Annotated in this window: 48 protein-coding genes and 2 tRNA genes (1 of these 50 cut by a window edge); 33 read left to right on the forward strand and 17 right to left on the reverse strand. The window is 68.2% G+C overall.

Annotated elements, in window-relative coordinates; all coding sequences use genetic code 11:
* From sctC to ASG87_RS08290, 3 genes are all read right to left on the reverse strand, one after another.
* Positions 1–226 carry the start of a type III secretion system outer membrane ring subunit SctC gene (gene sctC / locus ASG87_RS08280; protein WP_162258335.1) on the reverse strand. Its footprint begins 1,739 nt before the window's first position, so 226 of the gene's 1,965 nt are visible here — the first part of the coding sequence; its start codon is at positions 224–226; its stop codon lies off the left edge, out of view.
* 37 nt (positions 227–263) lie between these two features.
* Positions 264–2,330, reverse strand: coding sequence for a type III secretion system export apparatus subunit SctV (sctV, locus tag ASG87_RS08285; protein ID WP_056003630.1), 2,067 nt, complete (start codon positions 2,328–2,330; stop codon positions 264–266).
* Between the two features lie 379 nt (positions 2,331–2,709).
* Positions 2,710–3,042, reverse strand: coding sequence for a flagellar biosynthetic protein FliO (locus ASG87_RS08290; protein ID WP_082582844.1), 333 nt, complete (start codon positions 3,040–3,042; stop codon positions 2,710–2,712).
* Between the two features lie 83 nt (positions 3,043–3,125).
* On the opposite strand from ASG87_RS08290, the gene ASG87_RS08295 reads away from it, so the two are divergent.
* The 6 genes from ASG87_RS08295 to sctT are packed head-to-tail and all read left to right on the forward strand — an operon-like array spanning position 3,126 to position 7,523.
* Entirely contained in the window at positions 3,126–4,199 is a 1,074-nt protein-coding gene (locus tag ASG87_RS08295; protein WP_056003636.1) for an ATP-binding protein, read from the forward strand.
* Positions 4,199–4,795, forward strand: a complete 597-nt coding sequence (locus ASG87_RS08300; protein ID WP_056003639.1) for a response regulator — start codon at positions 4,199–4,201, stop codon at positions 4,793–4,795. The genes ASG87_RS08295 and ASG87_RS08300 overlap by 1 nt, the downstream gene beginning before the upstream one ends.
* 4 nt (positions 4,796–4,799) lie before the next feature.
* Entirely contained in the window at positions 4,800–5,792 is a 993-nt protein-coding gene (locus tag ASG87_RS08305; RefSeq protein WP_056003642.1) for a hypothetical protein, read from the forward strand.
* Positions 5,779–6,444, forward strand: coding sequence for a type III secretion system export apparatus subunit SctR (sctR, locus tag ASG87_RS08310; RefSeq protein ID WP_056003645.1), 666 nt, complete (start codon positions 5,779–5,781; stop codon positions 6,442–6,444). The genes ASG87_RS08305 and sctR overlap by 14 nt, the downstream gene beginning before the upstream one ends.
* Before the next feature lie 9 nt (positions 6,445–6,453).
* Positions 6,454–6,720 (forward strand): type III secretion system export apparatus subunit SctS, encoded by a 267-nt coding sequence (gene sctS / locus ASG87_RS08315; protein ID WP_056003649.1) that lies wholly within the window; start codon positions 6,454–6,456, stop codon positions 6,718–6,720.
* Positions 6,720–7,523, forward strand: coding sequence for a type III secretion system export apparatus subunit SctT (sctT, locus tag ASG87_RS08320; protein WP_056003652.1), 804 nt, complete (start codon positions 6,720–6,722; stop codon positions 7,521–7,523). The genes sctS and sctT overlap by 1 nt, the downstream gene beginning before the upstream one ends.
* A gap of 241 nt (positions 7,524–7,764) precedes the next feature.
* Here sctT and sctU read toward each other — a convergent pair whose 3' ends face one another.
* Positions 7,765–8,838: a type III secretion system export apparatus subunit SctU gene (sctU, locus tag ASG87_RS08325; protein WP_056003655.1), complete on the reverse strand. Its 1,074-nt coding sequence runs from the start codon at positions 8,836–8,838 to the stop codon at positions 7,765–7,767.
* A 177-nt stretch (positions 8,839–9,015) separates the two neighbouring features.
* Here sctU and ASG87_RS08330 point away from each other — a divergent pair, with 177 nt between their 5' ends.
* From ASG87_RS08330 to ASG87_RS08345, 4 genes are all read left to right on the forward strand, one after another.
* A complete protein-coding gene (locus tag ASG87_RS08330) occupies positions 9,016–9,249 on the forward strand; it encodes a hypothetical protein (protein ID WP_056003658.1) in 234 nt (77 codons plus the stop codon).
* Between the two features lie 47 nt (positions 9,250–9,296).
* The gene (locus ASG87_RS08335; RefSeq protein ID WP_056003661.1) at positions 9,297–9,959 is read left to right on the forward strand and encodes a hypothetical protein; all 663 of its coding nucleotides are present in this window, start codon (positions 9,297–9,299) and stop codon (positions 9,957–9,959) included.
* Between the two features lie 177 nt (positions 9,960–10,136).
* Entirely contained in the window at positions 10,137–10,553 is a 417-nt protein-coding gene (locus tag ASG87_RS08340) for a hypothetical protein (protein ID WP_056003664.1), read from the forward strand.
* A 101-nt stretch (positions 10,554–10,654) separates the two neighbouring features.
* Positions 10,655–10,951 carry a hypothetical protein gene (locus ASG87_RS08345; RefSeq protein ID WP_056003666.1) on the forward strand — a complete coding sequence of 99 codons (297 nt, stop codon included), beginning with the start codon at positions 10,655–10,657 and terminating at the stop codon, positions 10,949–10,951.
* 264 nt (positions 10,952–11,215) lie between these two features.
* Here the strand turns inward: ASG87_RS08345 and ASG87_RS08350 are convergent.
* Positions 11,216–11,292, reverse strand: a tRNA-Met gene (locus ASG87_RS08350).
* 169 nt (positions 11,293–11,461) lie between these two features.
* On the opposite strand from ASG87_RS08350, the gene ASG87_RS08355 reads away from it, so the two are divergent.
* From ASG87_RS08355 to ASG87_RS08390, 8 genes are all read left to right on the forward strand, one after another.
* Complete coding sequence (locus tag ASG87_RS08355; RefSeq protein WP_056003669.1) at positions 11,462–12,013, forward strand: RNA pyrophosphohydrolase; 552 nt, start codon at positions 11,462–11,464, stop codon at positions 12,011–12,013.
* A gap of 75 nt (positions 12,014–12,088) precedes the next feature.
* Positions 12,089–12,286 (forward strand): (2Fe-2S)-binding protein, encoded by a 198-nt coding sequence (locus tag ASG87_RS08360; protein ID WP_056003672.1) that lies wholly within the window; start codon positions 12,089–12,091, stop codon positions 12,284–12,286.
* 154 nt (positions 12,287–12,440) lie between these two features.
* Entirely contained in the window at positions 12,441–12,911 is a 471-nt protein-coding gene (bfr, locus tag ASG87_RS08365) for a bacterioferritin (protein ID WP_056003675.1), read from the forward strand.
* A 93-nt stretch (positions 12,912–13,004) separates the two neighbouring features.
* Positions 13,005–13,745, forward strand: coding sequence for a DUF6776 family protein (locus ASG87_RS08370; protein ID WP_056003678.1), 741 nt, complete (start codon positions 13,005–13,007; stop codon positions 13,743–13,745).
* Between the two features lies 1 nt (position 13,746).
* The gene (locus ASG87_RS08375; RefSeq protein WP_056003681.1) at positions 13,747–14,172 is read left to right on the forward strand and encodes a polymer-forming cytoskeletal protein; all 426 of its coding nucleotides are present in this window, start codon (positions 13,747–13,749) and stop codon (positions 14,170–14,172) included.
* A 68-nt stretch (positions 14,173–14,240) separates the two neighbouring features.
* Entirely contained in the window at positions 14,241–14,609 is a 369-nt protein-coding gene (erpA, locus tag ASG87_RS08380; RefSeq protein WP_056003683.1) for an iron-sulfur cluster insertion protein ErpA, read from the forward strand.
* A gap of 14 nt (positions 14,610–14,623) precedes the next feature.
* Entirely contained in the window at positions 14,624–15,586 is a 963-nt protein-coding gene (gene nudC, locus ASG87_RS08385) for an NAD(+) diphosphatase (protein WP_056003685.1), read from the forward strand.
* A gap of 43 nt (positions 15,587–15,629) precedes the next feature.
* Positions 15,630–16,499, forward strand: coding sequence for a beta-lactamase induction protein (locus ASG87_RS08390; RefSeq protein WP_056003687.1), 870 nt, complete (start codon positions 15,630–15,632; stop codon positions 16,497–16,499).
* Between the two features lie 16 nt (positions 16,500–16,515).
* Here ASG87_RS08390 and ASG87_RS08395 read toward each other — a convergent pair whose 3' ends face one another.
* Complete coding sequence (locus ASG87_RS08395; RefSeq protein WP_056003690.1) at positions 16,516–18,390, reverse strand: MFS transporter; 1,875 nt, start codon at positions 18,388–18,390, stop codon at positions 16,516–16,518.
* Positions 18,391–18,676: 286 nt separating this feature from the next.
* Here ASG87_RS08395 and ASG87_RS19935 point away from each other — a divergent pair, with 286 nt between their 5' ends.
* Entirely contained in the window at positions 18,677–18,832 is a 156-nt protein-coding gene (locus ASG87_RS19935; protein ID WP_157510967.1) for a hypothetical protein, read from the forward strand.
* Between the two features lie 19 nt (positions 18,833–18,851).
* Here ASG87_RS19935 and purD read toward each other — a convergent pair whose 3' ends face one another.
* The 6 genes from purD to ASG87_RS08425 all read right to left on the reverse strand — a co-directional run bounded on the left by purD (position 18,852) and on the right by ASG87_RS08425 (position 27,398).
* Positions 18,852–20,135, reverse strand: a complete 1,284-nt coding sequence (gene purD, locus ASG87_RS08400; RefSeq protein ID WP_056003693.1) for a phosphoribosylamine--glycine ligase — start codon at positions 20,133–20,135, stop codon at positions 18,852–18,854.
* Between the two features lie 92 nt (positions 20,136–20,227).
* A complete protein-coding gene (locus ASG87_RS08405) occupies positions 20,228–21,598 on the reverse strand; it encodes an AMP-binding protein (RefSeq protein ID WP_056003696.1) in 1,371 nt (456 codons plus the stop codon).
* A gap of 141 nt (positions 21,599–21,739) precedes the next feature.
* Complete coding sequence (locus tag ASG87_RS08410) at positions 21,740–22,309, reverse strand: Sua5/YciO/YrdC/YwlC family protein (RefSeq protein WP_056003699.1); 570 nt, start codon at positions 22,307–22,309, stop codon at positions 21,740–21,742.
* Between the two features lie 2 nt (positions 22,310–22,311).
* Positions 22,312–24,798: a DNA topoisomerase I gene (locus ASG87_RS08415; protein ID WP_056003702.1), complete on the reverse strand. Its 2,487-nt coding sequence runs from the start codon at positions 24,796–24,798 to the stop codon at positions 22,312–22,314.
* 253 nt (positions 24,799–25,051) lie between these two features.
* Entirely contained in the window at positions 25,052–26,179 is a 1,128-nt protein-coding gene (dprA, locus tag ASG87_RS08420) for a DNA-processing protein DprA (RefSeq protein ID WP_056003705.1), read from the reverse strand.
* 91 nt (positions 26,180–26,270) lie between these two features.
* On the reverse strand, positions 26,271–27,398 hold the full coding sequence (locus ASG87_RS08425; RefSeq protein WP_056003708.1) for a LysM domain-containing protein: 1,128 nt from the start codon (positions 27,396–27,398) through the stop codon (positions 26,271–26,273).
* A 188-nt stretch (positions 27,399–27,586) separates the two neighbouring features.
* On the opposite strand from ASG87_RS08425, the gene def reads away from it, so the two are divergent.
* The 6 genes from def (at position 27,587) to ASG87_RS08455 (ending at position 33,729) form a co-directional block, all read left to right on the forward strand.
* Positions 27,587–28,096: a peptide deformylase gene (gene def / locus ASG87_RS08430; RefSeq protein WP_056003710.1), complete on the forward strand. Its 510-nt coding sequence runs from the start codon at positions 27,587–27,589 to the stop codon at positions 28,094–28,096.
* 23 nt (positions 28,097–28,119) lie between these two features.
* Positions 28,120–29,046: a methionyl-tRNA formyltransferase gene (gene fmt, locus ASG87_RS08435; protein ID WP_056003791.1), complete on the forward strand. Its 927-nt coding sequence runs from the start codon at positions 28,120–28,122 to the stop codon at positions 29,044–29,046.
* Positions 29,043–30,347 (forward strand): 16S rRNA (cytosine(967)-C(5))-methyltransferase RsmB, encoded by a 1,305-nt coding sequence (gene rsmB / locus ASG87_RS08440; protein WP_056003713.1) that lies wholly within the window; start codon positions 29,043–29,045, stop codon positions 30,345–30,347. Before fmt ends, rsmB begins: the two co-directional genes overlap by 4 nt.
* Before the next feature lie 22 nt (positions 30,348–30,369).
* Positions 30,370–31,347: a glycosyltransferase gene (locus tag ASG87_RS08445; RefSeq protein WP_056003716.1), complete on the forward strand. Its 978-nt coding sequence runs from the start codon at positions 30,370–30,372 to the stop codon at positions 31,345–31,347.
* 376 nt (positions 31,348–31,723) lie between these two features.
* The gene (locus ASG87_RS08450) at positions 31,724–32,719 is read left to right on the forward strand and encodes a glycosyltransferase (protein ID WP_056003718.1); all 996 of its coding nucleotides are present in this window, start codon (positions 31,724–31,726) and stop codon (positions 32,717–32,719) included.
* 2 nt (positions 32,720–32,721) lie between these two features.
* Positions 32,722–33,729, forward strand: a complete 1,008-nt coding sequence (locus ASG87_RS08455) for a glycosyltransferase (protein ID WP_056003720.1) — start codon at positions 32,722–32,724, stop codon at positions 33,727–33,729.
* On the opposite strand, the gene ASG87_RS21235 is transcribed toward ASG87_RS08455, so the two are convergent.
* Together ASG87_RS21235 and ASG87_RS08465 are read right to left on the reverse strand one after the other, a co-directional pair.
* Complete coding sequence (locus ASG87_RS21235; protein ID WP_326937886.1) at positions 33,718–35,715, reverse strand: glycosyltransferase; 1,998 nt, start codon at positions 35,713–35,715, stop codon at positions 33,718–33,720. The two genes, ASG87_RS08455 and ASG87_RS21235, sit on opposite strands and share 12 nt — an antisense overlap.
* Before the next feature lie 457 nt (positions 35,716–36,172).
* A complete protein-coding gene (locus ASG87_RS08465; protein WP_157510968.1) occupies positions 36,173–36,940 on the reverse strand; it encodes a glycosyltransferase family 2 protein in 768 nt (255 codons plus the stop codon).
* Positions 36,941–37,097: 157 nt separating this feature from the next.
* Here ASG87_RS08465 and ASG87_RS08470 point away from each other — a divergent pair, with 157 nt between their 5' ends.
* The 3 genes from ASG87_RS08470 (at position 37,098) to ASG87_RS08480 (ending at position 40,274) form a co-directional block, all read left to right on the forward strand.
* Positions 37,098–38,141 (forward strand): UDP-N-acetylglucosamine 2-epimerase, encoded by a 1,044-nt coding sequence (locus tag ASG87_RS08470; RefSeq protein ID WP_056003722.1) that lies wholly within the window; start codon positions 37,098–37,100, stop codon positions 38,139–38,141.
* Between the two features lie 79 nt (positions 38,142–38,220).
* Positions 38,221–39,948: a glycosyltransferase family 39 protein gene (locus ASG87_RS08475; RefSeq protein ID WP_056003725.1), complete on the forward strand. Its 1,728-nt coding sequence runs from the start codon at positions 38,221–38,223 to the stop codon at positions 39,946–39,948.
* Positions 39,945–40,274, forward strand: coding sequence for a tetratricopeptide repeat protein (locus ASG87_RS08480; protein ID WP_056003728.1), 330 nt, complete (start codon positions 39,945–39,947; stop codon positions 40,272–40,274). Before ASG87_RS08475 ends, ASG87_RS08480 begins: the two co-directional genes overlap by 4 nt.
* A gap of 10 nt (positions 40,275–40,284) precedes the next feature.
* Here the strand turns inward: ASG87_RS08480 and ASG87_RS08485 are convergent, their stop codons facing one another.
* Complete coding sequence (locus ASG87_RS08485; RefSeq protein ID WP_056003731.1) at positions 40,285–41,184, reverse strand: lipid A biosynthesis acyltransferase; 900 nt, start codon at positions 41,182–41,184, stop codon at positions 40,285–40,287.
* Positions 41,185–41,336: 152 nt separating this feature from the next.
* On the opposite strand from ASG87_RS08485, the gene dtd reads away from it, so the two are divergent.
* The 5 genes from dtd (at position 41,337) to ASG87_RS08505 (ending at position 50,847) form a co-directional block, all read left to right on the forward strand.
* Entirely contained in the window at positions 41,337–41,780 is a 444-nt protein-coding gene (gene dtd / locus ASG87_RS08490) for a D-aminoacyl-tRNA deacylase (RefSeq protein WP_056003734.1), read from the forward strand.
* Positions 41,781–41,932: 152 nt separating this feature from the next.
* Positions 41,933–43,798 (forward strand): RNA polymerase sigma factor RpoD, encoded by a 1,866-nt coding sequence (gene rpoD / locus ASG87_RS08495; RefSeq protein WP_056003737.1) that lies wholly within the window; start codon positions 41,933–41,935, stop codon positions 43,796–43,798.
* A 132-nt stretch (positions 43,799–43,930) separates the two neighbouring features.
* A tRNA-Ile gene (locus tag ASG87_RS08500) sits at positions 43,931–44,006 on the forward strand.
* 178 nt (positions 44,007–44,184) lie between these two features.
* Positions 44,185–45,438, forward strand: coding sequence for an integrase arm-type DNA-binding domain-containing protein (locus tag ASG87_RS19285; protein WP_082582846.1), 1,254 nt, complete (start codon positions 44,185–44,187; stop codon positions 45,436–45,438).
* A 234-nt stretch (positions 45,439–45,672) separates the two neighbouring features.
* Complete coding sequence (locus tag ASG87_RS08505; RefSeq protein WP_056003740.1) at positions 45,673–50,847, forward strand: hypothetical protein; 5,175 nt, start codon at positions 45,673–45,675, stop codon at positions 50,845–50,847.
* Positions 50,848–51,164: 317 nt separating this feature from the next.
* Here ASG87_RS08505 and ASG87_RS08510 read toward each other — a convergent pair whose 3' ends face one another.
* A complete protein-coding gene (locus ASG87_RS08510) occupies positions 51,165–55,811 on the reverse strand; it encodes a hypothetical protein (protein WP_056003743.1) in 4,647 nt (1,548 codons plus the stop codon).
* 335 nt (positions 55,812–56,146) lie between these two features.
* Positions 56,147–56,530, reverse strand: coding sequence for an HU family DNA-binding protein (locus ASG87_RS19290; protein WP_082582847.1), 384 nt, complete (start codon positions 56,528–56,530; stop codon positions 56,147–56,149).
* Positions 56,531–56,733 lie beyond the last annotated feature (203 nt).

Genomic DNA, 56,733 nt, shown 5'->3' on the forward strand with positions numbered 1-56,733 from the left:
CGCCGCGCGCCGCCACCTGCGGGCTCAGCACCACCTCCAGGCCCTGGTCGTGGAAGAAGTCCGGCAGGATCTCGCGCAGGCTCTTGTCGCTCTGCACCTCGGTGGTGCCCTTCTTGAAGGGGATCGCCGCGGCCTGCGCGACTCCCGTGAACAGCAGCAGGCCGGCCAGCAGCCCGCCGAACTGCCAGCAACGCATCCTGTCCTGCCCGCCCCTGTCTCGTCGCATCATTGGATTCCTTGGCCCTTGCATGAGATCCGGCCGCTCAGGCGGCCAATTGTCCTACCGGCACCAGACGTAGATCGGGCACCAGTTCCTGATAAGAAAGCACCGGGATGTCGGCGTATTCGGCCTCGGTGAGCTTGCGCAGGTGGCGACGCACGTCCATCGAGCTGAGCAGCACCATCGTCTCGCCGTGCTCGCCGCGCGCGAATTCGCCGATCTGCTCGAGCAGCCGCGCCGCCAGGTCCGGCTCCACCGCCAGTTGGGTGCCGGCCGGCCCGGTGTGCACCGAGCGACGCAGGCGTTCCTCCAGCTCCGGCCGCGCCACCAGCACGCGTAGCACGTGCGCGTCGTCGGCGTAGCGGTAGCTGAGGTGGCGGCGCAGCGCCATGCGCACGTACTCGGCGACCAGCACGATGTCTTTCTCGCGGCTGGCGGCGTCGGTGATCGCCTCGAATACGTCGCGCAACTGGCGGATCGGCACGCGCTCCTCGACCAGCCGCTTCAACACCTCCGCCACGCGTTGCGGCGACACCACGCGCAGCATCTCGCGCACCAGGTCGGGGTAGTCGCGGCTCAGGCCGTTGGAGAGGTTGGAGGTTTCCTGGATGCCGACGAACAGCGACAGGTGGCGCTCCAGCGCCAGCCGGATGTGCTCGCGCAGCATCTGCGGCGCTTCCAGCGCGCTGGCGGCCGCGGCGCTGTGGCGGTCGATCCAGCGCCCCGGGAAGCCGGCCACCGTCTCGGCGCTCAGCGCCTGCTCGCCCGGCGCGGGCGACGGCAATGCGCCGCGTCCCGGCAGGAACAGCGCGTCCGGCTTGATCACGCCGTGGCCGATCCGCACGCCATAGGCATACAGCGCGTAGCCGTTCGGCGGCAGCGTCAGGCCGGCACGCAGGGCCGGCTTGGGCAGCGGCACGCCGTACTCCTCGCGCAGCATGCCGACCACCTGACGGAACAGGTTGCGCACCGCGGTGCTGCCCAGCGCCTGCAGCGCGCTCATGTGCACTTCCAGCAGCAGGGCCGGCGGCGCGCTCAGCGCATCGCTGTCGGCCAGGTCCGGCGGCAGCAGCTCGGCCTGGCTTTCCGGCACCTTGAACAGGCGGCGCAGGAAGCCGACCCGCTCGCGCATGCGCCAGGACGCCGCGCCGACCAGGGCCAGCCCCAGCGGCAGGAACACCACCACCGGGAACCCCGGCACCAGCATCATGCCCAGCGCGATGCCGCCGAGGATCATCAGCACGCGCGGCTCGCCGGAAATCTGCTTGCCGATGATCGCGCCGAGGTTGCGCTCCTCCTCGTCGCCGGCGGTGCGGGTGACGATCAGGCCGGCCGAGATCGAGGCGAGCAGGGCGGGGATCTGCGCGACCAGGCCGTCGCCGATGGTCAGCACGCTGTAGGTATGGGTGGCGTCGCCCAGCGACATGCCGTGCATCATCACGCCGACGCCGAGGCCGCCGAGCAGGTTGATCACGATGATCACCATGCCGGCGATCGCGTCGCCCTTGACGAACTTCATCGCGCCGTCGAGCGAGCCGTGCAGCTGGCTCTCCACCTCGAGCAGGCGCCGGCGGCGGCGCGCCTCGTCCTTTTCGAGCAGGCCCGAGCGCAGGTCCGAGTCGATCGACAACTGCTTGCCCGGCATCGCGTCCAGCGAGAAGCGCGCGGCCACCTCGGCGACGCGCTCGGCGCCCTTCGCCACCACGATGAACTGCACCACGGTGATGATCAGGAACACCACCAGGCCGACGATCAGGTTGCCGCCGACCACCATGTTGCCGAAGGTGTCGATGATGTGGCCGCCGTCGGCGTGCAGCAGGATCGAGCGGGTGATCGCGATCGACAGGGCCAGGCGGAACAGCGTGGTCAGCAGCAGCACGCTGGGGAAACTGGAGAACGCCACCGGCGCCGGTATGTAGATGGCGATCAGCAGCAGGCCGACGCCGATCAGCATGTTCAGCGCCACCAGCGCGTCGATCGCCACCATCGGCAGCGGCAGGATCATCAGGCCGATGATCGCCACCACGCCGGCGACCAGTACCAGGTCGCTGTAGCTGCGCGAGCCGCCCGGCCCAGGCGCGAAGCGCGCGAGGATCGCCTCGATCGCCATCAGCCTGCGCTCCCCTCGCGACGCGCAGGGCCGCCGCGACGCGGCCGCTGCCACCGGCGATACCTGCTGCAGACTTCGACGACCATGCTGCGCGACACGAAGAACTCCATCTCATCGGAACGGCCGACCGACCGGGACGCCTCCCGGCGCCCCGATCCCTTGGCCGTTGCCGATGTCGCCGCATGCCGGAACATACGATTACTTCAGCCGATGCCCCCTGTCGGCGATCGGTTGTCCGGTGAACCTACACAGCGCCTACAAAATGCGAAACCTAGGGAAAACCCTAGGTTTTGGATTCACTAATGTGAATATGAATCGCAGGCGACCGGAAAATGTCGAACCGTTTACAGAAACGCGAATTTCCGTGAAATGAATCACATTATCCAGACGTATCCTCGCGGCGTAATTCGGCGATCAATTCGACCCGCTGTGCGGTGACACCGAGCACCAGGCGCCGGTCCTGCGCATCCAGCACCACCACGCGCTCGCGGCTGCCCACGGCCACCGCCTGCACCAGCCTGAGCGGGCCCCGCCCCCCTTGCAGCGACTGGCCCCGCCGCAGCCACCAGAGCAGGGCCAGCAACCCGACGGTAACCGCAATCAGAGGCACCAGCAGGCCCAGCCACATGCCGCCCGTGCCGGAGCCGTCCGCGGCGAATGCCGCCGTCGGCCAACATAATCCCGCCGTGACGTTGCGCAGCAATTTGTTCATGGCATTATCCCGATTCCTTAAATGAGGTGATTGCGTATTCGTTGGGGGACGAATCCGATACCCGCCGGCAAGGATAGGCGACGATGCCCGTGACACGCATAGAGCGCAAGCCAGCACCACGCGACGACGCCCCGTCGACGCATGGCCACGCGCTGATCGACGTCCTGCCGTGGCCGTGCATCGTGTTCGACCGCGGCAGCGGCGACGCCCTCGGCTGCAACCCGGCCTTCCGCGGCGAGTTCGCGCAGTGGGACGAGGCGCCGTCGCGCGACGCGTTCGAGGCCGACTTCGACCACGTCGGCGAACAGGACGGACACCTTCTCTATTACGCGCCGGCGAGCCGCCGCTGGTACCGGATCGAGCGGCGCCCGCTGCCGCCTGACGCGGCGGCCGAGGCGGTGTTCCTCACCAACATGAGCGAGTGCATCGAATCGCTGCGCCGCCACCGCGAGCAGCACGAGCAACTGCTGTCCACCTCGCGCATGATGAGCGTGGGCGAGATGGCCACCACCCTCGCGCACGAGCTGAACCAGCCGCTCGGCGCGGCCATCAACTACCTGGCCGGCTGCGAGCAGTTGGCCGAATCGAACGGGCACGACCGCCTGCTGCAAGGCGTACGGCAGGCCAAGCGGCAGACCGAGCGGGCCGCGCAGATCATCGGCAGCATCCGCGAGTTCGTGCGCAGCCGCGAGCCGCACCGGCAGAATCTGGCCTGCGCGCCGCTGGTGCAGGGCGTGATCGAGCTGTTGCGCCTGGAGGCCGGCCAGCACCAGGTGGCCATCGCCGCCGCGCTGCCCACCGACCTGCCGCCGATCTTCGCCGACCGCGTGATGATCGAGCAGGTGCTGCTCAACCTGGTGAAGAACGCGATCGAGGCGATGCGCGACACCCCGCCGGCGCGCCGGCAGATCACCGTGTCGGCGCGCGTCGACTACGACGACATGATCGAGCTGCGGGTGGTGGACCGCGGCTGCGGCATCGACGAGGGCGGCATGCAGCAGTTGTTCACGCCGCTGTACACCACCAAGCCCGACGGCCTCGGCATCGGCCTGGCGATCTGCCGCTCGATCATCGAATACCACGAAGGACGCCTGTTCGCCGAACCCCAGCCGGACGGCTTGGCGATGATTTTCACCGTGCCCCGAGGTACCGCTTGATGACAGTTGCTGCCGAGACCCGCGTCTACCTGGTCGACGACCACCATGAATTCCGCGAGTCGTGCGTCTGGATCCTCGAGCAGGCCGGCTTCCAGGTGCGCGACCACGCCAGCGCCGAGGCGCTGCTAAAGGACCTGGCGCAGGAAGCGCCGCCGGCGCGCAGTTGCGTGGTCAGCGACATCCGCATGCCCGGCATGAGCGGCCTGGAGCTGCAGGCCGAGCTGGGGCACCGCGGCCTGTCGCTGCCGCTGATCTTCGTCACCGGCCACGGCGACGTGCCGCTGGCGGTGGAGGCGATGCGCCACGGCGCGGCCAATTTCATCGAGAAGCCGTTCGACGCGCCGCTGCTGATCGAGGCGATCCACGCCGCGCTCGCCAGCCATACGCCGCAGGCGTCCTCCGGCGCGCTGGCCAGCCTCACCCGCCGCGAGCGGCAGGTGCTCGACGGCATCATGGGCGGCAAGCTCAACAAGGTGATCGCCGACGACCTGAAGATCAGCCCCAAGACGGTCGAGCTGCACCGCGCCAACCTGATGGCGAAGCTCGGCGCGCACAACGTGGTCGAGCTGACGCGTGCCGTGCTGGGCCAGGGCTGATGCGATGAACGGCCCGGTTCCGCCCGCCGCCGCCATGCCCCAGGACACGCCGGCCGACGGCCTGCGCGCGGCCGCCCAGGCCCTGCTTTCGCGCGGCAACCACCTGCAATGGCGCGGCGGCGATGGCGAGCTGGAACTGCGCGCCGGCGTAGGCCAGCAGCACGCCGCCGGCCTTCCCTGCGTCGGGCTGGACCATGCGCACGGCCGCCTGCTGCTCGCGCTGGAGCACGAACCCGACGACAGCGCCCTCGGCGATGCGCACTGGCAGGACTACAGCGGCGATGCGCGCCTGCTGGCGTGGACGCTGACCCACGAGGATCTGGTGGCGGCGCTCGGCCGGCTGTTCGGCGGCGGCCTGCTGCCGGCGGCCTTCCTCGCCGAGGGCGGCAGGGACTGGCTGTGGCTGGCGCTGGACTGGCGCGACGGCCAGCAGCGGCTCACCCGCGGCTGGCTCGGCATGGCGAGCGCGGACGTGCTGCAACTGGGCGTGCACGAGGCATGGCAGCGCGATCCCAACCATCTTTCGCTGCTGGGCGACGCCACCGCGCTGGCATTGAACCTGCTGCTGCCGGGCCGGCCGCTGGAAGCGGCGACGATCGCGGCGCTGGCGCCGGGCGACGTGCTCGTGGTGGGCGACGAGGCGGACGTCGAGGCGCGCCTGCAACCGGACCGCGACACCCAGCGCAGCCTGTTCGGGCTTCCGGACGGCTGGTCGGTGCAGCGCCAGCAGGGGCGCTGGAAGATCGTGGACCGCCCCGCGCTGCAAACGATGTCGCCGAACCGGCCGCAGTTCCTGCTGACCCGCCTGGTGCTGGGACCGCACGACATCGAGGGCCTGCGCCCCGGCAGCGTGTTGGCCGACGACACCCAGCTTCGCGGCAGCACGGTCGGCATCATGCTGGGCGGCCGCCGCTTCGGCGAAGGCGTACTGGTGGCGCTGGGCGGGCTGCTCGGCGTGCGCATCACCCACAAAGAGGGCGAGCATGGACTTCAGTAGCTTTTCGCCGGCACTGGTCATCACCCTGGTGGTGGCGCTGGCGATGGCGCCATTCGTGGCGGTGATGGTGACCTCGTTCACCAAGATCGTGGTGGTGCTCAGCCTGCTGCGCAACGCGCTGGGGCTGCAGCAGGTGCCGCCCAACGTGGTGATCAACGGGCTGGCGATCATCCTGTCGGTGTACGTGATGAACCCGGTCATCATGGACACCTACAAGGGCGTGCAGACCCAGATGGGCACCCAGGTGCCCGGCCCGATGACGATGGAGAAGCTCGGCCAGATCGTCGAGTCGGGCAAGGAGCCGCTGCGCCAGTTCCTGATCAAGCACAGCCACGAGGGCGAGCGCGGCTTCTTCCTGCAGAGCGCGAAGCGGCTGATGCCGGCGGACCGCCAGGGCGACCTCACCGCCGACGACTACATCGTGATCGTGCCGGCGTTCACGGTGAGCGAGCTGACCGAGGCGTTCCAGATCGGCTTCCTGCTGTTCCTGCCGTTCCTGGTGATCGACCTGGTGGTGTCCAACATCCTGCTGGCGATGGGCATGATGATGCTGTCGCCGACGATGGTCTCGCTGCCGTTCAAGCTGCTGCTGTTCGTGCTGCTGAGCGGCTGGGCCAAGCTGATCCACGGCCTCGTGCTCACCTATCAATAGGAGACGCGCATGTTCGACCAGGAAATCCAGCTTGCGCGCGAGGCCCTGTGGCTGGTGCTGGTGCTGTCGGCGCCGCCGATCCTCGCCGCGGCGATCGCCGGCCTGTTCGTGGCCTTCCTGCAGGCGGCCACGCAGATCCAGGAGCAGACCTTCCCCTACGCGGTGAAGTTCATCGTGGTGGTGCTGGCGATGCTCGCCACCGCGGCGATGCTGGGCGGCACCCTGTACAAGTTCGCCGACCGGCTGTTCTCCGGCTTCCCCGGCATGCTGCATTGATGCTGGCCGCTCCGCTGCCGCCGCTGGTCGAGTATTTCGGCCACGCGCTCACCGGCGTGGCGCTGACCCTGCCGCGCATCGTCGCGGCCTTCCTGGTGCTGCCGCTGATGACCGCCGAGACGGTGCCGTCGCTGGTGCGCAACAGCTTCTACGTGAGCCTGGCGATCCTGGTGTACCCGCTGGCGGCCGCGGCCAGTCCGGCCACGGGGCTGATCAGCGGTGCGGACTGGGGGCTGGTGCTGGGCAAGGAGATCTTCGTCGGCCTGCTGATCGGCTTCTGCTTCGGCACCGTGTTCTGGGCGCTGGGCGCGGCCGGCAGCGTGATGGACACCAAGGTCGGCGCCACCATGGCGATGGAGATGGACCCGATTTCCGGCCAGCAGGGCTCGCTGACCCAGGTGTTCCTGATGCAGTTGGCGACCTGGCTGTTCATGGTCAGCGGCGCCTTCATGGTGTTCCTCGACCTGCTGATGTCGAGCTACACGATCTGGCCGATCGCCAGCCTGCTGCCGCCGCTGAAGGCCGGCGGCATGGATTTCTTCGTCGGCCAGTTCAGCTACCTGATGACGGCGGTGCTGGTGCTGTCGGCGCCGGCGCTGGTGGTGATGTCGCTGGTCGACCTCTCGCTGGGCCTGGTCAACCGCTACGCGCAGCAACTCAACGTGTTCGCGCTGGCGATGCCGATCAAGGCCTGGCTGTCCACCTGGGTGCTGCTGCTGGCACTGGGCGCGATGGTCGAGGTGGTGATGCGCAAGCTGTACGAGAACCGCGGCCTGCTGCAGGTGCTGAAGCACATCCTGTAGAGGAGCGCGCCTTTGCACGCATGCCCCTGTCTGCGATGCGCGTCGCGCACAGGGCGCGCTCCCGAAGAGGACCTCGAATGACTGCCCTTTTGCTCGTCATCCCGGCGAAGGCCGGACATGGGCAAGGCTCGCAGAAAGCCCGCAGCGAGTCATCCGGCGACTGTGCATACGCCTGAAGGAAAAGGCCCTGGATTCCGGCTTGCGTCGGAATGACGCGCGCCAAGGAGTTGTTCGAGGTTCCCTACTTGCCGTCGCGCGACTCGCGGATCGACTCGGCCCAGCGCAGCAGTTCGGCGACCGCCTCGAAGAAATCGTTCGGCAGGTAGTCGTCCACCTCGACCCGCTCGTACAGGCCGCGCGCCAGGAGAACGTTGCGCATGATCGGCACGCCGGCCTCCTCGGCCGCCTGGCGGATCAGCGCCGCCTCGTGGTCCTCGCCCTTGGCCACGATCACCGGCAGGTCGTCCTCGTCCGGCTGGTAGCGGATGGCGATCGCCAGGTGGGTGGGGTTGGTCACCACCACGCTGGCGTTGCGCACGCCGGCGAGGGTGTTCTGCTGCGACCACTCCTGGTGCAACTGGCGACGGCGTCCCTTGACCATCGGGTCGCCCTCGTTGTCCTTCAGCTCCTGCTTGATGTCGCGCCGGCTCATCTTCATCTTCTTGGTGAAGGCGAAGCGCTGGTAGAACGCGTCCAGCACCGAGACGAAGAAAAACACGAAGATCACGCCCACGGCGAGCCGCTTCACCGCCACCCAGTGCGCCTCGCCCATCGCCGCCGGCCCGGCGAACGGCAGTTGCACGAACTGGCCGATCAGCGCGAACAGCACCCATGCAAACAGCCCGATCAGCAGGGCGCTCTTGGCGATCGCCTTGAGCACCTCGACCAGGTTTTCCTGCGAGAACAGCCGCTTGACGCCCTCGGCCGGGTTCAGCCGGCTGGCGTCGGGCTTGATCTTCTTGGGCGCGAACACCGGACCGACCTGCAGGAACTCCACCACCACGCCGATCGCCAGCGCGCCGACCAGCAGGGGCACGGTCAGCCACAGCAGCGCCTCGATGGTGGCCAGCCCGACGCTGTGCAGGGCCTGGCCAAATGGCTGATTGAGGCCGCGCAGGGTGATGTCGAACAATCCCTCCAGACGCGCACGGATCAACGGCATGCCCAGCATCAGCATCAACAGCCAGGCCAGCACCAGCACCGTGCTGGTCAGCTCGCGGCTCTTCGGGACGTCGCCGTCCTTGCGCGCGTCGCGCAGGCGCTTGGGCGTCGGCTTTTCGGTGCGGTCGCCGCTGTCCTTGTTTTGTCCAGCCATGATTCGACCTCGGTGCGCCGCGCGGCCCGCGGCGCCTGCCTGCCCGTGCCGGGCGAATGACGTCCCGCGCCAGTGTGGCGGGCCAGGCGCGTCGCTTCCACCTAGGGAACGCCCCAGCTACCGCCGCATGAGCCGGGACCTAGACTGATGTCACACTTCGAACGACCGATCGGCGCCATGAACCTGAGCGACCTCCAGTCACGCACGCTCGCCCCCGGCCTGGACAGCCTGGCCGCGACCCAGGGCGTGCCCGGCCGCCAGGGGCTCCCGTCGATCAGCGGCAATACCCTGCTGGGCCTGGACGTATGGGCCGGCAGCAGCGCCGCCGAACGCTCGCTGAGCCGCCCCGGCCCGGCCGTCGGCGGTACGCTCGACCAGATCGTCGGGCATATCCTCGCACCGCTCGGCTGACCGGCCGGCCGCCTGCAGCGGGCCGGTTTCGACGCTAAGCTGGGCCCATGGCCGCTTCTTCGCCCTTGGTCGAATCGCTGCTGGAAACCACCCGGCGGCTGATCGGTGCCCTGCAGCAGGAACCCTCCGCGGAATTGCGGCTGGTCCTGGCCAAGCGGATCGTGCGCCAGCTCGGCGACGAGGCCTACCCGGTCTTCCTGAAGATCCTGCTGATCGTCGCCGAAAGCGAGGACGCCGCCGCCAAGCAGACCGTAGCCGACCTGCTCGCCACCGCCGCGCAGCGGATGGACCTGCCCAGCGGCCAGCTCAGCTCGTGGGGCAGCTCCAGCCGCGACGACGAGACCGCAGCCAGCGGCTCGCTCAACCGCCGCCGCCTGCTCGGGCCGCTCGAATACCTCACCGTGTGGTACTGCCAGCAGACCCAGCGGCCGATGCTGGAAGAGCCGCTGTACGCCGACGCCCTGCGCAAGCTGCTCGCGCTGTTCGACCTCAACCCGCAGCTGCGCGCGTTCTATGCCGGCAAGCTCGCCGCCGATGCCGGCAACGAGCTGGAAGGCACCTATACCCGCGATACCCGCGACATCCTGCAACGCCTGGCCCGGGGCTGGCAGACCGCGGGCAGCACGCCCGAGCAGATCGTGCAGTCGGCCCTGCGCGGCCAGGCATCGGAAACCCCGGTTCCCTCCGGCTGGATCGTGCACCGGCTGTAGGCCGGCGGGCGCCGCCGCAGCGGCCGGGACGCAGTTCGCGGTTGTCCGGCCCGGCCGGCAAACCTAGGGATAACCCCAGATGGATCGCCCCGGCCTTTCGCCGACACTCGGGCATGCATCGCCGCGCGACGCGCCCGCTGCACCGTGCATCCCCATCTCTTCCGCCGAGTCCATGCCATGTCTTCCAACGCCGATGACCCGGCCTTTCGCCAGGCCATGCTCGACCGCCTCGAAAGCGCCCTGCAGGACCATCCCGACCTGCCTCCCGCCCTGCGCGCCAACGCCATGCAGCAGTTCGACCAGGCGCTGAAGCAGGCCGCCGACAACCCGAGGTCGCCCGCCGAGGTCCTGGCCGCCTGGAACGAGACCGCCGCCGACTGGCAGACACTGGTCGGCACCCTGCAGCAGCAGGGCGAGGTCAGCGCCACCGACGCCGGCGAGCTGTTCCGCCAGTTCGACCAGGTCCGGCAGACCCTGCAGGACCTGCCCGAAGCCGATGCCGGCACGGCGCCGGGCGCCCAGGCCGCCGCGCTGCCGCAGGGCATGCCGGCCGAGCTGGCGCGGGCGATGGAACGCGGCCGGACGCCCACCTAGGGGCATCCCTAGCTAGGAAACGTCCTAACTGGACGCACCGCGCCAGCGGCCGACAATGGAACCCGTAATCACCTCGTCACCCTTCTTATCGGAGAACGCAGATGTCGAACGTACAAGGCGCTACCGCTCCCCAGGTTCCCTCGCTCACCAGTGACGGCGGCTACGGCAGCGGCAGCTGGCTGGTCGCCCTCGCGCTCGCGCTGGGCAAGGCGATGAGCAAGCTGCAGGACGACATGATGAAGGACGCCAAGGAAGCCGGCGGCAAGGGCAAGGGCGCCACCGAGGCGAACGCCCGCCTGCAGGCCGAGAGCCAGCTCTACAGCATGGTCGCCAACGCGATCAACACGGTGATCAAGGCCGTCGGCGAAGCCAACACCACGCTCGCCCGCAAGAGCTGAGCCCCGGCTCGCCCGCTCCGCAAGAACGCCAGGCTTGCGCCTGGCGTTCTTGTTTTCGGCTCTCGTCGTTGCCGCGCGCCAACCGGTCTTCTCCGCGGCGCCGCAGCCGGGAAGATCGCGCCGGCGCCCATGCAAGCTGCGCGACCAGGCCGATGCCCTGCAACGGTGCACGCAAACGCACGCCGTCTTTCCAGACGCCGGATGCTTCCATGTGATGCGCCGACCGGCGCGCCGCCATACGGCGAAACAGAGGAAATCCAAGGATGGTGGCTATGGGTGGACTCGAACCACCGACCCCAGCATTATGAGTGCTGTGCTCTAACCGGCTGAGCTACATAGCCATGGATGGTGACGCTGTGCGGGATCGGGGACGATCCCGGCGGGGCGCGGCAGTGTAGTCGCGTCGACGATCCGGTTCAAGCCCCTTTGCTTGCCGCCGCTTCGCGGGCTGTGGTTGAATCGGGACCGGGTGCCGACTGCGCGACGCGCCGGCAGGCCCGAGGAGGCAGGATGATCGACGTCGATGGCTACCGTCCGAATGTGGGCATTGTGCTGCTCAATGCAGACGGCCAACTGTTCTGGGCGCGCCGCGTCAATCGTGACGGCTGGCAGTTCCCGCAGGGCGGCATGCGCAGCGACGAGACGCCGCTGGAAGCGATGTACCGCGAGCTGGAAGAGGAAACCGGCCTCGCGCCCCGGCACGTCGAAGTGCTCGCCGCGACCCGCGGCTGGCTGCGCTACAAGCTGCCCCACCGCTACGTGCGCCACCACCAGCATCCGACCTGCATCGGCCAGAAGCAGGTCTGGTTCCTGCTGAAGCTGGTCGGCGGCGAGGACGCCCTGCGCCTGGACGCCTGCGAGAAGCCGGAGTTCGACATCTGGCGCTGGGTCGACTTCTGGTACCCGGCGGCCCACGTGGTCAACTTCAAGCGCGGCGTGTACGAACGCGCGCTGCGCCACTTCGCGCCCTTGGTGGAAACCCTGCTGAGCGTGCAGTTGGGCAACCTGCCGCGCACCGGAACGGGGGACGACGGCCATCGTCCCTCCCGCGCCACCGCCTGAACCGGGCAGGGCAGCCGGGCCGGTTGCCGGCTATCATTTGTTGACAATCATTCGCATTCGCGTTCCAATGCGCGCATGTACATCTGCCTGTGCAACGCCGTTACCGACCACGACATCCGCCGCGCCGCGGCCGATGGGGTGCACAGCTTTGCCGAGCTGCAGGCGCGTACCGGCTGCTCGGACTGCTGCGGCTGCTGCGAGCAGGAAGCCCGCCAGACGCTCGACCTGGCCGTCGTCCAGGTGCTCTCGCAGCTCCCCGCCGTGGCCGCCTGAGCGGCCCCGGCCGTCACCCTTCCGCCACCCCCGCTTCCCGCGCCGCCAGCCGGCCGCCATGGTTGCGCGAGCAAACCATTTGCATTCGCGTTCCATCATCGGCATGGCCGGTTCCGTATAGTTTCCGGCCGTACACGACGAGCCGGAGATTTCCATGAAAGGCGACGCCAAGGTCATCGAGTTCCTCAACAAGGTGCTCTACAACGAGCTGACCGCGATCAACCAGTATTTCCTGCACTACCGCATGTTCAAGGACTGGGGCTACCAGGAACTGGCCGAGCACGAGTACAAGGAATCGATCGAGGAGATGAAGCACGCCGATCACCTGATCGAGCGCATCCTGTTCCTCGACGGCCTGCCCAACCTGCAGCACCTGGGCAAGCTGCGCATCGGCGAGAACGTGCTCGAGTGCATCCAGGGCGACCTGGACCTGGAGATGGCCGCGGTGAAGGACCTGCGCGAGGCGATCGCCTACAGCGAGGGCATCGCCGACTACGTCAGCCGCGACATGTTCAAGACCATCCTGCACGACGAGGAAGAGCACATCGACTGGCTGGAAACCCAGTTCAGCGTGGTCAAGGACATCGGCGCCGAGCGTTACCTGCAGAGCAAGCTGGGTAGCTGACCGCCGCGCGGCCGGCCGCGGAAGCGTGCGGCCGTTCCTTGACGCTTTCGTCACGGCGGGGCTATACCACCGCTTTTGCCGGAAACGTCCCGCATGGCTTCACGCCCGCCGCCGCGTTTCGTGGTGCGACGCCACGACGACACCAGCCTGCGCCGACGCCGGCTCTGGCTGGGCGCCGGCTGGCTGGCCAGCCTGCTGCTCACCGCCCTGGTGGTGGGCACGCTGGCCTGGCGCACCACGCCGGCCGCCACCGACCGCCGCGAGCTGAAACAGCTCACGGCGCAGAACGAAGACCTCAAGCAACAGGTCGCGAACCTGCAACGCTCGCAGCAGGTCGGCGAGATCGCCACCAAGTCGCTGCGCGGCTCGCTGGCCGAGCGCGAGGAGGAGATCAGCGGCCTGCGCACCGACCTGGGCTTCTACGCGCGCCTGGTCGGCGGCGACGCCCAGCGCCAGGGCCTGAAGGTGCAGGAGGTACGCCTGCAGCCGGTCGCCGGCTCGCACGGCTGGGACCTCACCCTCAGCCTCACCCAGAACGCCCGCCGCGGCGACGAGATCGCCGGCAAGCTCACCCTCGCCGTGGAAGGCCTGCGCGCCAACAAGGTCGTGCAACTGGACTGGCCTGCGCTCGGCGATGCCGCGCAGAAGGACGGCCTGCCGTTCCGCTTCAAGTATTTCCAGCAATTGCACGCCACCTTCGTCCTGCCGGCCGATTTCCAGCCGACCCGCCTGCGCATCCACGCGCAGGCGGACGGCGCCGAGGCGGCGGACCGCACGGTCGCCTGGCAGGACGCGCTGGGCGACGCCACCACCACGACCAACCAGGGGACCTGACATGCTCAGCCGCAAACGCAACGAGCGGGCCGCCGCCGGCAGCCACGAAACCAGCCTCATCGCCCTCGGCACCGTGATCCGCGGCGATCTGCGCTTCAGCGGTGCGCTGCACCTGGACGGGCGCATCGAGGGCGCCGTGCTGGCCCAGGGCGACGGCGCCGTGTTCACCCTCAGCGAGCACGGCCAGGTGCAGGGCGAGATCCGCGTTCCGCACGCGGTGATCAACGGCCTGGTGCAGGGCGACATCCACGTCAGCGAGAAGCTGGAACTGGCGCCGCAGGCGCGCATCGTGGGCGACGTGCGCTATCACACGCTGGAAATGGCCGCCGGCGCCCAGGTGAACGGCCGCATGACCCACCACGCCGAGAACGAGCCCCCTCACGAGCTGCCCGCGCCCACCGGGCTGGACGAGGCGGTGCCGGCCTGAGCGAACCGCGCACCCGGGCCATTCGCGCTATCCTTGAGGTCGCTTCGCCGCAGCCGCATATACGCTTCATGGAAACCTTCGTCCCGATCCCCGACTACCGCACCGCCGGCGCGCCGCTGACCTTCACCGAGGCCGCCGCCCGCAAGGTGCACGAGCTGATCGTGGAAGAGGGCAATCCGGAGCTGAAGCTGCGCGTCTACATCAGCGGCGGCGGCTGCTCGGGCTTCCAGTACGGCTTCACCTTCGACGAGGCGCAGGCCGAGGACGACTTCGCGCTCGCCCGCGAGGGCGTCACCCTGCTGGTCGACCCGTTGTCGCTGCAGTACCTCACCGGCGCCGAGATCGACTACACCGAAAGCCTGAGCGGCTCGCAGTTCGTGATCCGCAACCCGAACGCGAAGACCACCTGCGGCTGCGGCTCCTCGTTCTCCACCTGAGCGGAGGCGCGTCCTTGGATCGTGTGACACCGCCGCACCTGAACACCTTCGCCGGACTCAGCCTGATCCTCGACCGCGTCTCCGAGCGGCGCGACGAATCCCTGTGGGTGGCCACCCAGGCGGATTCCGCCGAGGCGCGCTACCTGCTGCTGAACCCGGCCGGCGAGACCTTCCTGCTGCGCGACGCGGAAACCCTGCGCTGGCTGGACGCCGGCGAGCGCCAGCACTGGTTCGGCGACCTGCCGGCCAGCCTGCTCGGCATCGCCGGGCAGCGGCCGCACTTCCTGCTGGCGCTGGACGACACCCGCCAGGCCGAGGCGCTGGAAGCGCTGCTCGATGCCCGCCGGGTCGGCCTGCGCGATGCCGGCCTGCGCCTGCCCGCGCCCGAGGCGGGCCTGTTCGCCTACGCCAAGGGGCTGGCGCACTGGCAGCGCGAGACGCGCTACTGCTGCCGTTGCGGCGCGCCGCTGCGCCTGATCGCTTCCGGCCACCGCGCGCAGTGCACCGACCCGGCCTGCGCGCGGCTGCACTTCCCGCGCACCGACGCGGCGATCATCGTGATCGTCGAGCACGACGGCGCCTGCCTGCTCGGCCGCCAGGCCGGCTGGCCGCCGGGGCGCTATTCCACCCTGGCCGGCTTCGTCGAACCCGGCGAATCGCTGGAAGACGCGGTGCGCCGCGAGGTCGCCGAGGAATCCGGGGTCAGCGTCGACCAGGTGCACTACCACTCTTCCCAGCCGTGGCCGCTGCCGGCGTCGCTGATGGTGGGCTTCACCGCCACCGCGCACTCGCGCGCGATCGAGCTGCGCGACGGCGAACTGGAAGAGGCGCGCTGGTTCACCCCGCAGCAGATCGTCGCGGGCCTCGCCGACGGCAGCTTCGTGCCGCCGACCCGGTTGTCCGTCTCCCACCAGTTGCTCACGCACTGGCTGCGCGAGCGCGCCGGCGTCGACCTGGAGTCGCCGAGCGCCGGCTGAGCCGCTCGCTTACAATGCGGCCGTCATTCGGGAGTTGGTATCGATGGCCGTCAGTCTGCTCGCCACGCTCGTCGCCCTGGGCCTGTTGCACGTCGCGCCGCAACTGGCGCAATGGCGGCGCGATGCGCTGTTCCGGCATTGGGTGAACCAGTTGGAGGACACCGCCGGCCGCGGCCGCGTGCTGCTCGCGCTGCTGCCGCCGGTGCTGCTGTGCCTGCTGCTGGACTGGCTGCTCGGCACGCTGCCGCTGGGCGAGCTGGGCCGGCTGCTGTTCGCGCTGGCGGTGCTGCTGTACTGCTTCGGGCCGCGCGAGTTCGAGGCCGACCTGGAAGCCGTCCTCGCCGCCTCCGACCGGGTGGGCCGCGAAACCGCCGCCCAGGCCCTGGCCGAGCCGGGCGAGCGGGTCGACTGGAACGCGCACGCGCTCGGCAAGGCGATCGCGCTGGCCGCGCTGCGCCGGCGCTTCGGCGTGCTGCTGTGGTTCTTCCTGCTCGGCCCGGCCGGCGCGCTGCTGTACCGGCTGGCGCAGACGCTGGGGCGCGACGCCACGCTGCCGCTGGACGAGGCCACCGGCCAGCATGCCCGCTACGTCGCCAATGCGCTCGACTGGCTGCCCGCGCAGTTGCTGGTGTTCACCCTCGCCCTGGTCGGCCACTGGGACGCGGTGATCGGCGCGTGGCAGCGCTGGCAGCGGCAGGCGACGCCGACCAGTTGGTACACGCACGGCCCCGATTTCCTCGGCGACGCCGCCTGCGCCGACATCGCCATCGAGATCGAGGCCGGCGACGGCTATGCGGAGGAACGCAGCGACCCGCTGCTGGAACTGGTGCGCATGCGCAGCGCCCTGCTGCGCGCGCTGCTGGCCTGGCTGAGCGTGGTCGCGCTGGCGGTGCTGGGCGGCTGGCTGGCCTAGCGCCGGCGGCTAGCGGCTAGGCCCGGTCACCGCGCAACGCGCGCACGCGCGCTTCCAGCGCGTCCAGCCGCACCTGCCCGGGCGCTATCGGCGCATCCACCACCAGCTCGACCCGGGCGCGGAAGCGCCGCGGCAGGCGCGCGCGCCCCAGCATCGAGTCGCGCCGGCTCCATACGCTGCCCCACAGGCCGCGCAGGGCCATCGGCACCACCGGCACCGGCCGGCGTTCGAGGATGCGCAGCATGCCCGGGCGGAACGGCGCGATGGCGCCGTCGCGGGTCAGCGCCCCCTCCGGGAAGATGCACACCAGCTCGCCCGCGGCCAGGGCCGCGTCCACCTCGTCGTAGGCGCGCTGCAGCACGGCGGGGTCTTCCTTCTGGCCGGCGATCGGGATCGCCCTGGCGGTGCGGAACACGAACTTCAGCAGCGGGATGTTGAAGATCCGGTAGTACATCACGAAGCGCGCCGGCCGCCGCAGGTTCGCCATCAGCAGCAACGGATCCATGAAGCTGACGTGGTTGCACACCAGCAGCGCCGGCCCTTCCTCCGGCAGGTGCTGCATGCCGTCCACGCGCACGCGGTACAGCGTGTTCACCAGCACCCAGGTGACGAAGCGCATCAGGAACTCGGGCACCAGGGTGAAGATGTACACCGCCACCAGCACGTTGAGCAGGGCGGCGGCGAGGAAGATCCGCGGCGCGTCGAAGCCGAGCATCCCCAGGCCCAGCCCGAAACCCGAGGCCAGGCAGATCAGCAGCGCGTTCAGGATGTTGTTGCCGGCGATGATCCGCGACAGCTTCTCGCGCGGCGCGCGCGCCTGCACGAAGGCGAACAGCGGCACCACGTAGAAGCCGGCGAACACGCCGATCAGGGTGAGGTCGAGCGCGATGCGCCAGCTCCCGGCCGAGCGCAGGAAGCCCAGCCAGTCCAGCCCGTGCGCGAGCGCCGCGCCGTGCCGCGCCAGGTAAAGGTCCACGCCGAACACGGTCAGCCCGAACGCGCCCAGCGGTACCAGGCCGATCTCCACCCGCCGGCCCGACATCCGCTCGCACAGCAAGGCGCCGACGCCGGTGCCGATCGAGAACAGGGTCAGCACCAGGGTGTTCACCGAGCCGTCGCCGCCGAGCGTCTCGCGGGTGTAGACCGGCAGTTGCGCGATCAGCACCGTGCCGAAGAACCAGAACCAGGAGATGCCCAGCACCGCGTTGAACACCGCGCGGTCGCTGCGGGTGATGCCGAGCACGCGCGCGGTCTCGCTGAATGGGTTCCAGTTGAATGCCAGATCGGGCGCGGTGGCCGGCGCCGCCGGGATCTTCCGGCTCGCCAGGTAGCCGGCGACCGCCACCGCGATCGTCGCCCCCGAGGCCAGCAGCGGCCCGGCGCCGGCCACCAGCATCAGCGAGTTGCCGGCGATCATGCCCACCAGCATCGCCAGTTGCGTGCCCATCTCCACCAGGCCGTTGCCGCCCACCAGCTCCTGCGGCTTCAGCGCCTGCGGCAGGATCGCGTACTTGATCGGGCCGAACGTGGTCGAGTGCATGCCCATCAGGAACAGCACCACCAGCAGCAGTGTCGTGTGGTGGGTGTAGAAGCCGATCGCCGCCAGCGCCATCGCGCCGATCTCGAACAGCTTCACCCAGCGGATGATCCGGGTCTTCTCGAACTTCTCGGCCAGTTGCCCCGCGGTGGCCGAGAACAGGAAGAACGGGATGATGAACAGCGCCGGCGCCAGATTGGTGTACAGCGACACCGTGTGGTCGTCCAGGCCCATCTGGAACGCCACCAGCATCACCAGCGCGTTGCGGAACGCATTGTCGTTGAACGCGCCCAGTGCCTGAGTCCAGAAGAACGGTGCGAAGCGGCGGCTGCCCAACAGCGAAAACTGGCTCATGCAGGTCCTTGGCGAAAGCGGCGCCGCTAGCCTAGCCCGAAACCGGCGGCGGCCGCCGCCCGGAAATCGCCGCCATCGTCACATAGATGCTTGGGCTGACGGCATGCCAGCCCCCCCTGTCCGCGCCTGTCCGGACAAGCGGACCGGCTGTCCGCGGACAGCCTGTCCGCTTCGTGCAGTAGTGGCCGGAATGGCTCAGGAATGCGGCCTGACGCGCCTCGGAGGCATTGGCACGGCGCTTGCCATAGATCTCTCGAAAGCTTCCCTTCACTCGCGGAGAACCGCCATGAAATTCGAGACCCTGATGCTGCAGAGCTTCTTCGGCGCCTGCCTGCTGGTCTGCCTGCTGACCCTGGGCAGCATGCTCGCCGCGCACCCGGCCGCATCCAGCCTGGCCGCCAGCCATGCGCCGGCGGCGGTCGTGGCGAACCCGGCCGGCTGAGACCGGCCGACGCGCGCCTTCAGCGGCGGTGCAGCGCCCGATGCGCGATGTCGCGGCGGCAGAACATGCCGTCGTAGCGGATCCGGCCCACGGCGGCATAGGCGCGCTCGCGCGCGGCGGCGATGTCCTTGCCGAGCGCGCACACGGTCAGCACGCGGCCGCCGGCGGTGACGACCCGGCCCTGCGCATCGAGCCGGGTACCGGCATGGAACACCTTGGCGTCGGTGCCGGCGTCCTGGTCGAGGCCGTCGATCACGTCGCCGCCGTTCACCTTGCCGGGATAGCCGCCGGCCGCCAGCACCACGCCGAGCGAGGGACGCGGGTCCCAGTGCGCCTTGCTGTGGTGCAGCTCGCCGTCCAGCGCCGCCTCGATCAGTTCGACCAGGTCGGACTTCAGGCGCAGCATGATCGGCTGGGTTTCCGGATCGCCGAAGCGCACGTTGAACTCGATCACCTTCGGGTTGCCCTGCCGGTCGATCATCAGGCCGGCGTAGAGGAAGCCGATGAACGGCGCGCCCTCGGCGGCCATGCCGTGCAGGGTCGGTTCGATCACTTCCTTCAGGATGCGCCGCTCGACCTCGGGGGTGACCACCGGCGCCGGCGAGTACGCGCCCATGCCGCCGGTGTTGGGGCCGAGGTCGCCCTCGTCGCGCCGCTTGTGGTCCTGGCTGGAGGCCATCGGCAGGGCGTGGCTGCCGTCGCTCATCACGATGTAGCTGGCCTCTTCGCCGTCGAGGAATTCCTCGATCACCACCCGCGCCGACGCGTCGCCGAAGCTGTGCGCGCCGAGCATGTCGCGCAGCGCCAGCTCGGCATCGGCCAGGGTCAGCGCCACCACCACGCCCTTGCCGGCGGCCAGGCCGTCGGCCTTGATCACGATGGGCGCGCCATGCTCGCGCACGTAGGCGAGCGCGGGATTGAGCTCGGTGAACACGGCGTAGCGCGCGGTGGGGATGTTGTGGCGGAGCAGGAAGTCCTTGGCGAACGCCTTGGAACCCTCCAACTGCGCGGCGATCGCGCGCGGCCCGAAGATGCGCAGCCCGGCGGCGCGGAAGCGGTCGACCACGCCGGCCACCAGCGGCACCTCGGGGCCGACCACGGTCAGGCCGACCTTCTCGTCCCTGGCCAGCTTGAGCAGGCCGTCGAGGTCGTTGGCCGCCACGTCGGCGTTGCGCACGCCGCGCTCGCGCGCGGTGCCGGCATTGCCCGGGGCCACGATCACCTCGCTGACCCGCGGCGACTGCCCGAGCTTCCACGCCAGCGCGTGCTCGCGACCGCCGTTGCCGATGACCAGAACCTTCATGTCTCGCTCCGCTTGAGTAGGGCCGCCGTATGGCGCAGCGCGGCATTGTAGCGGCTGCGCGCGACGGCACGGGGCAAGCCCGCCCGGGCGGTTCAGTCGTGGTGGCCGAGCAGCGCCAACAGTGCGGCGCGCGGCAGCTTGCCGGTCTCGTTGCGGGGCAGGGCGCCGACCAGGCGCAGCGGGCGCGGCAGGAACAGCGGATCGACCGCCTGCCGCAAGGCGTCGAGGATCGCGTGCTCGTCCAGCCCCGGCGCCACCGCCAGCGCGGCGATGCGGCGCACGCCGATCGCGTCGGCGTCGTCGAGCTGGAACACCACGCCGTCCTGCACGCCCGGGACCGCCAGCAGGCGATGGGTGAGGTCGCCCAGCGAGGCGCGCTTGCCGGCGATCTCCAGCATGTCGGCCTGGCGCCCGCGCAGGCGGAAGCGGTCGCCGCCGTCGGACAGGCTGACGATGTCGGCCAGGGTCACCGGCCGCTCCAACTGGGGCGCCTCCACCGCGGTGCCGTCCGGCTGCGGATGCAGCCGCACGCCGTCGTACAGGACCCAGTCCTCGTCCACGCTGGGCCGGCGGCTGGCGAAGACGCAGGTCTCGGTGGAACCGAACACTTCCAGCAGCGGCGCGTCGAAGCGCTGCTCCGCCGCGCGCGCCAGTTCCAGCGGCATCGGCGCGGTGGCCGACACCATCGCCGCGACCGGCGGCAGGCGGATGCCCGACTCGACCAGCGCGCGCAGGTGCACCGGGGTGGTCACCAGCACGCGCGGCATCGGCACCTCGGCCAGCGCCGCGGCCACGTCGGCCGGGAAGAACGGCCGCCCGACGTGCACGCCCGCCTGGCCCAGCAGCGGCAGCAGCACCGACATCTCCATACCGTACATATGCTGCGGCGGCACCGTGGCGACGATCTGGAACGAAGCGCCCACCGCCGCCCGCAGCATCGCCAGGTTGCCGGCGTTGCTGGCGTGGAAGCCGCGCCAGGTCTTCACGTTGGCGCTGGGCAGGCCGGTGGAGCCGGAGGTGTAGCCGATCGCCACCACCTGGTCGGCCGGGATCGACGGCATCTGCGGCATCTCCCGCAGCGGCGCGAACGCCAGCGCAGGCAGTCGCTGGTAGCCCTGCGGGGCCGGCGACAGCGCCTGTTCGCCCAGCGCGTAGCAGCCCGGATGCGTCGCCATCACCTCGTCCACCGCCTGCGGCGCGCGCGAGGACGGCAGCAGGTTGGCCTGGCCGCGCAGCGCGATCGCGCAGAACGCCACCAGGAAGGCGTAGCGGTCCTCGCACAGGTTCACCGCGGCCGGCGCCGCCGGCAGCCGGTCCGCCACCTGCCGGACGTGCGCGAAGAACTGCGCCACGCTGACCGCCTCGCCCCCGTGCCAGGCCAGCGGCCGCGCGGGATCGTCCGCGTTCAGCAGCGGCAGGCATGGCGCCGACTCGCGCTGGAAGGTGTCATAGACAATGGCCAATCCGGTGTCTCCCTGCCGCTCGTCCCGCATGTTTGCGGGACAGCATCGCCGCCGGCACATGAAAGCCGGCATGAATGACGGAAATTCTCGTCCCGCGCCCGTTCAGCTTCGATGCCGCGAACGGGCGCGTCCCCAGGACGCTCACGCGCGGATGATAGCGCCAGTGAGCACGTCCCGAATGGTGGTGGGGCTGGTCTGGCCGCCCACCGGGGCCTCCAGCAGGCCGTCCAGCGCCTCGCCGAAATACGCCGCCGCGTCCATGGCGGAGCGGGCCGGCGGCACGCCGTGCGGATTCGCGCTGGTCGACACCAGCGCGCCGCCGAAGGCGCGGCACAGCGCCGCCGCAGGCGCATGCGCGGTCACCCGCAGCGCGATGCCGGCATGCGCGCCGGCCACCCAGGCCGGCACCTCGGCCGAGCGCGGGAAGATCCAGGTATGCGGCCCGGGCCAGCTCGCCTCGGCCCGGGCCATCGCCGCCGCCGGCACCGCGGCGCGGTCCACGTAGCGCTCCACCTGGGCGAACTCCGCCGCAATCAGCAGCACGCCCTGGGTAGGCGGGCGCTGCTTCAGCGCGAACAGCCGCTCGAACGCCGTGCGGTCGTGCGGGTCGCAGCCGAGCCCGTAGACCGCCTCGGTCGGATAGGCCAGCACGCCGCCGGCGCGCAGCAGCGCGGCGGCGGCATCCAGTTCGTCGAGGCCGTAGCGCCGCATGCTCAGGCGTCGCTCTTCTTCGGCGCGGCCTTCTTGCTTGCGGCCTTCTTCGTCGCGCTCTTCTTGGCCGTGCTCTTCTTGGCCGCAGCCTTCTTGGTGGCGGTCTTCTTGGCCGCCGTCTTCTTGGCCGGCGCCTTCTTCGCGGCGGGCGCCGCCTTCTTGGCCGCGGCCTTCTTGCCGAAGCGGCCCTTCTTGACCGGCGCGGCGGCGAGCAGTTCCAGGCACTGCGCCTCGGTCAGCTCCTTCGGCTCCTGCTCCTTCGGGATGCGCGCGTTCTTCTCGCCGTCGGTGATGTAGGCGCCGTAGCGCCCGTTGAGCACCTGCACGCCGTTGCCGAAGTCGAGGATGACGCGGTTGGCGAGCATCTCCAGCTTGTCGGCCACCAGTTGCAGCGCGCGCGGCAGCTCGATGGTGTAGGGGTCGTCCTCGGGCTTGAGCGAGGCGTAGGTGCCGCCCTGCTTCACGAACGGCCCGAAGCGGCCGATGCCCACGCTGACCTCGTCGCCGTTCGGCGCCTGGCCCAGCTGGCGCGGCAGCTTGAACAGCTCCAGCGCCTCCTCCAGCGTGATGGTGTGCATGCTCTGGCCGGGGCGCAGGCTGGCGAACTGCAGCTTCTCGTCGCTGTCCTTGTCGCCGATCGCGGCGTACGGCCCGAAGCGGCCCAGCCGCACGAACACCGGCTTGCCGGTCTTGGGATCGGCGCCCAGCTCGCGCGCGCCGGTGGCCTCGCTGCGGTCGACCGACTCGGTCTTCTCGTCCACCTGCTGCTTGAACGGCTGCCAGAAGCGCTGCATCAGCGGCACCCAGGCCTCTTCGCCGCGGCTCACCGCGTCCAGTTCGTCCTCCAGCTTGGCGGTGAAGTCGTAGTCCACGTAGCGGGTGAAGTGCTGGGTGAGGAACTTGCCGACCGCGCGGCCGATATCGGTGGGCTTGAAGCGGCGGCTGTCGAGCAGCACGTACTCGCGGTTGAGCAGCACCTGGATGATGCTGGCATAGGTCGAGGGCCGGCCGATGCCGTATTCCTCCAGCGCCTTGACCAGGCTGGCCTCGGAATAGCGCGGCGGCGGCTCGGTGAAGTGCTGGTCGGCGACGATGTCGTGCAGCGGCACCTGTTCGCCTTTCTCCAGCCGGGGCAGGCGGCGGCCTTCGTCGTCGTCCTCGGCGCTCTTCTGGTCGCGGCCTTCCTCGTACACCGCGAGGAAGCCCGGATCGACCACGGTGGTGCCGGTGGAGCGGAACCCGGCCGCGCCGCCGGCCGCGTGCGGCAGCTCGAAATCCACCGACACGGTGTTGAGGGTGGCATGGATCATCTGGCAGGCCACGGTGCGCTTCCAGATCAGCTCGTAGAGCTTGCGCTGCTCCTCGTTGAGGAAGGCGGCGACCGACTTGGGCGTATGCAGCGCCGAGGTGGGACGGATCGCCTCGTGCGCCTCCTGCGCGTTCTTGGACTTGGTGCGGTACACCTGCGGGCCGTCCGGCAGCGCCTTGGTGCCGAAGTCGCGCGCGATCACCTGGCGCAGCTCGGCAACCGCGTCGTCGCTGAGCATGGTGGAGTCGGTACGCATGTAGGTGATCAGGCCGACGTTGCCCTCGTTGCCCAGCGCCACGCCCTCGTACAGGCCCTGCGCCACCTTCATCGTGCGGCTGGTGGAGAAGCCGAGCTTGCGCGCCGCCTCCTGCTGCAGGGTGGAAGTGGTGAACGGCGGCGCGGGGCGGCGCTTGCGCTCCTTGGAGCCGACCTCGCTGACCGTGAGGCGGCCATGCGCGGCCTCCTTCAGCGCGGCGCGCGCGGCCATCGCGTCGGCCTCGTTGGTGAGGTCGAACTGCTCGAACTTCTTGCCGTGGAGCCTGGTCAGGCGCGCGCTGAAATCGCCCTCGGCGTGCTTGAGCTGCGCCTCGACGGTCCAGTACTCGCGGGCGACGAACGCCTCGATCTCCTCCTCGCGCTCGACGATCATGCGCAGCGCCGGCGACTGCACGCGGCCGGCGGACAGGCCGCGCTGCACCTTGCGCCACAGCACCGGCGACAGGTTGAAGCCGACCAGGTAGTCCAGCGCGCGGCGCGCCTGCTGGGCGTCCACCAGGTCGTGCGACAACTGGCGCGGCTCGGCCACCGCCGCCTTGATCGCCTTGGGCGTGATCTCGGAGAACACCACCCGGTGCATCCGCTTGCCCTCGGTGAGGCCGCGCTGCTTGAGGATCTCGCTGATGTGCCAACTGATCGCCTCGCCCTCGCGGTCCAAGTCGGTGGCGAGGTAGATGTCGTCGGCCGCCTTGGCCGCCTTGGCGATCGCGTCGACGTGCTTCTCGTTGCGCTCGATGATCTCGTAGTGCATCGCGAAACGGTGGTCCGGATCGACCGCGCCCTCCTTGGGCTTGAGGTCGCGCACATGGCCGTAGGAGGCGAGGACCTGGAAGTCCTTGCCGAGGTATTTGTTGATCGTCTTGGCCTTGGCCGGCGATTCGACGATGAGCAGGTTTTTTGCCATGTGGCTTGGATTTCCGCAAAACGGGCCGCCGTCGCCTCGGCGACGGGACTGGGGAGGATCATGGAGAACCCGGCGCCGCCCGCGGCCCGGGCCGCGGAGGCAGGGGCCAGGGACGCGTCCGCGCCGGGCCCGGCGCCCTGAAGCACGCCGCCGGCGGCGCCACTTCGGGATTCCACATATATCTAGTGAGACCATGCCGACGCTGCGGCTGTCAAGCCGGAGCGCGTGAAACCGTGCAGCGCCGCGGTTCCGTTCAGCCTGCCAGCCGCTGGTAGCGGTTGCCGGGCAGGCCTTCCACCCGCCCCTCCAGTTCCAGCATCAACAGCATCGAGGAAAGCTCCGCAGCGCGCTGGCCGGTGCGCGCCACCAGCTCGTCCAGCGATGCCGGATCGTGCCCCAGCGCCTGCAACAGCCGCTCGTAGGCCGGGTCGCCCTGCCAGCCGGGCGCCGCCGGAGCCGCCGGGCCATCGCCGGCGCCGGCCAGCCGGGCCGTCAACTCCGCGCCCAGGGCGCGCGCCGCCGGTGCCAGCGCCTCGGCCACCTCGGCGGCCGTTTCCACCAGCCGGGCGCCGTCGCGGATCAGCCGGTGGCAGCCGCGCGCCAGTGGATTGTGGATGGAACCGGGCAGCGCGAACACCTCGCGCCCCTGTTCGGCCGCCAGCCGCGCGGTGATCAGCGAGCCCGACTGCAGCCCGGCCTCGATCACCAGCGTACCCAGCGACAGCCCGGCGATGATCCGGTTGCGCCGCGGGAAATGGTCGGCCCGCGCCGCCGTACCCGGCGGGAACTCGCTGACCAGCGCGCCGTGCCCGGCGATCCGCCGCGCCAGCGCATGGTGCTTGCGCGGGTAGACCCGGTCCGGCCCGGTGCCGACCACCGCCACCGTCGCCGCGCCGGCATCCAGCGCGGCGGCATGGGCGGCGCCGTCGATGCCGTCGGCCATGCCGCTGGTGACCGTGAAGCCGGCCAACGCCAGCTCGCGCGCGAACGCCCGCGCATGCGCCAGCCCGGCGACGCTGGCGCCGCGCGCGCCGACGATCGCCACCTGCGGGTGCAGCAGCAGCGAGGCGTCGCCGCCGACGAACAGCGCCGCCGGCGGCTGCGGGATGGTTTCCAGCAGGGGCGGGAAATCCGCCTCGGTGCAACGCAGCAGGCGGTGGCCCGGCTCGGCCAGCCAGGCCAGGTCGGCGGCCAGCCGCACCTCGTCCGGCTGCGCCAGCCACGCGCGCGCCTCATCGCCCGACGGGTGCCGGTGCAGTTGGGCCAGCACTCGCTCGATGCAGCCCTCGTGCGCCGCCAGGCCCTCGCGCAGCCCGCCCGGGCCCAGGCCCGGGGTGCGCAGGGCGACCAGCCAGGCACGCAGCTCTTCCGCTTCGCTCATGCCCGGCAGTCTACGGCCAGCCCGCAGACGACGACGGCGCGGTGGGAGCCGCGCCGTCGTGTCGGGACATGCCGATGGAAGCGCGCCGCGCCTACTCCGGCAGGGCCAGGCGATCGCCCTTGTGCACCGGCTTGAGCCCGTCCATCACCAGGCCGTAGCTGACCCGGTCGAAGGTGCGGAACACCATGACGTGGCCCACGTATTCCTCCGGCAGCGTCACCTTCTTGCCGGTGCCGCGGTCCCAGCTGTTGCTGGCCACGTCGTCGCTGATGGTCTCGCCCGGCTGGAACACCGTGTAGGTCTGGCCGTTGTCGACCCCGTCCTTGGCGCCGATCGACAGCGCCACCACCTGGCGCGAGCCGGCCGCGTCCAGCGCGTCGGCGAAGGCGATCACGCGGGCGTTCTTCGCCACCGACTTCGGCGCATGCGGGTAGTAGTACGGATCGTAGGGGTGGTCGTCGACCGGCAGGATGCGGTCGCCCTTGCGGATCTCCTGGGTGGCGTCGAGCAGCAGCAGGGTCGACGGATCGCCGCCGCGCAGGGTCTCGGCCGTGCCGATCACCGACACCTCCACGCCGAGGTCGTCGCCGCGGCCGAAGTGGCCGTCGTTGCGCGAATCCTCCGCCCACGGCGTGCGCACCATCGACACGTCGCTGTCGAGCGTGTGGCCCACGATCTCGCTGTCGGCGTCTTCCGGGGAATCCTGCTCGAAGCCGCGGAACACGTGGCTCGGCCGCACGATCGCCCAGCGCTGGCCCGGCTCGCCCTGCAGCCCGCGCACGTAGATGTTCTGGCCGACCGCGCCGCGCAGGCGGGCCTCCTCGAAGCCGACCACGTAGGGCGCCGAGCGCACGGCCTCCGAATCCAGCACGCGCCGGTCCTTGAGGAACATGCGCAGCTCGGACAGCGGGATCGCCGCCACCGCATCGCCTTCCGGATGCACCCGGGGCGACAGCTTCAGCCGCGGCCCGTTGATGAAGGACAGGTTGAGCACGTCGCCCGGATAGATCAGGTGCGGGTTCTGCACCTGCGGGTTGGCCTGCCATATCTCCGGCCACAGCCAGGGCTTGGACAGGAACTTGGCCGAGATGTCCCACAGCGTGTCGCCGCGGCGCACGGTGTAGGTATCCGGGTGCTCGGCGCGCAGTTGGGCGCCCGCGGCATACACGGCCACGGTGACCAGCATGCCGGCCAGCAGCCCGATGGACTTTCTGATCATAAGTGGGAATCCCCCATCCCCGATGCTCGGGCGAGTGTAACCGAAGCTCCCGGGCCCGCAACCGGAGACAGTTGGCAAAACTGCCTGCCGGACGCGAGCTTGGCAGCGTACAATGATGCGCATTCTAGATTGCGCCGGGGCTTCGGTTTCACCGATTTGCCCGCATTTTCGGTGCCGAGGTGAATTCCATGTCCATGCTTTCCATCCTTGAATTTCCCGATCCCCGCCTGCGTACCAAGGCCGAGCCCGTGCGCGTGTTCGATGCCGAGCTGAAGCAGTTCGTGGCCGACATGTTCGAGACCATGTACGCCGCCAACGGCGTCGGCCTCGCCGCGACCCAGGTCAACGTGCACCGGCGCGTGCTGGTGGCCGACATGAGCGAGGAGCGCAACCAGCCGCTGGCCCTGGTCAACGCCGAGATCGTCGCGAAGGAAGGCGCGCAGGTGTACCAGGAAGGCTGCCTGTCGTTCCCCGGCATCTATGCCGACGTCACCCGCGCTCTGAAGGTGAAGGTGAAGGCCCAGGACGTCGACGGCAACCCCATCGAGGTCGAGGCCGAGGGCCCGCTGGCGGTGTGCATCCAGCACGAGCTGGACCACCTGGCCGGCAAGGTGTTCGTCGACTACCTGTCGCCGCTGAAGCGCACCATGCTGCTCAAGCGCATGGAAAAACAGCGCAAGCAGGCGGCGAGTGCTTGAACGGCCCGGCCCCGCGCGCGCCGCTGCGCGTCGTCTTCGCCGGCACGCCGGAGTTCTCCGTCCCCTGCCTTGAGGCCTGCCGCGCCAGCGGCGCCGACGTGGTGGCGGTGTACACCCAGCCCGACCGCCCCGCCGGACGCGGCCGCAAGCTCGCGGCCAGCCCTGTGAAGTCCGCCGCGCTGGCCGCCGGGTTGCCGGTCGAGCAGCCCGAATCGCTGAAGTCCGACGAGGCCCGCGCCACGCTGGCCGCCTACCGGCCGGACCTGCTGGTGGTGGTCGCCTACGGCCTGATCCTGTCGCGCAAGGTGCTGGCGATCCCGCGGCTGGGCTGCTGGAACGTGCATGCCAGCCTGCTGCCGCGCTGGCGCGGTGCGGCGCCGATCCAGCGCGCGATCCTCGCCGGCGACGCCGAGAGCGGCGTCGACCTGATGCAGATGGAGGCCGGCCTCGATACCGGCCCGATCCTGCTCGAGCGGCGCACGCCGATCGAACGCACGGACACCGGCGGCAGCCTGCACGACCGGCTTTCCCGGCTGGGCGCCGAGGTGCTGGCCGAGGGCCTGCGCCGCACGCTGTCGGGCGAGGTGCTGGCCGCCTCGCCGCAGCCGGAGGAGGGCGTCGCCTACGCGCACAAGCTGGACAAGGCCGAGGCCCGGCTCGACTTCGCGCGCGACGCGCTCGCGCTGGAACGCCAGGTGCGCGCCTTCGATCCGTGGCCGGTGGCCGAGGCCGAGATCGCCGGCGAAACGGTGCGCGTATGGTCCGCGCAGGCGCTCGACCAGGATCACGCGGCCGCGCCCGGCAGCGTGCTGGCCGCCGGCCGCGACGGCATCGCGATCGCCTGCGGCGAGGGCGTGCTGCGCGTGGACGCGCTGCAACGCGCCGGTGGCCGGCGGATCGCCGCGGCCGACTACCTCAACGCCCGCCCCGACCTGCGGACGCCGCGGTGAACACCGACACCCGCGCGCTCGCCGCGCAGGCGCTGGCCGAGGTCGCCCTGCGCGGCGCCTCGCTGCGCGACGCGATGGAACGCCACGCGCCGAAGCTGCGCGACCCGCGCGACCGCGCGCTGCTGATGGCCCTGCTCAGCGAAGGCGCGCGCTGGTGGCTGCGCTTCGACCCCGCGCTCGACCGCCTGCTGGAAAAGCCGCTGCGGCAGAAGGAACCCCAGGTGCATGCGCTGCTGGTGCTGGGCCTGGTGCAACTGGAAATCCTGCAATTGCAGGACTACGCCGCCGTGGCCGCCACCGTCGAAGCCGCGCGCGCGCTGAAAAAGCCGCGGCTGGCCGGGCTGGTCAACGCGGTGCTGCGCCGCTGGCAGCGCGAACGCACCACGCTGCTCGCGGAACTCGACGCGCAGCCGACCACGCGGCACGCCCATCCGGCCTGGCTGGCGAAGGCGCTGGCCCGCGATTGGCCGGCGCAGGCCGACGCCGTCATGCAGGCCGACAACGTCGAGCCGCCGCTGATGCTGCGGGTCAACCGCCGGCGCAGCGACCGTGCGACCCTGGCCGCGCAGTTGCACGCTGCCGGCCATCCCGCCGAACCGCATCCCTGGCTGCGCGACGGGCTGGTGCTGCCGCACAGCACCGACGTGACCCGCCTGCCGGGCTTCGAGGACGGCGCCTTCGCGGTGCAGGACGGCGCCGCCCAGGCGGCCGCCGACCTGGCCGACCTAAGCGACGGCTTGCGCGTGCTCGACGCCTGCGCCGCGCCGGGCGGCAAGGCCTGCCATCTGCTCGAACGCGCCGCGATCGACCTCACTGCGCTCGAATTCGACCCGCAGCGCGCCGACCGCATCCGCCAGAACCTGCGGCGGCTGCGCCTCGACGCGCGCCTGGTGATCGGCGACGCCGGCGCACCGGCCGGCTGGTGGGACCGCAAGCCGTTCGACCGCATCCTGGTCGATGCGCCGTGCTCGGCCACCGGCGTGCTGCGGCGCCGGCCCGACGTGCGGCTGCACCGCCGAGAAAGCGACATCGCCGCGATGAACGCGCAGCAGCGCCGCATCCTGGCCGCGCTGTGGCCGCTGCTGGCGCCGGGCGGGCGGCTGCTCTACATCACCTGCTCGGTGCTGCGCGCCGAGAACGAAGCCATCGTCGCCGGCCTGCTGGCGGCGCAGCCGGACGCGCAGGCCGTCGCCATCGAGCTGCCGGCCGGCCGGCCGGCGGCGGTCGGCTGGCAGATCCTGCCGGGTGACGGCGACCTCGACGGCATGTACTACGCCGTCCTGCAAAAGAAGCCGGCCTGAGCCGCCGCCCACGGAGAATCCGGTGAGCCCGACCGATCCCGCCTCCCGCATCCAACTGCTCGGCCGCGACAACGGCGCCGGCCTGTCGCGCGACCTCGCCTTGCTGGCCGATGCGCTGCGCAATGCCGGCGCCCACGCCACGCCGAACGGCCTGCCGCATCGCGGCCGGCTCGCCGAATGGGCGACCCGGCTGCGGCTGGCTACCGGCGCGCCGCGCTACGACCTCAACCTGATGCTCGAACGCATCCGCCCGGAGTTCGCCCGCGCCGCGCGGCGCAACGTGCTGGTGCCCAATCCGGAATATTTCCGCCCGCGCGACCGCCACGCCCTGCGCTGCATCGACGAAGTCTGGGCGAAGACCCGCCATGCGGTTCCGCTGTTCGAGTCGCTCGGCGTGCGCACGCGCTACGTCGGCTTCACCAGCCCCGACCGGCTCGATCCGCAGGTGCCGCGCCGGCACGCCTTCTTCCACGGCCCCGGCCGCAGCAACAACAAGGGCACCGCCGCGCTGCTGAAGCTGTGGGCCAGCCATCCGCACTGGCCCGTGCTGACCGTGGCCTGGCGCCGCCGGCACGTCGACCTGGACCGCCTGCCCGCCAACGTGAGGCTGCTGCGCGACCACGTGGACGACGAGGCCTATCTCCGCCTGCAGAACGAACACCGCTTCCACCTGTGCCCCTCGCAGACCGAAGGCTACGGCCACTACCTGGCCGAGGCGATGAGCTGCGGCGCGGTGGTGGTGACGCTGGACGCCGAACCGATGAACGAACTGGTGACGTCCGAGCGCGGCGTGCTGGTGCCGGCGCATCCGGTGGGCACACAGGATCTGGCTACGCTGTACGGCTTCCGTTCCGACGACATGGCACATGCCATCGAACGTTGCGTGGCGATGACCGAAGCCGAGGCCGCCTCGCTGGGTGCCGCCGCGCGCGCCTGGTACGAAGACGAGGCCCAGGCATTTTCCATGCGGCTGCGCGAAAATCTTCTCTGGAGAGGATGAGGCAAAAACGGGCGAACGCCGATTTCGGCGGCCGCCCATTTTCCCAAGCCGTTGCTAATGCCGCACCTGGTTGCTGGCAGAAGAATGTCTTGTCGCAATTCTCCTGTATCAGACTCGATCCGCCGGCACTCGAATCAACCGCAACGCATAACCCAAATAATTCCGTACGATGTTCGAATTCGCGCCGAAGGCACCGTTCGAAACAAATGCCAATGCCGAACTCGCCGCCGGGCCGGCTCACCAACAAACCGTAACCGGGCCGATCAGTTGGGTGAGGCCCACCTGATACTCATGCTTGCCATGGGCTATGCGGCAAGCATCACAGTTCAAAATATTCGAACCACATCCCGCTTCCCATCACCGCTTCGACAGGCCAATGGCGCATATCAATCTGATCACGCACGACAACGGTGCCGGGCTCACCCGGGACATGAGACTGATGGAAAGCACCCTGCATGCCATGGGCCACACCGTGACCACGGCCAAGCTCGGGCATCGCGGCCGCCTGCGCAACCGCCTGCGCCGCCTGGGTGCGCGGCTGCACCGGAACTGGTGGGATGGACGCCTCGATACCCGCTACGACATCAACATCATGCTTGAGCACGTTCGCCCCGAACTGTTCGCCCAGGCCCGCTTCAACATCCTCATGCCCAATCCCGAGTGGTTTCGCCCGGAGTGGCTCGGGGACCTGAAACGCTTCGACCTCGTGCTGGCCAAGACCCGCCATGCCGAACGCATCTTCGAGCAGCTCGAATGCCGCACCCACCGGACCGGCTTCACCTGCGAAGACAATTTCATGGCCGACGTGCCGCGCACGCCCACGTTCTTCCACGGGCCCGGCCGCAGCGTCAACAAGGGCACGCTGCCATTGCTCGAACTGTGGAGGAAGCACCCCGAATGGCCGCGCCTCACTGTCGTGTGGCGGAACAACAGGCACATGGAGATTTCGCCGCCCTCCAATGTCACACTGATCACCGACTATCTCGAAGCCGATGAATTGCGCCGCCTGCAGAATGCCAGCAGATTCCACCTCTGTCCGTCGCAGACGGAAGGCTACGGCCACTCCATCGCCGAAAGCCTGAGCGTCGGCGCCGTGGTGGTCTCGACCGATGCCGAGCCGATGAACGAGCTGGTCACCGACGAACGCGGCGTGCCGGTCCGTGCATGCGCACGCGGCACTCAGCACCTGGCGACGCTGTACGATTTCGACCCGGCATCGATGGAAGCGGCCATAGAACGCTGCGTGGCCATGCCGCCGGAAGAACAGCAGCGCATCGGCCGTGCCGCACGGGACTGGTTCCTGGCCAGCCGCAACGACTTCGAACATCGCCTGGGCGAAGCCTTGGCCTTTGCCCCAAAAAGCAAGACGTGACCATGCCGGCGCACCGTACCGTCAACCTGGTCGTACGCGACAATGGCCTGGGCCTGTCGCGCGATGCGCGACTGCTCGCCAGCGCGCTGACCTCCCATGGCTGCCTGGTCGAATACACGCGCCTCGGTGAAGCGGACGAGCGCGAACGTTGGCGTTACGGCCGCGGCTGGCATGCGCGCTACGCACGATGGAACCATGCATGGTCGCGGCTCGGCGGCCGCGCCCGCTACGACATCAACATCATGTTCGAGCACCTGTGGCCGCGACACCTGCCGCTGGCCCGTTGCAATATCGCGCTGCCCAATCCCGAATGGTTCGATGCCAAGGATCGGTTGCATCTGGACCGGATCGACCACGTGTGGGTCAAGACCCGGCATGCCGAACACCTGTTCCGTGAGCTCGACCGCAACGTACGCTGGATCGGCTTCGCCAGCGAGGATGCCGCCATCCCCGGCCAGCCACGCCAGCGTGCATTCTTCCACCTGGCCGGCGGAAGTCGCACCAAGGGCAGCGAGGAATTGGTCGCGCTATGGCTGCGCCACCCGGAATGGCCCACGCTCACCCTGGTATGCCATCGCGGCCTGGATCCGATGCCAAGGGCGCCGAATCTGCAGGTGATCACGGAGTATCTGGATCAGGACCGGTTGCGCGCCTTGCAGAATGCGCACGCCTTCCATCTGTGCCCCTCGAAAACCGAAGGCTACGGGCACTACCTGTGCGAAGCGATGAGCCTCGGCGCCATCGTTGTCACCACCGACGCCGCGCCGATGAACGAGCTGATCGATCCTCAGCGCGGCCTGCTGGTCGCAGCCACGGCCGAGGGCCGCCAGGGGCTGGCCACGCTCTACCGCTTCGACCCTGCGGCCATGGAGCGCGCGGTCGAATCCTGCCTGCGCATGGACGAGGCGCAAATCGCGGCCATGGGCCAGCGCGCGCAAGCCTGGTTCGCCGCCAACCAGAAAGACTTCTCCGCACGGATCGGCGCGGCACTGGATACGCTAAACGCCTGACGCCCGATCCCGGGGTGCATCGGCCAGATGCCGATCCAGGCCAAGCTCGCAGCGCACGATGCGCTCGGAGACCGTGGCGTGGAACAACCGATTGTTGGGCAGGCTCAGATCGTCGCGATCCGATTGCACGCGCGAGGCATGCTCGAGGTGCGCCGCCAAGGCTCCCCATTTCAACTGCCGCCGCCGCACACCGGCATTGCCGAGCCGCGCAGCCAGCTCCCGATCCTCCGCGCCATAGCCTTCCATCTGCTCATCGAAGCCGTTCACGCGGAGCAAGTCACTGCGCCAGAAGCTCATGTTGCAGCTCATGACCCGGCCGCCGTTGCGCCGGCGCGACTTCCAACGCGCCAGCCATGGCGCACGGAACGCATACAGGCGGCGAATGCCGTCGAACGCGTGGAAATCCGCATCGGCCCAGGGCACGAACACGGGGCGCCCACCGGCCAGGAGCCTTTCCGTTTCCTTCGCCCTGGCCTTGAAGCGCCCTCCCTGCAAGAAGCAGCCGGGGCGCGCCAGCAAAAGATGATCGGCCACGAAGTGCGGGTGAAGCACCATGTCGCCATCGATCAGGATCACGTATTCGCCCCGGCTGGCCGCAATGCCCAGATTGCGGCATCGGGCCGCGCGAAACCCGCGGTCGTCCTGCCATACATGGTGCAGCGGCACGGGGAATTGCGCGGCAGTGGCAGCGACCAGGCGCCTCGTCTCTTCTCCGGAACCATCGTCGGCCACGATGACTTCGTCCGGCAAGCGTGTCTGCCCGGCAATGCTTTGCAGGACGCGCTCCAGCGCGGCCGGCCAGTTGTATGTGAGGACGATCAGCGAAACGCTCGGCCGCATGGCGATGGCGATTCCATAATCGTGCCGGCGCCACGCAAGCCCCAGCCCCATCGCCAGCGGCAACCAGACGAGCAGCCATTCCACGCCAGGCTTCTGCAGCAGGTCGGGAGCGTCGAACTGCAAGGCCACGCTTGCGTACACCCACAGCGCCAGGAGGCAGCTACCCGCCGTCGAAGCGCGAAAGCGCCACGCCCGCCACCCGATTGCCAGCCAGAGTCCGGCCAGCAGCAGCAATCCGGGAATGCCCAGAATGATGGCCGTATGCGTCAGCGCGTTGTGGCTGTGTTCCCACGTCTGCCTCCCGACCTGGATGGTGTACTCGCTCCCCAGGCCGAGGCCATGCCACGGATGCGCCTCGATCAGGCGCCAGGCCTGATCGAATATCTGCGGGCGATAGGAAAAGCCGCGCCGGACCAGGTAGCTCCATCCGCCCAAGGCGGTGACCAGGCCCGCCAACGCGAGCATGACCAAGGCGCGCAACCTTATCCGGCGGTCATGCGACGCCAGCAGCACGGCGGTTGCACTGGCGAGTATCGCGAGCCAGCTCGCCCGGCTGTCGGTGGACAGCACGAAAGCCGCCAGCACGACGAGCGAAATCCATTGCAGCCATCGCGACCACATTCGCGGAGCGTTGATCTGCAGCATCCATACCATGGCGGCTCCGAACGCATAGGCCGCTATGTTGGGATTGTTGAGCAGGCCGAACGCCACCAGCCTCCCTTCGTCCCGCCAGTCCATCGTGTTCAGTTCACGCCATGGGAAGGCCACCATGGCCACGAGTGCGCTGGCGGCCAGCCCGATCCCGCCCCAGTACAGGACCTTGCCCAGCATCAGGGGATGGCTGCGCATGAGCGCGGCCCAACTGAGCACGAACAGGGCGATATAGGCCACTACGACAGCCGCATCCCCGACATGGCCGTGGTTGGCCCACAGCGACGAGATCAATGCCCAGGCCAGGAGCATGAAGAACAGCGGCCCCTCGACGGTGACCATTGCCTGGCGCAGGAAAGAGCGACCATGCCTTGCCACCCACCATAGCGCGGGCAGGGCAAACAGCAGCAGCAGGCTCATGCGGTAAGGCCGGCCGGGATTCCAGATCTTTTCGCCTACCGGGCTGGCGGCCATGCCGACCAGCAGCCACCACATGCCCAGCAGCAGCCAGCACGCTGCCCACCGCGGCAAATCCAGGGGCAATCTAATCAACGGCAGGCGAGAGGGGGTCACACGGGTCCCAGGTGGATGAGCCAGTCAACAAGGCCGGCATCATGCCGGAGCGCGGCTGAAAAACGGCAAACCGCCCGCTGCGCCGCAGCGTGCCGGATTGGCATTTTCGCACGTACCCGCACCGGGACGGGGCCGCAGCATCCATGCAGCACCAGGCTTCCTTTTCTTCAGGCGCTTTTTCTAAGCGCCTGTTCAAAGTCTCCCAGGCATCCCGCTGCGAAGCGTCATGCCAGCGGCTTTCAACGGCCGCAGGAATGACGAGCGGGTTGTGTGGGGGATTCCAGTCCGATAGTGAGATTTTGGACAGGTTCCAAGGCACTTTCCGGGCCGAAAGCACCCTGGCCTACGGCAAGAGCGCTTTCGCAGCCTCGACCGGCCATCACGGTCGCTGCCCGTGCTGCATCAGCCACAGCTTCAGGAACTTGCGCCGCACGTACTCGATCCGCACCAGCGCGTAGAGCAGGCCGCGCCAGCCGTCCAGGAAGCCGCCGCGCAACACGTAGCCGCGCACGAAGCGCCAGCACGGGTTGAGCAGGATCTGCCGCAGGGTGGCGCGCTTGCCTTGGGCGTACAGGTGCTCGGCCATCATCTGCGCGTAGCGCTCCTGCTTGGCGAGTTGCTCGGCCAGGGAGCGGTAAGGGTGATGCTGCAGGTCGCCGCGCAGCCTCTTCACCGGCCCGTCGACGCTGACCGCCTCGTGGATCTCGCGCCGGCCGCGCCAGCCGCCGCGGCGGCGGTCGAACAGGCGCAGCACGCGGTCCGGATACGCGTTGCCGTGGCGCAGGTAGGCGCCGAAGTATTCGCTGAGACGGTTGAAGCGGTAGCCGGCCGCTCCCGCGAAATCCTGCGCGCGGGCCGCCTCGATGCTGGCGCGCAGCGTTGCGTCCACGCGCTCGTCGGCGTCCAGGCAAAGCACCCAGTCGTGGCTGGCCTGTTCCACCGCGAAGGCTTTCTGGCTGCGGAAGCCGTCGAACGGTCGCACGAGCACGCGCGCGCCGCGCGCCTGTGCGCGTTCGCGCGTGTCGTCGGCCGAGCCGGAATCGACCACCACCACCTCGTCGCAGAACGCGAGCGAGGCGAGGCAGTCGTCGATGCGGTCGGCCTCGTTGAAGGTGATGATGCAGGCGGAGATCGGGATGCGGCTCATGCGGGGCGGCGAAGTCGGGGGAACGTGGCGATCGATGGGCGAAGGCGCATAGGCAAGGACGTGGCCTGTATGAAAGTCCGCACGCGGACACGCGGGTTTTTGCGGGCGACCCGCGCACGGTCATAATGCCAGCTTGTGCCCGCGTGGTCGTTTGCCGATGGATTCCTGCCTGCTGTTCGCCACCGAGCTGTATGCCCTGCCGATCCTGCGGCCGCTGGCCGCCGCGGCGCGGCGCGCGGGGATGCGCGCGGCCTGGGTGGTGCCGGAGGCGGTGGCCGCCCACCTGCACGACGACGAGTTGCGGCTGCGCTCGGCCCGCGCGGTGCGCGACTTCGCCCCCGACGCGGTGTTCTCGGCGGCCAACTGGGTCCCGCCCGGCTTTCCCGGCGCCAAGGTGCAGGTGTTCCACGGTTTCAACGCCGAGAAGCGCGAACCGGATCGCGGCCACTTCCGCCTGCGCGGCTTCTTCGACCTGTACTGCACGCAGGGCCCAGCCACCACCGAGCCTTTCCGCGAACTGGCGCGCGAGCACCGCTACTTCGCGGTGGCCGAGACCGGCTGGCCCAAGCTCGACCCGCTGTTCGCGCCGCCGCCGGGCGCCGCCGACCTGCGCCCCGGCGACGGCCGCCCGGTGGCGATGTACGCCGCCACCTTCACCGAGTCGCTCAGCTCGGCGCGGGCCATGCTCGACACCCTGAACCAGCTAACCGCGCGCGGCGACCGCTACTGGCTGCTGACCCTGCACCCGAAGTGCGACCCGGCGCTGATCGCGCAGTACCGCGAACTGGCCGGTCCGCACGCCCGCTTCCTCGAATCGGACCGGCTGCTGGACATGCTGCGCGCCGCCGACGTGCTGGTCTGCGACACCTCGTCGGTGATCGACGAGTTCGCCGTCCAGCTCAAGCCGGTGGTGACCGTGCGCAACCGCCGGCCCAAGCCGTTCATGCTCGACGTGCAGTCGCCGGCGCAGGTCGATGCGGCGATCGGGCAGGCCCTGCTCCCCTCGCCTGCGCGCGAGGCGGCGCTGGCGGCGCACGCGCAGGCGATCCATCCGTACCGCGACGGCCATTCCAGCGAACGCGTGCTGGCGGCCACCGCCCGCCTGCTCGAAGGCGGCGACGGGCCGCTCGCCCGCAAGCCGCTCAACCTGTGGCGGCGCTGGCAGAGCGCGCGCGAGGTGCGCGCGTTGCTGCCGGACTGAACCCGGCCTGACCTCGCCGCGTCCACTGAAAACGAAAGAGCGCGTTAAACTGCGGGCACTTCCCGCCGTGGTAGATCCCGTGCCCGCCAGCGCCTACAGCCGTTCCGAACATTTCCGCGCCCTGTGGCCGTGGCTGCCGCTATGGGCGCTGGCGGCGCTGCTGGCGATCTTCTCGCACGGGCCGATGCCGCTGTATTCCACCCGCACGCTCGCGGTGGCGTGGGAAATGTGGCAGCACGGCCACTGGCTGGTGCCGCACATCAACGGCGAGCCGTACAGCGAGAAGGCGCCGCTGCTGTTCTGGCTGATCCACGCCGGCTGGTTCGCGTTCGGGGTCGGCGACGTCTGGCCGCGCGTGCTTGAGGTGATCTTCGGCGGCACCCAGCTGGTGCTGGTGGCGGAGCTGGCGCGGCGGCTGTTCCCGGACCGGCCCTGGGTCGCCAAGGCCACCCCGTGGATGCTGCTGGCGCTGGGCTACGCGTTCCTGTTCGGCCTGCAGATCATGTACGACGTGCTGCTGGCGGTATGGACGCTGGCCGCGCTGCTGTGCCTGACCCCGCGCCATGACCGCGCCGAGCCGCGCTGGCTGCTGTTCGGGGTATGCGTCGGCCTGGGCCTGCTAACCAAGGGGCCGGTGCTGCTGCTGCACGTGGTGTTTCCTTGGCTGCTCGGTCCGCTGTGGAACGACTGGGCACGGCAACACCGCGCGCGCTGGTACAGTCGCGGCCTGCCGGCCTTGCTGCTGGGCGCCGCGATGCTGCTGGCATGGGCGCTGCCGGCCGGCTTCAGCGGCGGCGACGCCTATCGCCACCGCCTGTTCTTCACCCAGACCGCCGGCCGCGTGGTCGACGGGCTGCAACACGCCGAGCCGCTGCAGAACCACGCCCAGCCGTTCTGGTGGTACGTGCTGTGGCTGCCGGCGCTGCTGTTCCCGTTCAGCGGCTGGCCGCGCGCCTGGGTGGCGCTGGCGGCCCTGCGCCGCCCGCTCGAGCCGGGCCTGCGCTTCGCGCTGTGCTGGCTGCTGCCGGTGTTCGTCACGTTCTCGCTGATCAGCGGCAAGCAGGCGTACTACCCGCTGCCGGAATTCGCCGGCGCGATGCTGCTACTGGCCGGCGCGATCGCGGTCCTGCGCGAACGGCGGCCGGCCCTGGCCTACAACGGCTGGCTGGGCACCTGGCCGCTGGCCGTGGGCGGCATCGTGTTCGCGGTGTTCCTGTTCGTGCTGCCCAACCTGGTGGCGAGCCACCGGCTGAACGGCGAATGGTTCGACGACGCCACCGCCTACAGCCGCTTCTTCAGCGTGGTGTTCCTGCTGCTGGGCTGCCTGCTGCTGCTGCGCGGTCGCGGCGAGATGCGCCGGCTGGCGGTGGCCGGCCTGGTCGGCGTGCTCGCGCTCAACAGCCTGTTCACCCTCACCCTGTGGCACAAGTACGACCTGGCGCCGGCCTCGCAGCTGCTCGGCGCGGCCGACGCGCAGGGCCGCGCGATCGGCTTCCTGGGCAACTACGAAGGCCAGTTCCACTTCGCCGGCCGGATCGCCCACCCCATCGCCGAACTGCGCGAAGCCGGCGCGCTGCAGGACTTCGCCCGCAGCCACCCCGACGGGCTGGTCGTCGTGCATACGTCGAAACTCACCCCGGACGACCTGCGCTATCCGCTGCTGGTGCAGCCATTCCGCTCGTCGTGGGTGGTGGTGTGGCCGGCCGCCGCGCTGGCCGACCTGCGCGCCGGCCATACCCCCGCCGAGCCGACCCAGCCGACGCGGATCTACCCGGACGACGACTGGCGCTACCGCCGCCAGCCATGAACGCGGCGCTGATCGCCAACCTGCGCGCGCAGTGCGGCGGCCCGCGCGACGGGGCGCTGCTGCGCTTCTCGCTCGGCCAGGCCCTGCTGGGCGACGGCGAGCCGGCAGCCGCCATCGAGGCGTTCCGCCAGGCCGTGACCTTCGATCCGCACTACTCGGCAGCCTGGAAGCTGCTCGGCAAGGCCTGCCAGGCCGCGGGCGACGCCGCCGGCGCGGCCGATGCCTGGACCCGCGGCATAGCCGCCGCGCAGGTCCGCGGCGACAAGCAGGCGGAGAAGGAGATGCAGGTGTTCCTGCGCCGGCTGGACCGCCCTCCGCCGGCGTGAGCGATGCCCGTCAGCCCTGGCCTGGCTGGCGCCGGTAGGGGCTTTCGCGGTCGTCCGCGGAGTACCGCTTGTAGTGCCACTGGTACTGCGCGAAGGCCTGCTCCACGCAGGCCTCCACGCCACGGTTGAGCGCCGCGCAGGCCGCCGGGAGATCGCCGTCGTCCAGCCCGGCCGGCGCCGGCAACAGGTGGATGCGGTAGCCCGCACCGCGCGGCAGCCGCTCGGCGAAGGCAAACAGCACGGTGGCGCCGGTGCGCGCGGCAAGGCGCGGCAGCAGCACCATGGTCAGCGCCTCGCGCCCGAAGAACGGCGCGAACTCGCCCTCGCCGGCGCGCGGCTTCTGGTCCGGCAGGATGCCCACCGTGCCGCCCGCGGCGAGGCGCTTGAACAGCGTGCGCACGCCGGCGCCCTCGGCACGCACCTGTTCCGGCGCCAGCGCGCCGCGCACCTTGCGCAGCAGCGCCTCGACCGCGGCGATGCGCGGCGGCCGGTACAGGATCGCCATCGGCATGCGCCGGCACAGCCAGTAGTTGAGCAGCTCCCAGCAGCCCAGGTGCGGCGCAGCGATGATCACGCCCTTGCCGGCCGCCCGCGCGGCGTCCAGCAGTTCCTCGCCGCGCACCTCGCGCACCAGGCCCAGCGCCCGTTCGGCGCCGCCGCCCCAGATCCTGACGATCTCGGTCACCGACTTGCCGCCCTCGACCATCGCCTCGCGCAGCAGCGCCTCGAGCGCGGCCGGCTCGAGCCCGGGACGGGCGATCCGCAGGTTCACCCGCGTGTTGTGCGCGCTGCGCCCGTTGCGCCACAGCAGCAGCCGGCCCAGCCCGGCGCCCAGGCCGTGCAGGACGCGCAGCGGCAGCAGGCCGAACAAACGCAGCAGGAGATAGACCAGGTAGATGTCGGGACGCATCCGCGCAGTTTACGGGACCGTGCGCCCCCGCTCGCGCCCGGCGCATGCGGACGCCCCGGCCCAATCCCGGCCGTCGGCAGGCGTTTCCGGGCGAAGCGGCCACGCCGGGGCCGCCACCGGTTAAGCTTCCAGCCTTTCGCCGCCGAGCTCCCATGATCGCCCTGATCCAGCGTGTCAGCGCCGCCCAAGTCGTCGTCGGGGACGAAACCATCGGAGCCATCGGCCCCGGCCTGCTGGCCCTGGTCGCGGTGCAGCCGAACGACGGCGAGGCGCAGGCCAAGCGCATGCTGGAGCGCCTGCTCGGCTACCGGGTGTTCTCCGACGCGGCGGGCCGAATGAACCGCTCGCTCGCCGATACCGGCGGCGGGCTGCTGCTGGTCAGCCAGTTCACCCTCGCCGCCGACACCCGTTCCGGCATGCGGCCGAGCTTCACCACGGCCGCGCCGCCCGAGCACGGGCGCCGCTGGTTCGAGCGGCTGGTGGAACTGGCGCGCGCCGCGCACGCCCCCGGGGTGGAAACCGGCCGGTTCGGCGCCCATATGCAGGTGCAACTGGTCAACGACGGGCCGGTCACCTTCTGGCTGGAAGTGCCCTGAGCCCGTTGCACGCGCAGACCCATCGCGATCCGGCAAACGCCTATTTTGGCGCGATTTTTGCGTGTGCCCCACGGCATTCCCTTCACTTGAAAACTGGTCAAAAAAGCAGCACATCGCTATACTGATCGGTTCCTGCATCCGCGGCGGTAGGTATGAACAACAAAGCTCCCGAGCAACAGTCCGAAATCAAGGCGCTCATCTCCAAAGGCTTGGAGCAGGGCTACCTGACCTACGCCGAAATCAACGACCACCTGCCCGACGACATCGTCGATCCGGAGCAGATCGAAGACATCATGGCGGTGCTCAAGGGCGTCGGCATCGAAGTGCACGATGCCGCCCCGGACAACGACACCATCGCCGACGGCGCGGCGCCCGGCACCACCGGCGACGACGAGGCCGCCGCCGAGGAAGCCGTCGCCCTGCTGTCCGCCGTCGACGCCGAGGTCGGCCGCACCACCGACCCGGTGCGCATGTACATGCGCGAGATGGGCACGGTGGAGCTGCTCACCCGCGAGGGCGAGATCGCCATCGCCAAGCGCATCGAGGAAGGCCTCGGCCAGGTGCAGACCGCGCTGGCCAGCTTCCCGCTGACCATCCAGTTGCTGCTGGAGGAATACGACCAGCACCTGGACGGCAAGCGCCGCCTCAGCGAGATCCTGGCCGGCTTCGCCGACCTGGAGCAGGCCGCCGACGCCGCCCTGGCCGAAGCCGAGGAAGCCGCCGCCAACGCGCCCGAATCCGAGGAAGAGGACGAGGAAGAGGACGACGACGCCACCGACGAGGAAGAGGCCGGCCCGAGCGGCCCCGACCCGGAGGAGGTCAAGCGCCGCATGGAGCTGCTGCGCGACTACTACGCCAAGTTCCAGAAGGCCGCGCCCAAGGCCGCCAGCATCGACGACAAGAAGATCGTCAAGCTGCGCGACCAGATGGCCGAGGAATTCCTCAAGCTCAAGCTGCCGTCCGCGCTGATCGACGGCTTCGTGCGCAAGCTGCGCGAGGTGGTGGGCGACATCCGCCATCACGAGCGCGTGCTGATGGACATCTTCGTCAAGCAGGTGAAGATGCCCAAGGCCGAGTTCATCAAGACCTTCCCCAGCAACGAGGGCAACCTCGAGTGGGCCGCCGAGCTGGGCCGCAAGCGCCAGAAATGGTCGCCCAACGTCAAGAACCACCGCGAGGCGATCGACGCCGAGCAGGAGAAGCTCGCCGCGATCGAGCGCCAGCTGTTCCTGCCGCTGACCGACATCAAGGACATCAACCGCGCCATGTCGGTGGGCGAGGCCAAGGCCCGCCGCGCCAAGAAGGAAATGGTCGAGGCCAACCTGCGCCTGGTGATCTCGATCGCCAAGAAGTACACCAACCGCGGCCTGCAGTTCCTCGACCTGATCCAGGAAGGCAACATCGGCCTGATGAAGGCGGTGGACAAGTTCGAATACCGCCGCGGCTACAAGTTCTCGACCTACGCCACCTGGTGGATCCGCCAGGCGATCACCCGCTCGATCGCCGACCAGGCGCGCACCATCCGCATCCCGGTGCACATGATCGAGACGATCAACAAGCTCAACCGCATTTCCCGCCAGATGCTGCAGCAGTTCGGCCGCGAGCCGACGCCGGAGGAGCTGGCCAAGGAAATGGAGATGCCCGAGGACAAGATCCGCAAGGTGCTGAAGATCGCGAAGGAACCGATCTCGATGGAAACCCCGATCGGCGACGACGAGGATTCCCACCTGGGCGACTTCATCGAGGACACCAACGCCAGCTCGCCGATCGAGTCGGCGACCGAGACGGGCCTGATGGAAACCGTGCGCGACGTCCTCGCCGGCCTCACCCCGCGGGAAGCCAAGGTGCTGCGCATGCGCTTCGGCATCGACATGAACACCGACCACACCCTCGAGGAAGTCGGCAAGCAGTTCGACGTCACCCGCGAGCGCATCCGCCAGATCGAGGCCAAGGCCCTGCGCAAGCTGCGCCACCCAAGCCGCTCGGAACAGCTTCGCTCGTTCCTCGATCTCGAGTAAGGCAGGCAGCGAAAGCCGCAAGCAAGAAGCCCCGCCACCGCGCGGGGCTTCTTTTTTGCCCCGCCCTCGACGCCCCCGGAACACGCCGCTACCATGGCGCTCCCCGCGCCAGCTTCCCCGCCGGCCACGTACGGGCCTATAGCTCAACGGTTAGAGCAGGGGACTCATAATCCCTTGGTTCCAGGTTCGAATCCTGGTGGGCCCACCATATTACTGTTCGATGATGTTCGAACCAGTTCGGAGGACACGCGACAACCCGCATAGATGCTGAGTTTTCGCCCCCAAGCAGTTCGATTGAGTTCGATCTCATCCGGCCAACAAGTGAGTCAGGATGTGAGTCACATGCCTGCTAATATAGCTCGTGACTCACACAGGCATGACTCACAATGCTCACCGACGCCAAATTACGCTCACTGAAACCCCGCACGAATGCCTACCGCCTAGCCGACAGAAACGGGCTGTGCATCGAGATCAGGCCCACTGGCGCCAAGTTCTGGCGATACCGTTTCCGCCATATCGGCAAGGCAAGCATCATCACTCTGGGCGAATATCCCAGCATGTCGCTCGCCGAGGCCCGGGGCGAGCGCGACAAGGCACGGACCTTGGTGAGGAACGGGAACAATCCTGCTCACACCGCCAAAGCAGAGAGAGCTGCCAGAATTGAGCGGGCGGGCAATACGTTCGCTTCAATCGGCAAGGAATTCCTTGCCAAACGGGAGAGGGAAGGTATGGGTGCGGCCAGCGTGAAACGCGGCCGCCGCCTGATCGAAAAAGATCTCGCCGGCATCGCCGATATGCCGGTGACTGACATATCGGCTCCCGTGCTACTTGCAGCACTTCGGAAGATGGAGCACCGAGGCATCGTGGAATCAGCCCACCGTGCCCGAGGCCTTGCCGGCCAGATATTCCGCTATGCGATCGCCACGGGGCGCGCTGAGCGCAATCCGGCCTCCGACCTCATAGGAGCGCTGGAGCGTCCGCAAACAAAGCACTTCGCTAGCATCATCCTTCCAGCAAAGATCGGGCAGCTACTCCGCGCCATAGACAACTACCAAGGCTCCCCAGCCGTCATCGCCGCACTCAAGCTTGCGCCCTTGGTATTCGTGCGTCCGGGAGAACTGCGGCATGCAGAGTGGGCCGAGATCGATCTGACCAAGTCAATATGGGACATCCCGGCAGAGAAAATGAAGATGAAGCAGCCGCACATGGTGCCGCTGTCCAAGCAGACAGTAGAAATCCTAAGCGATCTCTATCTGCTAACGGGCCGAGGAAAATACGTCTTCCCAAGTATGCGTAGCCCTCGCCGCCCAATGAGCGAAAATACCATTAATGCAGCACTGCGCTACATGGGGTTCGATGGAGATACGATGACCGGCCATGGCTTCCGAGCAATGGCGCGAACTGTGCTGGATGAAGAACTTGGGTTCCCTGTGGATCACATCGAGCACCAACTGGCCCACGCTGTCAAAGATGCTAATGGGCGAGCTTACAATCGCACCACACATCTGCCGGCACGCCGCAAAATGATGCAAGCATGGGCAGACTATCTGGATGCATTGCGGGTGGGTTGCACAGACAGTTCGGCTAGCTCGACACCTGGCGTAGGTCACTTTGGCTCAGGACAGCCCGCTGGAGAATGACTACAAACGGCCAGAAGCGATCCTTCTCGGCCTACCTGCTCGGGGATTCAGCTCCGCATTTGGCTCGCCGGACAGCACCTTGGTTTAGATCTTTGTGCCCAAACCGTTTCTGCGTCGCTGGCAGATACCGCCGGCGAATCTCGTCGCCTTTCATGAGACCGATCCACTGCAAGGGGTGCCGGTCCATCCTGACGACCTGCGATGAATGCCATGGCAGGCCTAGAATGAGCGCTTATGTCCAGCGAGCCTGATACCGACCGGTCCCCTGCTCCGCTCCGCGTCACGAGCGGAGCGGGATTCGACTTCGAAGATCGCGTCAACGCGTGGCTGCTCATGAAGATGCTGGTGGGCGAGCCCGTCACCGCCATCGGCGGTCGTGGCACCCGGGTCCAGGCGCAGGTCGCCACACTGGGTTGGATCATCGACGATCTGTTGGTCACCAGCCGGCAACACGACGGGTCCGTTCGGAAGCTGGCCATCTCCTGCAAGGGCAATGTCCAAGTGTCCGGGGCCGCCTTGCCCGCCAGCTTTGTGTCGGCTGCCTGGGCGCAGTGGCTCCACCCCGACAATCCGCTCTCCGCGTCCAAGGATGATCTGGCCCTGATCACGGCGGCTAGGCATGCCGAGTTCGATGCCACCTGGCGCGAGATCAAGCATGCCTGCGACGACGCGGATTCGGCCTTGGGTCTGTCGCGAATTCGCGCCAACGCAAAGCAATCGCGGTTATTCGATAGCGTGCGTACCAAGGCGTCCGGCGAGCAAGCCTCAGAGGCCGAAACGCGCGAGCTGATCCAGCGTTTGCACGTGCTTCCCATTGAACTGCATGCCGCCGATGCCTTGCGCGAGAACGAAGCCATTGCGCAGTGCCGTCGGCTGTTGGTGAGCGTTGATCTGGCCGAGGCCGAGGCGTTATGGGAGCAACTGCTTGCCATGGCCAAGAAGGCCCGTCTCGAGCGAGGCACCATCGAGCTGCTCGACGCGTGGGCGCAACTGCGTGTTCGCTTCGCGCTGCGCGATCACCCCGATTACCAATCGGATTGGACGATCCTGGCGGGATACTCCACCGACCAGCGCTCGCGCATTGAGGTCGAGCTGCCAAATGGTCACAGCCTGGCACGCACGGAAGTCTCAACGAAGCTACTCGAGACTGTTCGAGCAGAGGTTGTGTCCGTCGTCGTAGGCGAGTCGGGCAGCGGCAAATCGGCCTTGGTCAAACGCGTGCTCGATGCCCATTTGCCCACGGCCGCGCAGCTGTGGCTCGGACCCGAGGAGACGGCCATTATGTTGTCAGCTGCCCGGCGCGGCACGGCAGGACTACGCCACGACCTGTCTGAGCTCATGCGCGGCACGCGCGCACGTCAAAGCGTGCTGGTGCTGGACTCGATTGAGCGCTTGGATCCCGCACTCCTCGCCGTGTTGAGGGCGTTGCTGTCGGGAATGTCATCGCAGTCCGCCGACGATATTGTCCCTTGGCGCCTCGTGGTGACCACGCAACATCAGGGGCTGGCGCTAGCGAGTGCTATCTCGACCCAAGGCCATGGCGTAGTCGAGGTCGGCCCGCTATCGGCTTCGGAGGTCAAGGAGGCCGTCGCGGCTTCGCCGGCGTTGAAGTGGCTGACCAGCCACGATTCCACCATTGAGGCGCTAACCAGCTTGAAGGCGTTGGCTTGGGTCTTGGGCGCCGGCCTGACCGCCCCCGCGACAACCCTGGCATCTCACCTCGACGTCGTCGATGCGCTTTGGAAGTTCTGGACGCAAGGCAACCTCGCTGCCCACGCACTGCTCACGCAGTTGGGCGAGCGCGATGCCGGCCCGAACCGCAGTGTCCCGATCTCGACCCTCGACGCCGGTCAGCTACAGGCGTTCCAGGCAAGCCGCACGACCCTACCTTTGCGGGTTGATGCGAACACCAACCACCTGCGTTTTGAACACGACCTGGCAGCCGATTGGGCTCGATTCCAGCATCTGAAAGAGCTGTCGAACGACCCTCAAACGTGGGCGGCGCTCGCGTCGAACCCGTGGTGGACCAACGCGCTGTGCTTGTTGGGGCAGCAGCTGTTGCGACGCCCTCCCGGGGAAGGCGATGCGTGGCTGGAAGCCTTCGACGTCGACTCCCCGCAGGCGGGGCTGGTGCAAGGCATCCTGTTCGATGCGATTTGCCAGGACCCGCAAGCACTGATTTTCCTGACGCTGCGAGTGAACTGGTTGCTGGATAACCGCGGCCGTCGCCTGAATCAGCTGCTCAACCGCTTCCTGCACCTTGCCACCGTGCCGACGCAGCCTATCCAGGCCACGGGCGGCGTGCTTGAGCTGTACGCTGAAGCACACCGGCGCACCATCGTGATCGGTCGGTGGGTGCCCATGCTGCAGTTTGTCTTGGCACAGAAAGAAAGGCTCGCCGATCTGCTTTCGTCCCCGCTCGCGCGGCTCACACACAGCTGGCTGATGCAGACACCTCTCACGATCGGGGAGAGTCAGCCCACGCCCTTCCGACGCGAACTGGCTGAACTCGCGTTGGCCGTCGTGCGGACAATTCAGGTCCACAAGGGCGTGGGCGACATGCTGATCGACCTGGAACCTGATTTTTTCGCCGCGGCGCTCGCAGGCGCGCCCGATTGTCCAACCGCCGTGACGGAGTTGGCATTGGAGTTATGTGGGCGACAGTCACGCAATGCCACGACGGCGACCCGAATCCAACAACTCCGATCGGAGAGGCAGGCGCAACACGAGCGACGGCTGGCAGCCGACCCCGCGCTGCGCGCACGTCAGGACGCCGCGCGCCAAATGGGAAAGGTGATCGGCCTCGATCGCGAGAAGCTACCGCCCTGGCCAATCGGCGCCAAGCATCCGGTCGATCGGGATTTTCGAAAGGCCTGTTTCAAGAACGGCATCCTTGAGCCGTTGATGCGCGCCGACCCCGCCACGGCGGCGGAGGTGTTGCTGGCATTGATAGTCGACGACACGCCGGAGCGCGACTTCGATGCACGCCGTCGCCCCCATCGAGAACGCCTGGGTCTGGCCTACCCGGAGGATCCGTTTCCGTCGATCTTCTGGAAAAGTCCCTTCTGGCCCTTTCTTCAGATTGCGCCGGACTACGCCATCCCGGCGCTGCTGCAATTGGTCGCGTTCTGCACTGCTCGGTGGGCCGAAGGTGAGCACGGATCGAAAAAGCCCGGCTTGGACATTTGCGTGTCTGGAGCCACGCGTCGGTTCGAGGGCGGTCCGGATGTCTTGGCGTGGTCGCAGAATGTGGATTCGCAAACGGCCAATCTCCATAGTGCTCTCGATAGCCTCGAGCGATGGATGGTGATGCGGGTCGATGCGGGCTTGGATGTCGCGCCCATGGCGTCGCAACTGCTAGCGGCATCCCATTCCATGGCAATCATCGGAGTGCTTCTCAACGTCGGCAAGCACACGCCGGCTTTGTTCAATGGTCCCCTTTCGTCACTGTTGTCGAAGGCCCAGCTCTACGCCTGGGACAGTTTTCGCGTGGAGCACGTCGACCAGAACTTCACCATCAATCTTGCGTCCTCTGGCGAACAGTTGTTCGAGCTGGCGAAACAGTGGGTATTGGCCCCGCATCGGCGGATTGGGCTGCTTGAAGTTGCCATCGAGCTCATCGCTTCCACGCCCGCCTTGGCGGACGACGTTCGCACATGGACGGCGATGTGGTCGACGCCGGATGACACCAAGGCCGCCTTGGAGCGACGGATTCTCATCGCCCAGCTCGATTCCGCAAATTATCGGCGTGGGCACCAAGACCAGCTCCAGTTTGTGGCGCCCAGCGAGTTGGTGAACGAGGTGCAGGCGTGGGAAGAAACACATGCACCATCGCGCAGGCAGCTCACCGCGCCGTATCAATGCCAGCAGTTGCTCGACGCGGGCCAGCCGATCAGCTTCGTACAGGCGGCCGCCCTCTACGAGGCCCTGGAAATTGCGGCGAACGACGAAGCGTGGGTGAAACAGCGCTGCGAACGCGCCGTTGCGGCCACTCTCACGATGCTGGCGCCCGACTGGTTGACAGAAAACGCGTCGGCGCAAGAGAGGATCTCGAAAACTTTCGATGTCGCGCTCGCGTCGCTTCCTAGCACGGCGGAGGGACTGCGCGAGGCGCGATTCCCGACCACGCACACCGGGATGGATTTCGTCGCAATGGCGCTGACCCGGAAGTGGGTTCAAGCACCGGACCGCGAGGCAGAGTTGCGCGTAGTGCGCTTGCTCACCAGCGGCGATCGCCTGGCAGCCCAGAGCGTGGTGGCGGAGGCGTATCGCAACCACCAGGTACTGGGTGAGCGCTGGTGGCGCTTGCTGCATGTCGGGTTGCTTTGGTCGGGCCTGAACATGTTGGGTCCCCGCTATGGGGATGAAGATTTCGTCGGATGCGTGTGGACGACATGGTGGCGGCGACTGCGCAAGTTCTCCTTGAGCGTCACCTGTACGCCCGATCGCCTCGACGTGGTTCGCATGGATGCCGGGTGCGCCCGAATAATGTATCGGCGCCAGCTGCGGGTCCACCAGGCCGACTCCTCGCGACGGCATCCTGACTTCTTGGCGGGAGCGTGCTTGGACACGCAATTGCTGGACGACCTGTTCGCGTGGCTGCTGCGCGGCGTGGGAACGGAAGACGCGGACATCGACCGTGCGCTGCTCTTGCGTTTCTGGCAGCTGGAAATCGCGCACGCGCGCGAGCGTGGACGCGACAAGGATGGCGAGCTGCACCTATCCGGGCAGTTCGCCTATCACGTATTGGAAAGGTTGGCGGCCTTAGCGATCAGCGAGCCGCAGGATCTCGCCCAGCGTGTCTGGAAGCGGGTGTTGGAACTGGGTCCGGCGGGGCATATTGCCATTCGCCATTTCGTGCGAACGCTGTTCGTGGCGCTGTCCAAAGGAGCGGACCCGCAGCGATTCGAAGCACTTTGGCATGCACTGGGCAACTACGCCTTGGCCGCCAATTGGAACCTACCCGGGTTGTGGTTTCACGGCGAGGAAATGCGGCGGTTGATCTTGGGCTTCGGCAGTGAATGGGCCTTGGACAACTTGCCTGCCGGTGCCGCATTGCGGATGAAAACCACTTTGGAGTCATGGGCCAAGACTCACCTTCAGCGCGAAGACAATCTCGCCGCGCTATGCGTTTTTCTCGCGTCGCCGTTCGGGTCCCCGCTACGCCTGGATGGCCTGCTGTGGATCCAGGCAACGCTCAAAACGACCGAGGCCGCTTTCGGGTTCCATCGTGATAGCAGCGGCGACGCGCTGATTCAGCTCATCGTTACAGTGCTTCAACACGACGTGGCCGCAGTGCGCAAACAACCGGACGTGCGCAAGGCATTGATAGAGATCGCTGCTGCGCTGGCTTCCACCGGACGCCAAGATGCTCTCGCCATCCAGGATCGGCTACGCGCCCTGGACTAGTGCTCTCGACACGGTCGCGAAGCCGGAGACTACCGTGACACGTACTGCGGTGAGTGGCTTGAGAAAACGGAGTGCCGAGAGATCGATACTCGTGCCTGTGACCACTCGAGGTCGGTTCGTAGTGAATCGGTAAGCCTCGGCGTCTAACAACAGATTGCTCGAAGCGACGCCTCGCAGCCTGCCGGTGGACATCTCGCCGGGCGTGGTCGGGCCCCAGCACAGAATCGCCCGCGCAGACGCCGATGCAGGCATCAGCGTCCTACCCTGCCCACACATCGCCTGCGCAAAGCAGGATTCCCGACCAATCCGCCGGGGGGCTACTCGCGCCACGGCCACACCATGTCTTCGGTGCTTCGACGCAAGAAGCTTCGCTGCAAGGACAAGCTCGATTTGTCGGCGCCGTGCTTCCAGCGCAGCCGGTTCGCGCGCCAATGCCGGTACTTCGCCGTCCGCAGATCCTCCCTGATCCCGACCGACTCCGCCTCGCGACGCATCCATGTTAGGGCCCGCCGATCGGCACACTGTTCGAACAAGACCCACGCGGCAAAGGCGTCCTCCAAGTTCTCCAACCGCCAGTACTCGCGCCACCAATGGTGGGCGCATGCCTCCAGATACCGCAATCGCGCCGCTCTCCACCGCACCTCCTGGGCCCAGGAGCGCGATTGGCCCTCAGTCCACGCGTCTGCCACAGGCAGCACGTTGTCCGCGACGAAACCATGCAGAATCTGCGCCCGCTGCTGTCGCCAAGGCACATCCGAGGCCAGGTCACGTGCGATCACCGACTCCAGCCACGCGTTGCCGCCGTTGAGTTGCGCTGCCAATGCCACGTCGTACAGCTGTGCATCCGTGTTGGTACGCTCCAGGTCGAGCAAGGCATCGCGCGCCGCGAGCACATCGGTCGAGGCTGGCGCCCGGAACAGGATGTGCCACAGTTCCAGCAGCTTTCCCTCGCCGGTCACGCGCGTGCGCATGGCCGCACTCAATGCACGCCACAGGCTGACACCCCGTGCCGGCTGGTCGCTGAGCAACGCTTCGACGATCGCCAGGAACAGGCCTTCGGCCAGCTGGACGCGCCGCACGAATTCGGTGCTCAAGCTCTCATGTCCCTCGATCCAGCGGGCTAAGGTTTCCGGCCCGTGCTGCAAGATGGCTTGGCCGTCCTCGCGCGTGACGACTTCCAGGTACAGGCTGGCGCCTTCCTTGCGTGCCTTGGCGATGCGCGTACGTGCTGTCTCGCTCGCACGTTTTTGCGCCTCCATCTGTGCCTTTTCATCAAAGGCATGCTTCATCGCCTCGACCGAGTCGGGGTCCTCTGGCGGCAAGGGGCGCGTCGAGTACCACGGCGGCCGGTTTGACGCGTCTGTGCGCTCGATGGACAACTGGGCACCGGGGTCGGGTGCCTCGCGCGGACCGCCGGTGAGAATCGCATCAAGCCGCTCCAAGGCGACGCGGGCTTCGGTGGCATCGTTGCCGCGCATCCGCACAGCCTCGAGCAGGCGCCACGGCGCCAGGCGTCCGGCGACTTGCTCGAACGGTTGCCCGCGGGTGGCCTCCATCAACGCCCCGGAGGCGGCGTGCGCCGCCAAGGTATCGGCGTCCAGTGAGAAACTCCAGCCGATCCGGTCCAGATGCAGGCCCAGTCGGCGCGGGTCGGCCGCCGCAAGCGCCATGAACGCCAGGCGCACATCGATCTCGTCCGGGGAGCTCGCTTTCTCCAGCAACCAGTTCCATGCAGTATCGCTCAGCGTCGGTGGCTGGGTGATGAGTAGGACCAACACGTTCTGCTGCTGCTTGGGCGACCCGAACCGGAATTGTTCGATTAGCTGGTCGACCTGGGCGCTGTTCATCGGCAGCAGGTCATCGGTGATGGTCGTCGGTATCCCCAACAAGTCGGCGTCCACGACCAGCTGGGCCTGGGCCAGGGCGTCGAGTGGCGCCAGTTCGGTCATTAGCAGCTGCGTCGCCACATGGGACTCGTCGCCCTCTCGGGCATCGCGACCGGCCGTTCGTAACGTGCGCGCCGCGGCCACTTGCTCGGGACCATGCAACAGCAGCGCATCGGTTTGGTGCCAAGCGCGCGCGGCGCGGGCTCCCATCGTTGTTGGCGCCGCAGAGGCGAGCTTTCGGTGCAGTTCTGCGAGCAGGTGCGGCGCACAGCGCGCCAACACCGCCTGCAGTTCGTCGAAGGTGTGGTCTTCGCGCGTCGCGTAGCGTCCAGCGCGCATCTTGTCCACCGGGAAATCGCGAAACGCGTCGGCGACCTCTAGACAAAAAGCATCCGGTGGCACGAACGTTGGGTCGAACCACACGTCTTCGCACCGGTGCAGGCGCACGTGCAGCGGCAGCATCTCATCGAGCAACACCGCCGGCACGTGCCGGCGCTCCAGGCGGAAGAACAAGCTGCGTCCCGGATCCGGCAGGTAGTGCTCCTCGTAGATGAAGGAGCGACCCATCGTGACGTCGAGCGCGGCCGCGGCCTCGTTATCAGCTTGCCGCCCCGACACGTACAGCAACAGTTCGGCCGCGCGCCGCGCCAGCTGTGGGTGCACCCCCGCTTCGGGGGTTCGACGGGCCATCTCCTCCGCCGCGGCGCGCACGCTAGCCGCCACATCATCGGGGTCGACCGGATTGAGCAGGTAGACCCAACGCAGTTGATCCCAGGCTTTATGGATCGAGCCGACCGCCGCACCGATCGCGGCCAGGCGCAGCGCAGGCACCGTCTCGACCAGCGGGTAGCGCTCGAGTAGTGCCGGGAGATGGTCCGTCCACTGCCCTTCGTCCCGGTCGACCAGCACCACCTGCTCACCCAACAACGTACGCGTGCCGGATTCATCGACACCCAAGCGCTCGATCCATCGCTTGCGCCGATGGGCCTCGGCGTCAGGTTCGGCTTTGGCGCGCATCTCCACGTCACGCGAGATGCGGCGCAGCCATTCCTCGGCGCGAAAGAAGATGCGCGAGCGCACCAACGTGTTCGTGCGATCGATACCGCGCAACGCCTCCACTGCCGTATGTCGACTGGCGGCATGGGTGTAGCGGTGCGACAGCTCGATCGCATCCAGCAAGGCGTCGGGCATTTCCGCCGCCAAGGCCTGCACCTCCGCCTGGTGGTTGTCGGCAAAATTCTGGGTTTGCAACCACGCCGCCGTGAGCACGCCCAGCAGCGGCCGGGGCGGCCCGGACTCCAGCGCGATCGACACGGCCGCGCGCAGGATTTCCGGGCGCTGATCCATGCCACTGATGGGATCGAGCCACTGCTCGAGTGCGGACTCGAGTGCCTCCCGAGTGGCGTTCGGCTCGGCGGACAGCAGGTGTACCGCGGTGGCACCCAGTGCGTGGTTCACCAGCGAAGGGGTCAATTCCAACGTGCCGTCGGCCAGCCGCGTGAAGAAAGTCGAATCGGCCAGCTCGCTCAGGCGTTGGTAATTTTCCGCCGGCGCGCTGTCCAGGCGCCCGGTCGCGTCGCTGAGCGCCTTGAGTGAATAGGAGCGAATACCCTCTTGGATGCCGGCGGCGGCAGCGCGCAGCCATTCGGCCCATTCGGGCGCCGAGAAGGCCTTGTTCGCCGAGGCACTGGCGGTGTCGCGCCCGTACTCCCACAGCAGGCGATGCAAGGTTACGGCGCCCGCGTCAACGAGACGCTCCCGGAAGCGGATCACTAGGTCGAACAATCGGGGGATTCGCGCCGTGGTGATCAGGTCCGGGGGCAGGGCCGTCCGATCCAACCCGTTCAGCGCCAACATCTGGTCGAATTCGCCGCTAGGCTTGAGGTCGTAGCCATCAACCTCGATGAGCACCGCGCGATCGACCAGCGACGCCAGGCACCGCAGTTTTATCTCGAAATGAAGGCTGCGCGTGGTCGTGATGACGCGTACGCGTCCGACGAACTCCGTGCCCTGCAGCACCTTCAAGAGGCCATCCCAGTGAGCCTGCGGCTGCTGGCTCATGCCGTCGAGCACCACCAACAGGACGGGACCCTCACCCGCCGGGCGCAGCAGCATGCGATCTAGGCGAGACCGCCAGTGCGCGGCATCGCGCACCTGCATTACCTCGTGCAGGCGTTCGGCGAGGAACGATTTCACCTCATGCACCGATCCCAGGTCCCGCCCGCCCACTGCCGAGGCAGGCACGAGCAAGGTGGTTGGCAACTGGTCCGCGCGTTCGATCAACCAATCGGTCACCGCCCAGGTCTTGCCCACGCCGAACAGGCCAGTGACGCACGCCGGCGAGGCGGTCGCGGCATGGGCGCGCCACCACTCGTCCAGCTGGCGCAGCACCTGGGCGCGGTGGATATGTCGCTTGGCGCCTCCAGAGACGACTTGGCCGAAGTGCGCCTGGGATTGCCGCGGGTCGCCCCAGATCGAGCGCAGTCGCGCGAGCGATTTCTGGCGCACGATCGTCGCGCCGATGTGCCAGGCGGCCAGGTCGCGACGCAGACGATCGATACCTGTTCCCAAGTGCGGCTGCAGGCGCGCCGCCAAGTCGCCAGCGTGAGCGTCCAGCAATTTACCGACCAGTGCCGGATTGGAGGCTAGCAATGCCGCCAAGGCCGGTTCGCCCTCGTGGGATTTCCAGTCGACGATGAGCACCGCGATACCATGCGCGTTGCCGTGCTTGTGCAGTTGGCGCTCGAGCTGCTCGTCGGCCTCTCGGGTGGCGGCCAGTATCCACGCTTCCAGCGCTGGATCGGCGTCGAACGCCTGATCCATCGAACCCAGCAACATGCGGTCGTTGAGCGTGGAATCGTCGCGGTAGCGCTTGCACTCAATGCGCAAGAAGCGTCCCTGGCGCCCCACGGTGCCGGCGTCAGCGCCGTGCTGGAACCCCGACTTGGCCACGGCAACCGATACACCGATCAATTCGCCAATCAGCGCGGCGGTCAAGTTTTCCAAGCGGGTCGGCGGGTCAATTGCCTGCACCAGCGCCTTGAGCTGATCGAGGTCTACGGTATGCCCTGCTGCCATTGCCTTTCCTTCAACAAGCGCGCGCTTCTCCGAACAGTACCGTGCCACTGAATGAAGTAGCACGGCCCAGGCCTCGAGGGTGGCACACCAGTTGTCTTACCCAACGAAAGCCCGTCCCAGTTCAGCCGCGAATACAGCCGCCACGTCGGGCACCGCCCATGCGCGACACCAAGAATCTGAGCGAGATACCGGTCAGCTTGCGTGCCTGCTGGTCGCAAGCGGTGATTGGACTGGTGTCTCGACTGACCGCTCTGGGTCGATTGCTGCCATTGGCACACTTGCTCACACTCGAGGTTGAGGTGTCTGCCAACGTTGGTTGGCAGACACACTCTGCTTCAGAGAGCTGCGTCTTTCAGTTTCTTCAACGGGCGCACCTTCACCTTGACGGTGGCAGGCTTGGCTGCAAATACCTGTTCTTCTCCGGTGAACGGATTCTTGCCTTTGCGCTTCGGCTTGGCTGGCACCTTCACCGCATTGATCTTGAACAGGCCTGGCAAGGTGAAGTTGCCAGCGCCCTTCTTATGTACGGCACCGAGTACCGTGTGCTCAAGCGCAGCGAGTACGGCCTTGACATGCTTCGCTTCGACGCTGGCCTGATCGGCTAGATGTGCAATCAGGGCGGACTTGCTGAGAGCATCCTTGATTGGCTTGATTGCGGGGGCTGCCTTCGGCGCAGCTTTCGTTTTCGTGGTTTTCTTGGCAGTGGACTTGGTAGCCATGTTTCTACGGGTCTCTTGAATGCACCGTTCCCTATGGAGCGATGGCCGCTTGGCCTGTCAATTCTAGCCCCGTAGCCACTTTCATTGATCCTGGGCGGACGTGGTTGTGAGGCTGCCCTTCCTTGGCGCAACAGTCGGCATGGCAGAGTCTCAATCCAACCTTTTTTAAATCCACATCACCACGCTGAGCCACCATACCGGTA

Origin of the sequence: Frateuria sp. Soil773, assembly GCF_001428405.1 — a bacterium.
Taxonomy (GTDB): Bacteria; Pseudomonadota; Gammaproteobacteria; order Xanthomonadales; family Rhodanobacteraceae; genus LMSL01.

Excerpts from the sequence above, each read along its gene's own strand:
- sctV (WP_056003630.1), bottom strand. The coding sequence starts at position 2,330 with ATGGCGATCGAGGCGATCCTCGCGCGCTTCGCGCCTGGGCCGGGCGGC.
- ASG87_RS08290 (WP_082582844.1), bottom strand. The coding sequence starts at position 3,042 with ATGAACAAATTGCTGCGCAACGTCACGGCGGGATTATGTTGGCCGACG.
- ASG87_RS08295 (WP_056003636.1), top strand. The coding sequence starts at position 3,126 with ATGCCCGTGACACGCATAGAGCGCAAGCCAGCACCACGCGACGACGCC.
- ASG87_RS08300 (WP_056003639.1), top strand. The coding sequence starts at position 4,199 with ATGACAGTTGCTGCCGAGACCCGCGTCTACCTGGTCGACGACCACCAT.
- ASG87_RS08305 (WP_056003642.1), top strand. The coding sequence starts at position 4,800 with ATGAACGGCCCGGTTCCGCCCGCCGCCGCCATGCCCCAGGACACGCCG.
- sctR (WP_056003645.1), top strand. The coding sequence starts at position 5,779 with ATGGACTTCAGTAGCTTTTCGCCGGCACTGGTCATCACCCTGGTGGTG.
- sctS (WP_056003649.1), top strand. The coding sequence starts at position 6,454 with ATGTTCGACCAGGAAATCCAGCTTGCGCGCGAGGCCCTGTGGCTGGTG.
- sctT (WP_056003652.1), top strand. The coding sequence starts at position 6,720 with ATGCTGGCCGCTCCGCTGCCGCCGCTGGTCGAGTATTTCGGCCACGCG.
- sctU (WP_056003655.1), bottom strand. The coding sequence starts at position 8,838 with ATGGCTGGACAAAACAAGGACAGCGGCGACCGCACCGAAAAGCCGACG.
- ASG87_RS08330 (WP_056003658.1), top strand. The coding sequence starts at position 9,016 with ATGAACCTGAGCGACCTCCAGTCACGCACGCTCGCCCCCGGCCTGGAC.
- ASG87_RS08335 (WP_056003661.1), top strand. The coding sequence starts at position 9,297 with ATGGCCGCTTCTTCGCCCTTGGTCGAATCGCTGCTGGAAACCACCCGG.
- ASG87_RS08340 (WP_056003664.1), top strand. The coding sequence starts at position 10,137 with ATGTCTTCCAACGCCGATGACCCGGCCTTTCGCCAGGCCATGCTCGAC.
- ASG87_RS08345 (WP_056003666.1), top strand. The coding sequence starts at position 10,655 with ATGTCGAACGTACAAGGCGCTACCGCTCCCCAGGTTCCCTCGCTCACC.
- ASG87_RS08355 (WP_056003669.1), top strand. The coding sequence starts at position 11,462 with ATGATCGACGTCGATGGCTACCGTCCGAATGTGGGCATTGTGCTGCTC.
- ASG87_RS08360 (WP_056003672.1), top strand. The coding sequence starts at position 12,089 with ATGTACATCTGCCTGTGCAACGCCGTTACCGACCACGACATCCGCCGC.
- bfr (WP_056003675.1), top strand. The coding sequence starts at position 12,441 with ATGAAAGGCGACGCCAAGGTCATCGAGTTCCTCAACAAGGTGCTCTAC.
- ASG87_RS08370 (WP_056003678.1), top strand. The coding sequence starts at position 13,005 with ATGGCTTCACGCCCGCCGCCGCGTTTCGTGGTGCGACGCCACGACGAC.
- ASG87_RS08375 (WP_056003681.1), top strand. The coding sequence starts at position 13,747 with ATGCTCAGCCGCAAACGCAACGAGCGGGCCGCCGCCGGCAGCCACGAA.
- erpA (WP_056003683.1), top strand. The coding sequence starts at position 14,241 with ATGGAAACCTTCGTCCCGATCCCCGACTACCGCACCGCCGGCGCGCCG.
- ASG87_RS08390 (WP_056003687.1), top strand. The coding sequence starts at position 15,630 with ATGGCCGTCAGTCTGCTCGCCACGCTCGTCGCCCTGGGCCTGTTGCAC.
- ASG87_RS08395 (WP_056003690.1), bottom strand. The coding sequence starts at position 18,390 with ATGAGCCAGTTTTCGCTGTTGGGCAGCCGCCGCTTCGCACCGTTCTTC.
- ASG87_RS19935 (WP_157510967.1), top strand. The coding sequence starts at position 18,677 with ATGAAATTCGAGACCCTGATGCTGCAGAGCTTCTTCGGCGCCTGCCTG.
- purD (WP_056003693.1), bottom strand. The coding sequence starts at position 20,135 with ATGAAGGTTCTGGTCATCGGCAACGGCGGTCGCGAGCACGCGCTGGCG.
- ASG87_RS08410 (WP_056003699.1), bottom strand. The coding sequence starts at position 22,309 with ATGCGGCGCTACGGCCTCGACGAACTGGATGCCGCCGCCGCGCTGCTG.
- ASG87_RS08415 (WP_056003702.1), bottom strand. The coding sequence starts at position 24,798 with ATGGCAAAAAACCTGCTCATCGTCGAATCGCCGGCCAAGGCCAAGACG.
- dprA (WP_056003705.1), bottom strand. The coding sequence starts at position 26,179 with ATGAGCGAAGCGGAAGAGCTGCGTGCCTGGCTGGTCGCCCTGCGCACC.
- ASG87_RS08425 (WP_056003708.1), bottom strand. The coding sequence starts at position 27,398 with ATGATCAGAAAGTCCATCGGGCTGCTGGCCGGCATGCTGGTCACCGTG.
- def (WP_056003710.1), top strand. The coding sequence starts at position 27,587 with ATGTCCATGCTTTCCATCCTTGAATTTCCCGATCCCCGCCTGCGTACC.
- ASG87_RS08450 (WP_056003718.1), top strand. The coding sequence starts at position 31,724 with ATGGCGCATATCAATCTGATCACGCACGACAACGGTGCCGGGCTCACC.
- ASG87_RS08455 (WP_056003720.1), top strand. The coding sequence starts at position 32,722 with ATGCCGGCGCACCGTACCGTCAACCTGGTCGTACGCGACAATGGCCTG.
- ASG87_RS21235 (WP_326937886.1), bottom strand. The coding sequence starts at position 35,715 with ATGTGGTGGCTGCTGGTCGGCATGGCCGCCAGCCCGGTAGGCGAAAAG.
- ASG87_RS08465 (WP_157510968.1), bottom strand. The coding sequence starts at position 36,940 with ATGAGCCGCATCCCGATCTCCGCCTGCATCATCACCTTCAACGAGGCC.
- ASG87_RS08470 (WP_056003722.1), top strand. The coding sequence starts at position 37,098 with ATGGATTCCTGCCTGCTGTTCGCCACCGAGCTGTATGCCCTGCCGATC.
- ASG87_RS08480 (WP_056003728.1), top strand. The coding sequence starts at position 39,945 with ATGAACGCGGCGCTGATCGCCAACCTGCGCGCGCAGTGCGGCGGCCCG.
- ASG87_RS08485 (WP_056003731.1), bottom strand. The coding sequence starts at position 41,184 with ATGCGTCCCGACATCTACCTGGTCTATCTCCTGCTGCGTTTGTTCGGC.
- dtd (WP_056003734.1), top strand. The coding sequence starts at position 41,337 with ATGATCGCCCTGATCCAGCGTGTCAGCGCCGCCCAAGTCGTCGTCGGG.
- rpoD (WP_056003737.1), top strand. The coding sequence starts at position 41,933 with ATGAACAACAAAGCTCCCGAGCAACAGTCCGAAATCAAGGCGCTCATC.
- ASG87_RS19285 (WP_082582846.1), top strand. The coding sequence starts at position 44,185 with ATGCTCACCGACGCCAAATTACGCTCACTGAAACCCCGCACGAATGCC.
- ASG87_RS08505 (WP_056003740.1), top strand. The coding sequence starts at position 45,673 with ATGTCCAGCGAGCCTGATACCGACCGGTCCCCTGCTCCGCTCCGCGTC.
- ASG87_RS08510 (WP_056003743.1), bottom strand. The coding sequence starts at position 55,811 with ATGGCAGCAGGGCATACCGTAGACCTCGATCAGCTCAAGGCGCTGGTG.
- ASG87_RS19290 (WP_082582847.1), bottom strand. The coding sequence starts at position 56,530 with ATGGCTACCAAGTCCACTGCCAAGAAAACCACGAAAACGAAAGCTGCG.